Source organism: Peribacillus cavernae, assembly GCF_003989135.1.
Classification (GTDB): domain Bacteria; phylum Bacillota; class Bacilli; order Bacillales; family DSM-1321; genus Peribacillus; species Peribacillus cavernae.
On record NZ_RYZZ01000007.1, the window covers coordinates 457,793 to 515,463 of the forward strand.

General features: G+C 44.0%; 54 protein-coding genes and 1 pseudogene (2 of these 55 running past the window's edge). 52 read left to right on the top strand and 3 right to left on the bottom strand.

Annotated elements, in window-relative coordinates; translation table 11 throughout:
• Positions 1 to 531, top strand: partial view of an RsfA family transcriptional regulator gene (locus ELQ35_RS08360; RefSeq protein ID WP_126864364.1) — the 3' portion only. 93 nt of this gene lie to the left of the window's left edge; only the last 531 of its 624 coding nucleotides appear in the window; its start codon lies off the left edge, out of view; the stop codon is at positions 529 to 531.
• 38 nt (positions 532 to 569) lie between these two features.
• Here the strand turns inward: ELQ35_RS08360 and ELQ35_RS08365 are convergent, their stop codons facing one another.
• Positions 570 to 1,037 (bottom strand): N-acetyltransferase, encoded by a 468-nt coding sequence (locus tag ELQ35_RS08365; protein WP_126864365.1) that lies wholly within the window; start codon positions 1,035 to 1,037, stop codon positions 570 to 572.
• 216 nt (positions 1,038 to 1,253) lie between these two features.
• Here ELQ35_RS08365 and ELQ35_RS08370 point away from each other — a divergent pair, with 216 nt between their 5' ends.
• The 46 genes and pseudogenes from ELQ35_RS08370 to ELQ35_RS08585 all read left to right on the top strand — a co-directional run bounded on the left by ELQ35_RS08370 (position 1,254) and on the right by ELQ35_RS08585 (position 50,240).
• Complete coding sequence (locus ELQ35_RS08370; RefSeq protein WP_185861703.1) at positions 1,254 to 2,144, top strand: 2-dehydropantoate 2-reductase; 891 nt, start codon at positions 1,254 to 1,256, stop codon at positions 2,142 to 2,144.
• Entirely contained in the window at positions 2,141 to 2,530 is a 390-nt protein-coding gene (locus tag ELQ35_RS08375) for a DUF3397 domain-containing protein (protein ID WP_126864367.1), read from the top strand. The genes ELQ35_RS08370 and ELQ35_RS08375 overlap by 4 nt, the downstream gene beginning before the upstream one ends.
• Positions 2,531 to 2,741: 211 nt before the next feature.
• Positions 2,742 to 4,370 (top strand): bacillithiol biosynthesis cysteine-adding enzyme BshC, encoded by a 1,629-nt coding sequence (bshC, locus tag ELQ35_RS08380; RefSeq protein ID WP_126864368.1) that lies wholly within the window; start codon positions 2,742 to 2,744, stop codon positions 4,368 to 4,370.
• A gap of 513 nt (positions 4,371 to 4,883) precedes the next feature.
• Entirely contained in the window at positions 4,884 to 5,315 is a 432-nt protein-coding gene (gene mraZ, locus ELQ35_RS08385; RefSeq protein ID WP_126864369.1) for a division/cell wall cluster transcriptional repressor MraZ, read from the top strand.
• A 63-nt stretch (positions 5,316 to 5,378) separates the two neighbouring features.
• Positions 5,379 to 6,323 carry a 16S rRNA (cytosine(1402)-N(4))-methyltransferase RsmH gene (rsmH, locus tag ELQ35_RS08390; protein ID WP_126864370.1) on the top strand — a complete coding sequence of 315 codons (945 nt, stop codon included), beginning with the start codon at positions 5,379 to 5,381 and terminating at the stop codon, positions 6,321 to 6,323.
• Between the two features lie 12 nt (positions 6,324 to 6,335).
• Entirely contained in the window at positions 6,336 to 6,689 is a 354-nt protein-coding gene (ftsL, locus tag ELQ35_RS08395) for a cell division protein FtsL (protein ID WP_246026017.1), read from the top strand.
• A complete protein-coding gene (locus ELQ35_RS08400) occupies positions 6,689 to 8,881 on the top strand; it encodes a penicillin-binding protein (RefSeq protein WP_126864371.1) in 2,193 nt (730 codons plus the stop codon). The genes ftsL and ELQ35_RS08400 overlap by 1 nt, the downstream gene beginning before the upstream one ends.
• Before the next feature lie 137 nt (positions 8,882 to 9,018).
• Entirely contained in the window at positions 9,019 to 9,165 is a 147-nt protein-coding gene (locus ELQ35_RS22560; RefSeq protein ID WP_185861704.1) for a hypothetical protein, read from the top strand.
• Positions 9,166 to 9,258: 93 nt separating this feature from the next.
• Positions 9,259 to 11,181, top strand: coding sequence for a stage V sporulation protein D (locus ELQ35_RS08405; RefSeq protein WP_126864372.1), 1,923 nt, complete (start codon positions 9,259 to 9,261; stop codon positions 11,179 to 11,181).
• A gap of 76 nt (positions 11,182 to 11,257) precedes the next feature.
• Positions 11,258 to 12,736: a UDP-N-acetylmuramoyl-L-alanyl-D-glutamate--2,6-diaminopimelate ligase gene (locus ELQ35_RS08410; protein WP_126864373.1), complete on the top strand. Its 1,479-nt coding sequence runs from the start codon at positions 11,258 to 11,260 to the stop codon at positions 12,734 to 12,736.
• A 148-nt stretch (positions 12,737 to 12,884) separates the two neighbouring features.
• A complete protein-coding gene (gene mraY / locus ELQ35_RS08415; RefSeq protein WP_126864374.1) occupies positions 12,885 to 13,862 on the top strand; it encodes a phospho-N-acetylmuramoyl-pentapeptide-transferase in 978 nt (325 codons plus the stop codon).
• Positions 13,863 to 15,215 (top strand): UDP-N-acetylmuramoyl-L-alanine--D-glutamate ligase, encoded by a 1,353-nt coding sequence (gene murD, locus ELQ35_RS08420; RefSeq protein ID WP_126864375.1) that lies wholly within the window; start codon positions 13,863 to 13,865, stop codon positions 15,213 to 15,215.
• Between the two features lie 211 nt (positions 15,216 to 15,426).
• The gene (gene spoVE, locus ELQ35_RS08425) at positions 15,427 to 16,527 is read left to right on the top strand and encodes a stage V sporulation protein E (RefSeq protein WP_126864376.1); all 1,101 of its coding nucleotides are present in this window, start codon (positions 15,427 to 15,429) and stop codon (positions 16,525 to 16,527) included.
• A 620-nt stretch (positions 16,528 to 17,147) separates the two neighbouring features.
• Positions 17,148 to 18,245 carry an undecaprenyldiphospho-muramoylpentapeptide beta-N-acetylglucosaminyltransferase gene (gene murG, locus ELQ35_RS08430; RefSeq protein ID WP_126864377.1) on the top strand — a complete coding sequence of 366 codons (1,098 nt, stop codon included), beginning with the start codon at positions 17,148 to 17,150 and terminating at the stop codon, positions 18,243 to 18,245.
• A gap of 64 nt (positions 18,246 to 18,309) precedes the next feature.
• The gene (gene murB, locus ELQ35_RS08435; RefSeq protein ID WP_126864378.1) at positions 18,310 to 19,218 is read left to right on the top strand and encodes a UDP-N-acetylmuramate dehydrogenase; all 909 of its coding nucleotides are present in this window, start codon (positions 18,310 to 18,312) and stop codon (positions 19,216 to 19,218) included.
• A 153-nt stretch (positions 19,219 to 19,371) separates the two neighbouring features.
• Positions 19,372 to 20,169 carry a cell division protein FtsQ/DivIB gene (locus ELQ35_RS08440; protein WP_126864379.1) on the top strand — a complete coding sequence of 266 codons (798 nt, stop codon included), beginning with the start codon at positions 19,372 to 19,374 and terminating at the stop codon, positions 20,167 to 20,169.
• A gap of 10 nt (positions 20,170 to 20,179) precedes the next feature.
• Positions 20,180 to 20,379, top strand: a pseudogene (locus ELQ35_RS23060) (DUF1290 domain-containing protein); the annotation flags it as partial.
• A gap of 210 nt (positions 20,380 to 20,589) precedes the next feature.
• A complete protein-coding gene (ftsA, locus tag ELQ35_RS08450) occupies positions 20,590 to 21,885 on the top strand; it encodes a cell division protein FtsA (RefSeq protein WP_126864380.1) in 1,296 nt (431 codons plus the stop codon).
• Between the two features lie 40 nt (positions 21,886 to 21,925).
• Positions 21,926 to 23,065 (top strand): cell division protein FtsZ, encoded by a 1,140-nt coding sequence (gene ftsZ / locus ELQ35_RS08455; RefSeq protein ID WP_126864381.1) that lies wholly within the window; start codon positions 21,926 to 21,928, stop codon positions 23,063 to 23,065.
• A 476-nt stretch (positions 23,066 to 23,541) separates the two neighbouring features.
• Positions 23,542 to 24,471, top strand: a complete 930-nt coding sequence (gene spoIIGA, locus ELQ35_RS08460) for a sigma-E processing peptidase SpoIIGA (RefSeq protein ID WP_126864382.1) — start codon at positions 23,542 to 23,544, stop codon at positions 24,469 to 24,471.
• Between the two features lie 56 nt (positions 24,472 to 24,527).
• The gene (gene sigE, locus ELQ35_RS08465) at positions 24,528 to 25,247 is read left to right on the top strand and encodes an RNA polymerase sporulation sigma factor SigE (protein ID WP_126864383.1); all 720 of its coding nucleotides are present in this window, start codon (positions 24,528 to 24,530) and stop codon (positions 25,245 to 25,247) included.
• Between the two features lie 376 nt (positions 25,248 to 25,623).
• Positions 25,624 to 26,403 carry an RNA polymerase sporulation sigma factor SigG gene (sigG, locus tag ELQ35_RS08470; RefSeq protein ID WP_126864384.1) on the top strand — a complete coding sequence of 260 codons (780 nt, stop codon included), beginning with the start codon at positions 25,624 to 25,626 and terminating at the stop codon, positions 26,401 to 26,403.
• A gap of 271 nt (positions 26,404 to 26,674) precedes the next feature.
• On the top strand, positions 26,675 to 26,920 hold the full coding sequence (locus ELQ35_RS08475; protein ID WP_126864385.1) for a YlmC/YmxH family sporulation protein: 246 nt from the start codon (positions 26,675 to 26,677) through the stop codon (positions 26,918 to 26,920).
• 75 nt (positions 26,921 to 26,995) lie between these two features.
• Positions 26,996 to 27,817, top strand: coding sequence for a peptidoglycan editing factor PgeF (gene pgeF / locus ELQ35_RS08480; protein WP_126864386.1), 822 nt, complete (start codon positions 26,996 to 26,998; stop codon positions 27,815 to 27,817).
• Between the two features lie 7 nt (positions 27,818 to 27,824).
• Entirely contained in the window at positions 27,825 to 28,502 is a 678-nt protein-coding gene (locus ELQ35_RS08485) for a YggS family pyridoxal phosphate-dependent enzyme (RefSeq protein ID WP_126864387.1), read from the top strand.
• Positions 28,503 to 28,513: 11 nt separating this feature from the next.
• Complete coding sequence (locus tag ELQ35_RS08490; RefSeq protein WP_126864388.1) at positions 28,514 to 28,972, top strand: cell division protein SepF; 459 nt, start codon at positions 28,514 to 28,516, stop codon at positions 28,970 to 28,972.
• 6 nt (positions 28,973 to 28,978) lie between these two features.
• A complete protein-coding gene (locus tag ELQ35_RS08495) occupies positions 28,979 to 29,245 on the top strand; it encodes a YggT family protein (RefSeq protein ID WP_126864389.1) in 267 nt (88 codons plus the stop codon).
• 64 nt (positions 29,246 to 29,309) lie between these two features.
• On the top strand, positions 29,310 to 30,083 hold the full coding sequence (locus ELQ35_RS08500; RefSeq protein WP_126864390.1) for a YlmH family RNA-binding protein: 774 nt from the start codon (positions 29,310 to 29,312) through the stop codon (positions 30,081 to 30,083).
• A gap of 83 nt (positions 30,084 to 30,166) precedes the next feature.
• The gene (locus ELQ35_RS08505) at positions 30,167 to 30,664 is read left to right on the top strand and encodes a DivIVA domain-containing protein (RefSeq protein WP_126864391.1); all 498 of its coding nucleotides are present in this window, start codon (positions 30,167 to 30,169) and stop codon (positions 30,662 to 30,664) included.
• A 428-nt stretch (positions 30,665 to 31,092) separates the two neighbouring features.
• Positions 31,093 to 33,864, top strand: coding sequence for an isoleucine--tRNA ligase (ileS, locus tag ELQ35_RS08510; RefSeq protein WP_126864392.1), 2,772 nt, complete (start codon positions 31,093 to 31,095; stop codon positions 33,862 to 33,864).
• A gap of 325 nt (positions 33,865 to 34,189) precedes the next feature.
• The gene (lspA, locus tag ELQ35_RS08515; protein ID WP_126864393.1) at positions 34,190 to 34,660 is read left to right on the top strand and encodes a signal peptidase II; all 471 of its coding nucleotides are present in this window, start codon (positions 34,190 to 34,192) and stop codon (positions 34,658 to 34,660) included.
• Positions 34,653 to 35,570 (top strand): RluA family pseudouridine synthase, encoded by a 918-nt coding sequence (locus ELQ35_RS08520; RefSeq protein WP_126864394.1) that lies wholly within the window; start codon positions 34,653 to 34,655, stop codon positions 35,568 to 35,570. The genes lspA and ELQ35_RS08520 overlap by 8 nt, the downstream gene beginning before the upstream one ends.
• A gap of 228 nt (positions 35,571 to 35,798) precedes the next feature.
• Entirely contained in the window at positions 35,799 to 36,341 is a 543-nt protein-coding gene (pyrR, locus tag ELQ35_RS08525) for a bifunctional pyr operon transcriptional regulator/uracil phosphoribosyltransferase PyrR (protein ID WP_185861713.1), read from the top strand.
• Between the two features lie 98 nt (positions 36,342 to 36,439).
• Complete coding sequence (locus tag ELQ35_RS08530; RefSeq protein ID WP_126864396.1) at positions 36,440 to 37,756, top strand: solute carrier family 23 protein; 1,317 nt, start codon at positions 36,440 to 36,442, stop codon at positions 37,754 to 37,756.
• A 193-nt stretch (positions 37,757 to 37,949) separates the two neighbouring features.
• Positions 37,950 to 38,885 (top strand): aspartate carbamoyltransferase catalytic subunit, encoded by a 936-nt coding sequence (locus tag ELQ35_RS08535; protein ID WP_126864397.1) that lies wholly within the window; start codon positions 37,950 to 37,952, stop codon positions 38,883 to 38,885.
• On the top strand, positions 38,848 to 40,134 hold the full coding sequence (locus ELQ35_RS08540; protein WP_126864398.1) for a dihydroorotase: 1,287 nt from the start codon (positions 38,848 to 38,850) through the stop codon (positions 40,132 to 40,134). The genes ELQ35_RS08535 and ELQ35_RS08540 overlap by 38 nt, the downstream gene beginning before the upstream one ends.
• Positions 40,131 to 41,237: a carbamoyl phosphate synthase small subunit gene (locus tag ELQ35_RS08545; RefSeq protein ID WP_126864399.1), complete on the top strand. Its 1,107-nt coding sequence runs from the start codon at positions 40,131 to 40,133 to the stop codon at positions 41,235 to 41,237. The genes ELQ35_RS08540 and ELQ35_RS08545 overlap by 4 nt, the downstream gene beginning before the upstream one ends.
• Entirely contained in the window at positions 41,216 to 44,422 is a 3,207-nt protein-coding gene (carB, locus tag ELQ35_RS08550; protein WP_126864400.1) for a carbamoyl-phosphate synthase large subunit, read from the top strand. The genes ELQ35_RS08545 and carB overlap by 22 nt, the downstream gene beginning before the upstream one ends.
• The gene (locus ELQ35_RS08555) at positions 44,419 to 45,201 is read left to right on the top strand and encodes a dihydroorotate dehydrogenase electron transfer subunit (protein ID WP_126864401.1); all 783 of its coding nucleotides are present in this window, start codon (positions 44,419 to 44,421) and stop codon (positions 45,199 to 45,201) included. The genes carB and ELQ35_RS08555 overlap by 4 nt, the downstream gene beginning before the upstream one ends.
• Positions 45,198 to 46,139 carry a dihydroorotate dehydrogenase gene (locus ELQ35_RS08560; protein WP_126864402.1) on the top strand — a complete coding sequence of 314 codons (942 nt, stop codon included), beginning with the start codon at positions 45,198 to 45,200 and terminating at the stop codon, positions 46,137 to 46,139. Before ELQ35_RS08555 ends, ELQ35_RS08560 begins: the two co-directional genes overlap by 4 nt.
• On the top strand, positions 46,111 to 46,827 hold the full coding sequence (gene pyrF, locus ELQ35_RS08565) for an orotidine-5'-phosphate decarboxylase (protein WP_126864403.1): 717 nt from the start codon (positions 46,111 to 46,113) through the stop codon (positions 46,825 to 46,827). Before ELQ35_RS08560 ends, pyrF begins: the two co-directional genes overlap by 29 nt.
• On the top strand, positions 46,824 to 47,456 hold the full coding sequence (pyrE, locus tag ELQ35_RS08570; protein ID WP_126864404.1) for an orotate phosphoribosyltransferase: 633 nt from the start codon (positions 46,824 to 46,826) through the stop codon (positions 47,454 to 47,456). Before pyrF ends, pyrE begins: the two co-directional genes overlap by 4 nt.
• Positions 47,457 to 47,615: 159 nt before the next feature.
• Entirely contained in the window at positions 47,616 to 47,972 is a 357-nt protein-coding gene (locus ELQ35_RS08575) for a hypothetical protein (protein WP_126864405.1), read from the top strand.
• Between the two features lie 504 nt (positions 47,973 to 48,476).
• Entirely contained in the window at positions 48,477 to 48,629 is a 153-nt protein-coding gene (locus ELQ35_RS22565; protein WP_185861705.1) for a hypothetical protein, read from the top strand.
• 271 nt (positions 48,630 to 48,900) lie between these two features.
• On the top strand, positions 48,901 to 49,521 hold the full coding sequence (locus tag ELQ35_RS08580) for a hypothetical protein (protein WP_126864406.1): 621 nt from the start codon (positions 48,901 to 48,903) through the stop codon (positions 49,519 to 49,521).
• Positions 49,522 to 49,643: 122 nt separating this feature from the next.
• Positions 49,644 to 50,240, top strand: a complete 597-nt coding sequence (locus ELQ35_RS08585; RefSeq protein WP_126864407.1) for an SPOR domain-containing protein — start codon at positions 49,644 to 49,646, stop codon at positions 50,238 to 50,240.
• A 72-nt stretch (positions 50,241 to 50,312) separates the two neighbouring features.
• On the opposite strand, the gene ELQ35_RS08590 is transcribed toward ELQ35_RS08585, so the two are convergent.
• Both ELQ35_RS08590 and ELQ35_RS08595 read right to left on the bottom strand, forming a co-directional pair.
• Complete coding sequence (locus ELQ35_RS08590; protein WP_126864408.1) at positions 50,313 to 50,462, bottom strand: YycC family protein; 150 nt, start codon at positions 50,460 to 50,462, stop codon at positions 50,313 to 50,315.
• Between the two features lie 255 nt (positions 50,463 to 50,717).
• Positions 50,718 to 52,436 carry an Rqc2 family fibronectin-binding protein gene (locus tag ELQ35_RS08595; RefSeq protein WP_126864409.1) on the bottom strand — a complete coding sequence of 573 codons (1,719 nt, stop codon included), beginning with the start codon at positions 52,434 to 52,436 and terminating at the stop codon, positions 50,718 to 50,720.
• Positions 52,437 to 52,614: 178 nt separating this feature from the next.
• On the opposite strand from ELQ35_RS08595, the gene ELQ35_RS08600 reads away from it, so the two are divergent.
• From ELQ35_RS08600 to coaBC, 5 genes are all read left to right on the top strand, one after another.
• Positions 52,615 to 55,293, top strand: a complete 2,679-nt coding sequence (locus ELQ35_RS08600; RefSeq protein ID WP_126864410.1) for a calcium-translocating P-type ATPase, SERCA-type — start codon at positions 52,615 to 52,617, stop codon at positions 55,291 to 55,293.
• Between the two features lie 169 nt (positions 55,294 to 55,462).
• Positions 55,463 to 55,726 (top strand): extracellular matrix/biofilm regulator RemA, encoded by a 264-nt coding sequence (remA, locus tag ELQ35_RS08605; protein WP_126864411.1) that lies wholly within the window; start codon positions 55,463 to 55,465, stop codon positions 55,724 to 55,726.
• A gap of 9 nt (positions 55,727 to 55,735) precedes the next feature.
• Positions 55,736 to 56,350, top strand: a complete 615-nt coding sequence (gene gmk / locus ELQ35_RS08610; protein WP_126864412.1) for a guanylate kinase — start codon at positions 55,736 to 55,738, stop codon at positions 56,348 to 56,350.
• A gap of 1 nt (position 56,351) precedes the next feature.
• The gene (gene rpoZ, locus ELQ35_RS08615) at positions 56,352 to 56,558 is read left to right on the top strand and encodes a DNA-directed RNA polymerase subunit omega (RefSeq protein WP_126864413.1); all 207 of its coding nucleotides are present in this window, start codon (positions 56,352 to 56,354) and stop codon (positions 56,556 to 56,558) included.
• A 202-nt stretch (positions 56,559 to 56,760) separates the two neighbouring features.
• A protein-coding gene (gene coaBC, locus ELQ35_RS08620) for a bifunctional phosphopantothenoylcysteine decarboxylase/phosphopantothenate--cysteine ligase CoaBC (protein ID WP_126864414.1) crosses the window boundary here: on the top strand, positions 56,761 to 57,671 show its 5' portion. The gene runs 295 nt beyond the window's last position; the window shows 911 of its 1,206 coding nt (coding positions 1-911); it begins with the start codon at positions 56,761 to 56,763; its stop codon lies beyond the right edge, outside the window.

Genomic DNA, 57,671 nt, shown 5'->3' on the forward strand with positions numbered 1-57,671 from the left:
CTGAAGGCATTTGAAGAAGTAGGCAGACAGTTATCACGAACAGCGGCTGCATGTGGTTTTAGATGGAATTCGTGTGTAAGGAAGCAATATCAATCAGGGATAGAAGTCGCCAAAAAACAGCGTAAAGAAAACAAAAAAGCAAGTGGTGAACAAATCGATGTCGAGCCAGCTTCCCCGCTTCCTGCCTTGGTTGCCGAACAGACTGAAGTTCAGGCTATGCAAGGTCCTGCTTCAGTCACGGTTGATGAAGTCATCCAGTACTTAACAAAGATGGATGAGTTTTCAAAGCTTTTCAATAAAGAAAGAGATCAATTGACAAATGGATATAATGATGTGAAGAAAGAGTATCAAGCTCTCCAGGAAGAAAACAATAAATTAAAGGAACAACTTCGGGCAGTTGAGGAGGATTACCGTTCATTGCTGCAGATTATGGATCGGGCCAGAAAGATGGTCATTTTGGAAGAAGACAAGAGCCACAGTGTAAAATTTAAAATGGATAAAAACGGAAATTTGGAAAAAGTGAATAAATGAAAAGGGTGTGCCCTGTATTCTCGGGCACACCCTTTTATTTAGCTGGATTTGAGGCCTTGAGGATGCCATAAGAGAGGGTTTTCTCCAAGATCCCTTTCCATGTCATACTCTACAGGCTGAAAGCCCATTCTATTCCAAAATTCTTGTGACTTTACTCTTGGGTTTGTTTTTATCGGAAGGCCAAACCTTTTAGCAAATTCAACAAGCGTTTCTCCATACCCCTTTTTCTGATATTTCGGGAGCACTTCGAGTTTCCACAACTCAAGAAAATCCTGGTTCGGTTCAAAATAGCGGTCAAATTTTGCGCTTCTTTCATATAAGCTCATCCGGGCAACTAATTTATCACCGAAATATATGCCATAAAAAGGTGACTGGCTGTCATTTTCGATAATGTTTGCTTCTAAATCATCCACCATCGATAATTCCTGAAGCCCATATCCTTTAAATTCTTTGAATTCCTCCAATGTCTTGTAATTCACTAGCAATCGTTCCACCTTATATTCCATAAAAAGCTCCCCCTAGCATAGCAGTATGTTATTCATAATTTTTTAGAAACCGCTTTAATTTCATTATATAATAAATCAGCAAATAATTCCGCAATAATGAAGCTATAAATGCAGGAGTATCGTACAAGATAAGAGATAATCTAGCAAATGATGATAGTTTATTCCTTGATTATTTGCTAAAATATGAAACAAATACATACTAGATCGGGGTTTTTCATGAGAATAGGCATTATTGGCGGCGGGGCGGTCGGCTTGCTTTTTGCATCATATTTAAGCGATGGCTATCAAGTCACTCTTTATACGAGGACGAAGGAACAAGCAGATGTGATCAATGAAGAAGGCATTCTGCTCATAAGAGAAAACAAGAAGTTTTACAAAAAGGTCAGTGCCATGGTTTCAGAAAACATTGGCGGTCGGGAAGATCTTCTGATTGTCGCTGTCAAGCAATATCATCTTGATAAGTTATTGCCAGCGATACGAGAGAGCCCTTCACCATTATTATTTATCCAAAATGGATATTCTCATATCCAAATGCTTGAAGAGCTGCCGCAACGCCATATTTTTCTCGGAGTAGTCGAACATGGCGCTCTGAAACATAGCGAAAATTCTGTGGAGCACACCGGAGAGGGGGTCACGAAAGTAGCCGCGTATCGCGGGGATCTGGATCCTCTGCAGCTGTTATGTGTAGTGGTTGGAAAGTTTCCTTTTGTGCAGTGTGAAGATTATCGGCAGATGCTGCTCGAGAAACTGATTGTCAATGCTGTCATCAATCCGTTAACTGGAATTCTCGGCATCAGGAATGGTGAGCTGGTGGAAAATCCTTATTATTATCGATTATTTAAGAACTATTTCAGTGAAATCAGTACGATTTTAGATCTGGAAAGTTTTCATACATATCAAGAACACGTTGAACAAGTTTGCCGAACCACTGCAAATAATCGGTCTTCTCTTTTAAAAGACTTGGAAAACCGAAGAAAAACGGAGATTGATGCGATTTTAGGCTATGTGATTTCTGTCGCAAAAGAAAAAAACAAGGGCCATGGGCTCGCAAGCGCTGTCTATTGGATGGTAAAAGGAAAGGAATACCAGGGGGATGATCGTTTGTGACAACCATATTTTCAAGCGTGTTCGCCACGTTTATAACAATACCGTTAATTGCGTATATCATTCTCTTTGTCAGCTTTAAGCAAATTACCAAAAACCATCGCCGGGCTGTCCACCTTTCCATGGACATCAGCACGCTTTTATTTATTCTGTCTGTCCATTATTTAATCGTGGCAATTTGGGGCCATTCTGTTTTTTGGCTGCTTTTAATGGTTATGATCGCGCTGGCCGTATTGGTGGTGATTGTCCATTATAAGGTAAAGAATGAAGTTGATATACATAAAGTGATCAAGGGGTTTTGGAGGGTGAACTTCGCTTTTTTTTTCTGTACCCACATTATCCTTGTCTTGTGTGGTCTCGTTTACCGGATAGCCACTGCGCTGATATAAATTGAAACTTCCATCAATGGGGATTTCTTTATCCCCTACTTAGACTTCGTGGTTTTTTCTAAGCCCCGATAAAAGGATTTAACTTACTATTCCTGAAAAAAGTGGAGTTTGCCTTGTCCCGAAATGGTGGCCCGGGCAGCTTTTTTTATTTTCTAAACACAGAGTGATATACTTTCATTAGAATTGATAGCTTGAGAAAGGAAGTACATAAATGGAGATTAAAAACCTCGCGTTACCATCTTTAAATCAGTTCGCTTCAGATTATATACAAGGGAATCTGCAAGCTGAGGATTACTTTCACTATAACCTGCCAAGCTCAGACCTTTATCAGGCAAGATACCGCGAGCTTATGACTCGTTCTTTTTTGCGTGATGAACTGGCGGATTACATACAGAATTACATGGCTAGATTCACACCGGGTTCAGAAGTACTGAAAAACATAGCCGATTTAAGAAAAAGCGATTCGGCTGTCGTAATTGGAGGCCAGCAAGCGGGGTTGCTGGCCGGGCCAATGTACACGATCCATAAAGTGATTTCGATCATTAAGCTTGCTGAGCAGCAGGAAAAAGCGCTTGGTAAAAGAGTGATTCCTGTATTCTGGATAGCAGGTGAGGATCATGATTTAGCAGAGGTAAACCATGTATATACAATGAAAGATGGGAAACCGGAGAAAAAGTCTTATCCGTTATACCACCCATATAAAACAATGATTACCGATATGAAATTAGATGCGGATATAGCAATGGCCTGGATAGAGGAAATTGTGGAAACATATGGGGAAAGTGAATTCACCAATATGCTGCTCGACCGGACAAAATCCCATCTGGAAACGGGGGAGACATTTGCTGATTTTTTTGCTTCCCTTATCCATGAATGGTTTAACCAATATGGTTTGCTGCTGCTGGATGCCGGGGATCCCGCACTTCGAAACATTGAAGCGGGATATTTTATCAAGTTAATTGAGCATAGCGGCAAAGTGACGGATGCTGTTTTATCACAACAGGCATTCATGCAGGAGAAAGGCTATAAACGAACGATAGAAATGGGAGAGAACGCAGCAAACCTATTCCATTATAATCGGGAAAAACAGGAACGGACCCTGTTGGAACGGTCGGGCACCAAATACCATGGAAAAAATGGCGATGTTTCGTTTACTGAAGCCGAGCTTATTGACATCGCTAAAAATCAGCCTGAGAACTTAAGCAATAACGTGGTAACGAGGCCAATCATGCAGGAAATGCTCTTCCCGGTACTTGCGTTTATTTCCGGCCCCGGTGAAATTGCTTATTGGGCGGAGTTAAAGCAAGCCTTTGAACAATTCGGTTTAAAGATGCCGCCAATCATACCGAGGCTAAATATCACGATCTTAGAGCGAAGCATCGCAACAGATCTTGCAGATGCCGGCCTCGATCTGGAAACCGTTTTAACGGCCGGAGTCCAGCAAGCCGAGAAGTCGTTTATTGAATCTGTGAAGGACGGATCAGTTGAAGCTTTATTCAAGGAGACAAAGGCCCTGTTGGAAGAAAAACATGCTCTATTATCCGGAAAAGCCGTGGAAATTGATAAAGGATTGCAGCCGATGCTTGCAAAGAATCGTGCCCTGTTGCTGGGGCAGCTGGATTTTTTGTATGATAAAATTTTGAAAAGCACACGGGATAAACATGCAGTGGCCCTGCAAAAGTTCAAAAGGATTGAAACCTCTTTATTTCCGCTCGGGTCCCCGCAGGAGAGAATCTGGAATATTTGTTACTATCTTAATAAATATGGCCCCTGTTTCATTGAAGACATCATGAAACTGGACTATGAATTTGATAACAAACATAAAGTGATTTGTTTATAAAAGAAAAGCGGAAGCGCCTTGTTCAGCCCCGACAAGTATAAGACAGATCCCGAAAGAAGGCGCTCTTTGCCTTCTGTAGGGAGCTGGCTTATGACCTCGAGGGGCTAGGCGCTGGAGCTGGACAAAAAGAAAAGCGGAAGCGCCTTGTTCAGCCCCGACAAGCATAAGACAGATCCCGAAAGAAGGCGCTCTTTGCCTTCTGTAGGGAGCTGGCTTATGACCTCAAGGGGCTAGGCGCTGGAGCTGGACAAAAAGAAAAGCGGAAGCGCTAAACTCAAAGGCAGGGATTATTCCTGCCTTTTTTCTGTTTTCCGATTGTTTCTGCCAGGATAACAGGAAAGTCGTGATAATCCTTGCAGCAGTACTTCCTTGGTTGTCTTAATTTGGATAACGATTCTTTTCTTTAAAGTATTTTCAAAGGCAGGAAAACCTTTCTTGGAAGCGAATTTAAAAACTAGTGGTGAAAGGTGGGGGATTGTGGTACATTTGAAATAGAATGTGGGGGTAGTCGGTATGTTCATGGGTGAATACCATCATAACGTTGACAATAAAGGCCGTTTGATCGTGCCGGCAAAATTCAGGGACAACCTGGGTGAAGAGTTTGTGATTACCCGCGGACTGGATCAATGTTTATTCGGCTACCCGATGGATGAATGGAGACAGCTTGAAGAAAAGCTGAAAGCCCTGCCTTTAACCAAAAAAGATGCCCGTGCGTTTACACGCTTTTTCTTCTCCGGAGCAACGGAATGTGAATTGGACAAGCAAGGCCGGATCAATATCCCCGCACCGCTTACTTCCTACGCCCGGTTGGAAAAAGAATGCGTGGTTCTTGGAGTTTCCAATCGAATAGAGATTTGGAGCAAGTCTCTTTGGGAAGACTATTTTTCAACCTCAGAAGATTCTTTCGCTGAAATTGCCGAAAATATGATTGGTTTTGATATTTAATCAATGGCAAAAAGCAAAAGTAATGGGAATCAACTTCAAATTTTCGATTGGAAGGATGTTTACATGTTTCAGCATACAACTGTATTACTCAAGGAAACCGTCGATGGACTGAATGTCAAGCCTGATGGCGTATATGTCGATTGTACACTTGGGGGCGCAGGACACAGCGAGTATTTATTATCGAAGCTTTCCGAAAAGGGCAGGCTCTTTGCCTTTGACCAGGATATAAAAGCAATCAAAAACGCCGAAATTACATTCAGTTCATATGGAGAACGAGTCACCCTGATCCAGGACAATTTCAAACATATTGCAGAAGAGTTAAAGAGCCGCGGAGTACATAAGGTAGATGGGGTTCTATATGATTTAGGCGTGTCCTCTCCACAATTGGATACACCAGAACGGGGCTTTAGCTATCATCACGACGCTCCCCTCGACATGAGAATGGATCAAAGTGCGCAAATTTCTGCCTATGACGTGGTTAATACCTGGTCGTTTCAGGATCTGATAAGGGTTTTCTTTCAATATGGCGAGGAAAAATTCTCTAAGCAAATTGCAAGAAAGATAGAGGCTGCGAGAGAGAAGAAACCGATCGAAACCACTTTTGAACTGGTTGATTTGATCAAGGAAGGCATCCCTGCACCCGCAAGAAGAAAGGGCGGGCATCCAGCAAAAAGAATCTTTCAGGCAATCCGTATTGCTGTCAATGATGAGCTTGGGGTGTTTGAAGATTCTTTGGAACAATCGATTTCAATCTTAAAGCCCGAAGGAAGGATTTCAGTCATTACCTTTCATTCGCTTGAAGACCGAATTTGTAAATCGGTATTCAAAAAACATAGTGATTTGCCGCAGCTGCCACCCGGACTGCCTGTCATTCCTGAAGAATTCCAGCCGATCTTAAAACTGATAACCAGAAAGCCGATATTGCCAGGCGAAGAGGAACTGGAAGGAAACAACCGCTCGCGATCAGCAAAATTAAGGATTGCCGAAAAAAGAACAAAGAATATTTAGGGGGGAACTGCATTGAGTTCTATCGCAAAAAAAATCCAGGAACAAAGGCAAGTTGAACAGCAAAAGACCATCCAGACCGTAATCGTCCACAAGACGAAAATATCCTTTGGTGAAGTGATGCTTTTGTGTGCACTGGCGCTTTCCATCGCACTGGTTGGTGTGAAAATCGTTTCAAACCAAAGCAATATCTACCAAACCAATAAAGACATCCAGCAAGTTGAAGCATCTATTACTGAACAGGTAAAGGTGAACAACGACTTAAAGGTACAGGTAGGAGAACTAAGCACATATGAACGCATCTGGAAGAAGGCAGCAGAGCTTGGACTGATGTTAAACGAAAATAATGTGAAGGTTGTGCAGGAATAATGCAGAACAAGCAGAAAAATATGAAGTCAGGAGCAGCCTTATTATTTCTAATATTCGGCCTGCTCTTTTTTGTATTAATAGGCCGCTTTCTTTACATCCAAGTCACAGGGACTGCCGGCGGTGAAGTGCTCGCTTCCCAGGTAGCAAAAAAATATGAAAAAACGCAAACGATTGAAGCTGAACGCGGCACGATTTACGATGAGAAAGGCGAGGTGATTGCGGAGGATACATCATCTTATACATTACTTGCTGTACTTGATAAAAAGATGACAACAGATCCAAAACATCCTAAACATGTCAAAGATCCGGAAATGACAGCAAAGAAACTGGCGAATTATTTGGACATAGATGAGCAGGACATATACGAACGCCTGACAAAAAAAGGGGCCTTTCAGGTTGAATTCGGTACAGCAGGAAGAGATTTATCCAATGAAGTGAAGACGAAGATTGAAAAATTAAATTTGCCTGGCATAACTTTTACCCGGGATACAAAACGGTTTTATCCAAATGGAGTTTTCGCATCCCATTTAATTGGCTATGTCGAAAGGGACAGTAAAAATGAGAAAGAAGTAATCGGGAAACTCGGTATAGAACGGTATTTGAACAGCTATCTGAAGGAGGAGGATGGCAAGCTCACATATGACAGCGATAAGTGGGGCATGCTGCTTCCAGGCAGGGAGGAACAGATCTCTCCTCCGAAAAACGGAAAAGATGTGACGCTTACGATTGATAAGAAAATCCAGACTTTTCTGGAGGATTCGATAACAAAAGTCCAAAAAGAATATAAGCCAAAAGAAATCATTGCCATCGTTTCTAACCCTAAAACGGGTGAAATTGTCGCAATGGCCCAGCGGCCGACCTTCCATCCGCAAACGAAGGAAGGCTTGACTGATACATGGCATAACCTTGCCGTGGAAGAAAGCTTTGAGCCCGGTTCCACGATGAAAACATTTACCCTCGCTGCAGCTGTCGAAGAGGGTAAATTTGATCCGAATGCCACTTTTACGACAGGATCTTACAAAGTTGGCCCTAGTAAAATCAATGATCACAGCGGAATCCGACGCGGAAAACAAATCACCTTTTTGGAGGGAGTGCAGAGTTCCTCTAATGTAGGATTTGCAACTTTAGCTATGGATAAAATAGGGCCAGATAGATTCAGAGAATACTTAACGAAATTCGGCTTTGATAAGCCGACCGGGATCGATTTGCCAAACGAAATTATCGGAAAGATACAATATAAATATAAGATTGAAAAGGTAACTACCGCTTTTGGACAGGGTACTACCGTTACCCCTATTCAGCAAATACAAGCGGCATCATCAATAGCGAATAATGGGAAAATGATGAAGCCATTTGTCATTAAGGAAATCAGCGAAAGAAATAGCGAGAAGGTAATCAAAAAAACTAACCCGGTTGTGGCCGGCGAGCCAATTTCTCCCGAAACAGCCAAAAAAGTCCGGGAATATTTAGGCACAGTCATCACAGCAAAGAAAGGGACAGGGAAAAAATATAAAATTGACGGATATGAGGTTGCAGGCAAAACGGGTACGGCACAGATCTCCGGGCCTGGGGGGCGTTATCTAACGGGCCATAATAATTATACGTTCTCATTCTTGGGCATGGCACCAAAGGATGATCCACAGCTAGTCATGTACGTGGCTGTCAAACAGCCGCAGCTAGTCGGAGGAAAGGGAGGTTCAGACCCGCTATCAGAAATCTTCAATCCGGTTATGAAGAGCAGCCTGCAATACCTAAACATTAAGCCGGCCAATCTGAAAAATCAGGGAGTTAAGAAAATAGATGATTTAAGCGAACAATCGGTAGATGCAGCCGTTCAGCAATTAAAAAGTTCCGGTTATGAAGCGGTAACGATCGGTAAAGGAGATAGAGTAGTTGATCAGGCACCTAAAGCGGGAAGCATGCTCCTAGAAGGGGAAAAAGTAATCATTAAAACAGATGGGGCAATGACGGCCCCTGACATGCACGGATGGTCGTTACGAGACGCCATGAAGGTGGCCAGCCTTGCAAAACTGAACTTGAACACATCGGGCGGCGGATATGTTAGCAAACAAAACCTCAAGCCCGGCAGTTCCATAAAAGAAGGAGACTATTGCATCGTCGAACTGAAAAACCCTGAAGATTTAACGAAACAAACAAAGAAAAAAGGGGAAAAAGACGAAGTGAATGATTGATTGACAAAACAGAGGAGCCCAATTTTGGGCTCCTTTGCTTTTGTATAACATAGAATTTAACCTGGACTTTTCACATCCAGCTCCAGCGCCTGGCCCCGACGCACAGGACGTGCTAGTGCCGACGAAGACATGAGGACGTGGCAATTTTAGTCGGCCTCGAGGTCATAAGCCAATCATCAGATGGGGAGAAAACCGCTCCCCATACTGATGCTCGTCTTATGCTTGTCGGACTTGCACAGGATGTGCTGACGTCGACGTTCGCCACAGGACGTGGCGGATGTTAGTCGACGTTCCATTTAGGCGCTTACGCTTTTGCTTGTTCTAGTCTTGTTTGTACGAGCATATAGTTGAACAAGCCTAAAATGGGGGTGCTTTTTTTGCGTGTTTCTAATGTTACGGTCAGAAAAAGGCTATCGATCGCTTTATTGGTAGGTTTGTTCATATTCTTCATCATCGATATCCGTTTGGGAATTGTCCAGTTTTATTTAGGAGATTGGCTTACCGGCCAGGCAAAGGACTCGTGGAGCCGCAATATTCCCTTTGAGCCGAAGCGGGGAGAAATACTTGATCGCAATGGCGTTCCTCTGGCCACGAATGTTTCGGCGCCGACTGTGTATGTTGTTCCGCGCCAAGTGGAAGATCCGGCGGGAACTGCAGAAAAGCTTGCAGTCATCCTGGACATGCCAAAGGAGGCGGCATATAAAGAGATAACAAAAGGTGAAATGTATATCCGTCTTTCGAAAGGAAGGAAAATTTCTCACGAAAAAGCCAAGGAAATCAAGGCGCTTGGTTTAAAAGGCATTTATATAGCCGAAGATTCTAAACGGCATTATCCTTTTGGGTCGTATCTATCTCATGTTCTTGGGTTTGCTGGTGTGGACAACCAGGGCTTGATGGGGATCGAGCTTTCCTATGATAAAGAATTAAAAGGGGAAAAAGGATATGTTAAATTTTATTCCGACGCCAAAGGAAAACGGATGGAAAACATGGCAGATGATTATAAGGCTCCTAAAAATGGTTTGAACCTGAATCTAACGATAGAGAGTAAAATCCAGACAATCATTGAAAGAGAACTTGATATCGCCGAGGCCACTTATAATCCGGACGGCATCGTTGCCATCGCCATGAACCCGAATAACGGGGAAGTGCTCGCCATGTCCAGTAGGCCTTCGTTTGACCCGGCAAATTTCAGGAATGTGCCCCAGGAAATTTATAACCGGAATTTGCCGGTATGGAGCACATATGAACCAGGATCCACATTCAAAATCATCACTCTTGCTGCGGCTCTTGAAGAAAAAAAGGTAAATCTGCTTAACGACCATTTTTTTGATCCGGGACATACTAAAGTAGCAGGATCCACCCTGCATTGCTGGAAAAGAGGCGGGCATGGTTCCCAAACCTTTTTGGAAGTCGTCGAAAACTCTTGTAACCCGGGATTTGTCGAATTAGGAACCCGGCTAGGAAAGGATTCCCTGTTTAAGTATATTACTGATTTCGGCTTTGGGGAAAAAACAGGGATCGACCTGCAAGGCGAGAGTAAAGGTATCATGTTCAAAATGGATCGTGTAGGTCCAGTCGAGCAAGCAACGACTGCTTTCGGGCAGGGTGTTTCTGTTACCCCAATCCAGCAGGTAGCGGCAGTATCGGCTGCAGTTAACGGAGGCACGCTATATACTCCATATATCGCAAAAGAACTAATTGACCCCGAAACCGGGGAAGTGGTCATGCGGAAAACCCCTCAGGCCAAAAGGAAAGTGATATCCGAGGAAACGTCGAAGCAAGTCCGTGGCGCGCTGGAATCTGTAGTTGCTAAAGGCAGCGGGAGAGGGGCTTTTGTTGAATCATACCGTGTTGGGGGAAAAACTGGTACCGCACAAAAAGCTCAGGGTGGCCGTTACCTGGAAAACAACCATATTGTTTCTTTTATTGGTTTTGCCCCTGCCGATAAACCGGAAATTGTTGTTTATGTGGCGGTTGATAATCCGAAAGGTGTCAGACAATTCGGAGGAGTTGTTACAGCACCAATTGTTGGCAAAGTCATGGAAGATGCTCTGAGGGCGATGAAGGTGAAGCCTCGCAAAGAGCAAATAGAAAAAGAGATAAGATATGGGGACCCGATTATGGTAGAAGTGCCAAAGCTTGTCGGGATGACGAAGAAAGATTTGCAAACACAGCTCATCGATTTGAGCCTTGACGTCGCCGGAAATGGGGATAAAGTAGTAAAACAGGCCCCAGAACCGGGTGTAAAGGTGAAAGTAGGCTCAACTATTAGAATATATCTTGGCGAAAGTACAGATTAAGTATAAAATAATACATGGCAGAAAAGCGGCTGGGTAATTTCAGCCGTTTTGTTTTGCTGAACGGAGGGATAAAAAAATGAAGTTACATACTTTAGTTTCTTACTTGCATTCATTTTCTACATTTAAAGGGAGCAATCCCAATATTACGTCAATTGAACATGACAATCGAAAAGTGGAAGAGGGAAGTTTATTTATTTGCATAAAGGGCTACACGGTAGACGGCCACGATTTTGCAGAAGAAGCTGTTAAAACGGGTGCAGCTGCGGTTTTGGCTCAAAGGCCGCTTGCCCTCGGGGTGCCGGTAATCGTTGTGAAAGATACACAAAGAGCCATGGCTGTCCTGGCGGATGCCTTTTATGGTCATCCAACACAAAGTTTGCGTTTGATCGGGATAACCGGAACAAACGGTAAAACGACAACAAGCCATTTAATCGAAAAAATCTTTTATGATGCAAGCCAGAAAACAGGGTTGATTGGGACAATGTATACCAAAGTAGGCAATAAAATATATAATACCAGGAACACAACCCCTGACAGTGTTACGCTGCAGAAAGCTTTTCATGAAATGAAGGAATGCGGCGTCGAAACAGCCATCATGGAGGTTTCCTCACATGCCCTTGAGCTTGGCAGGGTGCACGGCTGTGACTTCGACATTGCTGTTTTCACTAATCTTACCCAAGACCATTTGGATTTCCATGGTTCAATGGAGAGCTATAAGCATGCCAAATCGCTGTTTTTCTCTCAGCTTGGAAATGCCTATGTCGATGGCCGGCCGAAATTTGCCGTTTTAAATGCAGATGACGATGCTGCCGAGGATTTCATGAAATGGACCGCTGCCCATGTGCTGACATACGGAATTGAAAAGTCCGCGGATATAAGGGCGAAAGATATTGAAATTACAGCAAAGGGTACACAATTCACCCTTGAGGTTTCACAGCTAACAAGAAGGATTTCTCTTCAGCTTGTCGGGAAATTCAGTGTGTATAACGTTTTAGCAGCTTTCGGCGCTGCCATGTGTGCAGGGCTTGATCCTGATCAAATCCTTACTTCAATAGAAAAGGTTGAAGGTGTGTCAGGAAGATTCGAACTTGTTCAGGCCGGTCAGGACTTCTCGGTGATCGTTGATTATGCCCATACGCCTGACAGCCTTGAAAATGTCTTGAAAACGGTTGGTGAGTTTGCCCCGAAAAGAATCTTCGTTATTGTCGGCTGTGGTGGGGATCGCGACAAAACAAAGCGCCCAATCATGGCCAGGATTGCATGTGACCTGGCGACCGATTCCATTTTCACTTCAGATAATCCAAGAAGCGAGGATCCGCACCAAATTTTGCGGGACATGGAAGCGGGCGTCAAAGATAAATCATATACGGTAATCGCTGACAGAATGGAAGCGATCCAGCATGCAGTTTCAGAGGCCAATGAGGGAGACGTGGTCCTTATTGCCGGCAAGGGGCATGAAACCTATCAAATTATTGGTGATCAGGTCCTAGAATTTGATGATAGAATTGCTGCGAAAGAAGCGATTGCAGCCCAAAAAGTGAAAAAAAAAGAATAACGAAAGCGGCGAGTGTAGAAAATGTTTATCAATAAATATACCGATTGCATTCTAAAAAAAGCATCTGTAACATATTATGAAAGTGATGGAAAAAAGCACATGGATGGTATGAATAACTTATTTGCGTTAGGAATGAGGGAGTAAGGGCATGCTTGAACAAGTAATTTTTTATACGATATTAATGGGATTTCTGATCACAGTTCTTCTCTCTCCTATTTTTATTCCATTTCTGAGAAGGCTTAAATTTGGACAAAGCATCCGGGATGAGGGTCCCGAGTCGCATCAAAAGAAAACCGGTACACCAACAATGGGAGGCATTGTCATTCTGGTCTCAGTTACAGCGGCGACCCTTGTCATGACTTTTAAATTTTCGGAGCCGTCTGTCAGTACCTATCTCCTGTTATTTGTCACGCTTGGTTTTGGATGCCTGGGATTCCTGGATGATTTTATCAAGATAGGTATGAAAAGAAATCTTGGCTTGACTTCACGCCAGAAATTATTCGGTCAGCTTGTCATCTCAGTCATTTTTTATCTTGTTTACAGACAGACGGATCGTTTCGTTCAGGAGATCTCGATTCCGGGAACAGAACTTTCCTTCCATGTTGGCTGGTCTTATGTACTGGTGATTATTTTTTGGCTGGTCGGCTTTTCGAATGCCGTAAATCTAACAGATGGGTTGGACGGGCTTGTTTCAGGGACATCAGCGATCGCCTTTGGTGCATATGCGGTGCTTGCCTGGAACCAGTCACAATATGACGTAGCCATCTTTTCCGTTGCCGTTGTCGGGGCAGTGCTTGGCTTCCTCGTATTCAATGCCCATCCTGCAAAAGTTTTCATGGGAGACACCGGTTCGCTTGCACTCGGAGGAGCGATTGCGACAATCGCGTTACTAACAAAGCTCGAGCTTTTGCTTGTCATTATCGGGCTTGTGTTCGTGATTGAAACCCTGTCCGTCATCCTGCAGGTTGCATCCTTCAAGACGACGGGAAAACGGATATTCAAGATGAGTCCTTTGCATCATCATTATGAGCTGGTTGGCTGGTCCGAATGGAGAGTGGTAGTGACTTTTTGGTCTGTAGGCCTGCTTTGCGCGATACTCGGAATCTATTTAGAGGTGTGGTTATAATTGAAACAGACAGATAAATATCTAAGAAAAAAAATATTGGTATTGGGTTTGGCCAAAAGTGGTGTCAGTGCCGCATCTCTTTTACATAAGCTTGGAGCATTCGTGACTGTAAATGATAGGAAGCCCTTTTCCGAAAACCCGGAGGCGCAGGGACTACTGGAACAGGGCATTAAGGTGATTTGCGGCAGCCATCCGATTGAACTGTTAGATGAAGGGTTTGAATTGATTGTAAAAAATCCTGGTATTCCGTATACGAATCCGCTTGTCAAAGGGGCAATGGAGAAAGGCCTCAAGGTAATCACTGAAGTGGAGCTTGCCTACCAGGTCAGTGAGGCCCCGTTTGTAGGGATTACCGGCACAAATGGAAAAACGACGACAACTACGCTTATTTATGAAATGTTGAGGGAGGGTGGGAAGCTTCCGTTAATTGCCGGAAATATTGGCACTGCCGCTTCTGGTGTGGCTGAAGAGGCGGAGCCGGAACATACGATTGTCATCGAGCTTTCCTCATTCCAGCTTATGGGCATAGAGGAGTTCCAGCCGGAAATTGCCGTGATGACTAACCTTTTTGACGCCCATCTTGATTATCATAGTTCAAAGCAGGAGTATGCTGAAGCAAAAGAAAAGATTACGCAAAATCAGACGGTTGAGCAATTCTTTGTCTATAATGGCGATCAAGAAGAGGTAGCCGAAATGGCTGAACGTTCAAGGGCTCATTCTGTTCCTTTTTCGGCTGTTAAAAAATATGACCAGGGAGCATATGTGGAGGACGGCGAACTTATCTTCCGCGGCGAAAAGATTGTCCATATCTCAGAAATCGTTCTGCCAGGAAAGCATAATCTTGAAAATATTCTCGCGGCTGTTTCTGTTTGTAAGCTAAAGGGTGTTGGAAATGAAGCCATTAAGAAGGTTTTACGCACCTTCCATGGCGTTGAGCACAGGACACAATATGTTGCTACTATCGAAAATCGGAAATTTTATAATGATTCAAAAGCGACAAACATTTTAGCGGCATCAATGGCATTGTCCTCTTTTTCGGAGCCGGTCATCCTGCTTGCGGGGGGGCTTGACCGCGGCAATGAGTTTGACGATTTAAAGCCATACTTGAAAAATGTCAAAGCAATCGTCACTTTTGGACAAGCAGCCAGTAAATTGGAGCGAGTAGCGGAAGAATCAGGAATAACAAATATAAAACGTGTCGATAATGTAGAAAGTGCTGTACCTGCCGCTTTCGAATTGTCTGAGCAAGGCGACTGCATCCTCCTCTCTCCCGCATGTGCAAGCTGGGATCAATATAAAAGTTTTGAAGTTAGGGGAGACATGTTTATGGCGGCGGTGCATAAACTGAAATAAGAGCTTGTTCATGTCAAGCAGGTATCCGAGCTTTCGCATAAGGAAGACACCCATTCTTCCACTTTTGACACCTTAGAAAAAAGCGATAACATGGTTTATCGCTTTTTTTTGCAGATATGGACCTATTACACTATGGAGAGACTTTTGTTATCTTCCTTTGTACGTCCAAGGCTCATTCAGGCTCTAATATCTTCCCAGAGGTGTATTCTAAGTGCCATTAAAAAAATCCAATCCCGATCTTATCCTTATTATTGTCACATTAAGCTTGTTGTCTATTGGCCTCATTATGGTGTACAGTGCCAGCGCGATATGGGCAGATTATAAATTCGAAGATTCCTTTTTCTTTGCAAAACGGCAAATGCTGTTTGCGGGTGTCGGTATAATAGCGATGTTTTTTATTATGAATGTCGATTATTGGACGTGGAGGACATGGGCGAAGATTTTAGTCATTGTCTGCTTTGTTCTGCTGGTTGCCGTCTTGATTCCTGGAATCGGTTTGGAACGGAACGGATCACGGAGCTGGATTGGAGTGGGAGCATTCTCGATTCAGCCTTCCGAATTCATGAAAATCGCGATGATTGTGTTTCTAGCGAAATATCTTTCGGAACGGCAAAAGCTGATTACATCGTTCAAAAAGGGCTTATTGCCTTCGCTTTCGCTTGTGTTTCTGGCATTCGGGATGATTATGCTCCAGCCTGATTTAGGGACAGGCACGGTAATGGTCGGTACCTGTATCGTAATGATTTTTATCTCCGGTGCAAGAATCTGGCACTTTGCCATCCTTGGGCTTTTAGGGCTAGCCGGATTTACAGGCTTAATCCTCTCGGCGCCATACCGGATAAAACGGATTACCTCCTTTATGGATCCATGGCAGGATCCACAGAATAGCGGGTTTCAGATCATTCAATCCTTATTTGCGATCGGGCCCGGAGGTTTGTTTGGATTAGGGCTCGGGCAAAGCAGGCAGAAATTTTTCTACCTTCCAGAACCACAGACGGATTTCATATTTGCAATTTTGTCCGAGGAGCTCGGGTTCATTGGAGGGTCGCTCGTCATCCTCTTATTTGCGCTTCTTTTATGGAGGGGGATCCGTATCGCGTTGGGAGCGCCCGATTTATATGGGAGTTTTCTCGCGGTAGGAATCATCGCCATGGTCGCGATACAGGTAATGATTAATATTGGCGTCGTAACAGGCTTGATGCCTGTTACAGGGATCACTCTTCCTTTTTTAAGCTACGGCGGTTCATCACTGACACTCATGTTGATGGCGATAGGTGTATTGTTGAATATAAGCAGGTATTCGAGGTATTAACCTTCTGCAGGGAGATGGCATATGACTCGAGGCCGACTTAAGATCGCCACTTCCTGTGGCAACGCCTACTAGCACGTCCTGTGCGTCGGGGGCGGGACTGCTCCTGCGCTGGACACGTTTCAAAGCTAAAAAATAGTTTCTCCTTTAAAAGAAACCTCCTCTATCATCAAATAGAGGAGGTTTTGCTGGCTGGCACGCTAATGCCTGCAACAGGAAATACAGGGGACCCGCCTCATAATTTTCCAGGTATATACCGTTTGAAAAGGTTATTAATAGTTGGCATTAAACCGTTGTTTAGACTATAGTATAAGAGGGTAAAGCGTCACATGGCTTTACTTTTTCCTTTGTAAACGAAACTATAAATTAATTTTTAGGTGGATAAATTAATATAGGTTATCCACATCCAGCTCCAGCGCCTAGCCCCTCGAGGTCATAAGCCAATCATCTGATGGGGAGAAAAACCACTCCCCATACAGCTGCTTGTCTTATGCTTGTCGGACTTGCACAGGATGTGCTGACGTCGATTTCGCCACAGGACGTGGCGGATTTTAGTCGACGTTCCTCCAAGGCGCTTGCGCTTTTTGTTCCGTTTTATACAGATTATGTTGGGGTGACAAAACATGAAAATTGTTGTCAGCGGCGGCGGTACAGGAGGCCATATTTACCCGGCCCTTGCGCTTATTCGTGAAATCAATAGCAAAAATAAAAACAACTCGTTCTTATATATCGGAACAGAAAAAGGCCTGGAAAAGGATATTGTCACAAGAGAAAATATTCCGTTTAAGTCCATCTATATTACCGGCTTCAGGCGTAAGATTTCTTTCGAAAACGTGAAAACAGTCACCAGGTTTCTCAAGGGTGTCCGTGACAGCAAGAGAATGCTGAAGGAATTTAAGGCAGATGTTGTAATCGGAACAGGAGGGTATGTATGCGGCCCTGTCGTTTATGCTGCTGCAAAGCTCGGCATTCCATGCATTGTCCATGAACAAAACAGCGTACCCGGATTGACGAATAAATTTTTAAGCAGGTATGTCACCAAGATAGCCGTTTGTTTTGAGGAAGCCAAGCAATTTTTTCCGGAAAATAAGACGGTCTTGACAGGGAATCCGCGTGCTTCAGAGGTTCTCCACTTCCATGGAAAAGGCGGCTTGAAAAAGCTTGGCTTGAATCCAGCTATCCCGACAGTGTTGATCTTTGGGGGAAGCCGCGGCGCCAGAGCGATTAATGAGGCTGTCTTGAAGGTAATGTCTGAGCTTCGGGAAAAGCCATACCAAATTCTTTATGTGACGGGAGAAATTCATTTTGAACAGGTAGCAAAGGAAATAGAAATGATTGGAAACCCGGAAAATGTAATGATTAAGCCATATTTGAATAATATGCCTGAAATTCTGTCGGGAGTGGATTTAGCGGTAACGCGTGCAGGCGCGACGACACTCGCAGAACTGACTGTACTCGGGATACCCAGCATCTTGATTCCAAGTCCGTACGTTACAAATAACCATCAGGAAAAGAATGCACGCTCATTAAGTGATCATGGCGCTGCCGAACTTGTCCTTGAAAAGGAGCTTACGGGCAGCAAACTGATCAGCATGATTGATTCCATCATTACAGACCAAAAAAAGCGCGAATCCATGAAAACTGCGGCAAAGAATCTTGGTTTGCCGGATGCTGCCAACAGGGTGTATTCCGTTATCTCGGAAATTTCGAAAAAGAACTGATTCACAGGTGCAGCATACACTGGACTAAAACGTTATCAGAACAAATATACTTGGGAGGATCATAATGAAAGAAGCAGTTGAAAAACTGAGGGAATTACAGGTGGGAAAAGTTATCGAAAATGAACCGCTCGCTAATCATACGACCATGAAGATTGGAGGACCGGCGGATCTTTTTATCGAGCCTTCCTCGATTGATAATCTTAAAAAAACGATGGAGATCATAAAGGAATTTGACCTGAAGTGGACGGCTATTGGCAGAGGTTCAAATCTTCTCGTATCAGATGTGGGAATTGAAGGTGCAGTCATAAAACTTGGAAAAGGACTGGATAAACTCGAAATAAATGGTACGGAAATAACCGTCGGAGCGGGATTCTCCCTGGTAAGCCTGTCTGTCCAAATCAGCAAAAAGGGACTGGCAGGCCTCGAGTTTGCAAGTGGAATTCCGGGGTCGGCAGGCGGCGCGGTATATATGAACGCCGGTGCTCATGGATCCGACATCTCCAATATCTTAATAAAGGCTTATGTTTTATTTGAAGATGGAAGTCTGCAATGGTTAACCAAAGAAGAAATGGCGTTTTCCTATCGCACTTCAATCCTTCAGAAAAAACGTCCCGGAATTGTAGTCGAAGCTGTTTTCGGTTTGACGTTCGGCAATCGCGAGGAAATAGTTGAAAGAATGCAAAGCAATAAAAATTACCGTAAGGATACACAGCCTTATAATCTTCCATGTGCCGGAAGTATTTTTAGAAATCCGCTTCCAAACCATGCGGGAAGGCTTGTTCAGGATGCCGGGTTAAAGGGCCATTCCATCGGTGGTGCAAAGATTTCTGAAATGCACGGAAATTTCATTGTTAATGCAGGAAACGGAAGAGCGGAAGATGTGTTGGCTTTGATTCAGCACGTGAAGGATACCGTCTATGAGAAATGCGGCATTGAAATGGAAACAGAAGTCGAAATTATTGGCGGAAAATAACCGATAACCATATATTTGCATCTAAATATTGTGATATAATAATAACCTGGAAAAGTCTTGTCCCAATGATAACGTGCGTATACAAGCCGTTATTTACTCGGTGCAAGCTATCGGATAAAATGTCGATTTGTTTTCAGGAAGAGGTGAACCGGGATGGAAGAAGGGAAGATCGTTTCCATTGAAGATCGCATCCCCAAACTTAAACAATTAAGAAAAAGGAAAGCCGACCGCCGATTGATACTTTTACTTTCTTTGTTCTTCCTGCTGATTGCATGTGTCATGTATTTTCTATCCCCGCTAAGCCATATCCGTTCGATCCACGTTGAGGGCAACCGTTATATTTCTGCGGAACAGGTTATCGCCCTTAGCGGCTTAACAAAGGATACGAGCATCTGGAAGATAGACAAAAAGAAAAGTGAAGCAAAAGTAAAAACGAATAGCGAAATAAAAGAGGCCGATATAAAAACGAGGATACCCAATTCAGTAATAATTACAGTAAATGAAGAAAATCGAATTGCTTATGTTGCCAGAGAGGATCGTTTTCTGCCAATTCTGGAAAATGGAGAAATTCTCAAACCTTTGCGGAAAGAGGAAATCCCGGTCTATGCACCTGTCTTGATTGGATTTTCTGAAGGCAAGAAATTAAATCAACTCCTCGGAGAACTGGAAAAATTGCCGCAGGAGATTTTGAACTCTATCTCCGAGATTCATGCTGCCCCTGCGAAAACAGACATTTATCATATTACTTTGTATATGAATGATGGCTTTGAGGTAAGCGCGACAAGCAGGACATTATCTGAAGACCTCGTGCATTATCCGTCGATAATTAGCAAATTGGATCCTGATGTCAAAGGCGTCATCGATTTTGAAGTAGGTGCTTTTTTCAAGCCTTATGATCCGCCTAAGACAGAGAAGGACAAGGAAGCCGAAAAGAATTTTCCAGCCCAATGAAGCAACGCCTTTCTATAATATTGTCCTGGCTGCAAGTTTAGCTTTTCTAGGCGTTCATCTTGGTGTAGACTTGTACTTAGACCGCTTTGTTTATCTTTGGTGTGAGTTTGTTTCGGAGATATAGCGGCTATTAGGGAAACTTTCTGGCCAGATAGCTGCAAAAACCAAAAAAAGGTTAAAGGTCTTTTAAAGGGAATAAGCCTTGAATGACGAATTTTTTACTAAGATAAAATGATCGAAAACCGGAGTATTGCCTGATTTATAAAAAATTTTCCGGGGAAAACTTTCGTTTACCCGCTAATATTGTTTTTCCAATAGTATTTTGTAAACGAGTATTTTGTTCTATTTACAATAGGGTTTACGATATAAGCAAGTGTTGTTCGAAATAACAAGTTTCTATTCTGAAGGAGGTGCCACGGAATGAACAGCAATGAGATACATGTAAGTCTTGACATCGGTACATCCAGTGTAAAAGTAATCATTGGGGAAATGGTCAATGACACATTAAATATAATCGGCGTAGGGAACGTAAAATCGGAAGGCCTGAAAAAGGGTTCGATCGTCGACATAGATGAAACCGTCCATTCTATTCAACGTGCAGTAGAACAGGCGGAAAGAATGATCGGCATGGATATCAAAACAGTGGTCGTCGGCATCAGCGGCAGCCATGTGCTCCTTCAGCCTTGCCACGGTGTCGTGGCCGTATCAAGCGAGAACAAGGAAATTACGGAGCATGATGTTCAGCGAGTAAGAGAAGCGGCGGAGTTAATTACCATTCCTTCAGACAGGGAAATCATTAACATCCTGCCGATTCATTATAAAGTGGACGAGCTCGATGAAATCAGCGACCCGAGGGGTATGATTGGCGTCCGCCTTGAAATGAGGGGGATAATGGTAACCGGTCTTCGGACACTATTACATAATTCCCTGCGTTGCGTGGAACGGGCAGGGCTTGAAATTACTGATATAGCATTGCAGCCTCTGGCTGCCGGTTCACTGGTGCTTTCAAAGGATGAGAAAGAACTTGGGGTAGTCCTTGTTGACATTGGCGGAGGTTCTACTACTTTAGCAATATTCGAAGAAGGGCACATGAAATATACTTTGGTCGTCCCGATAGGCGGGGATACAATAACAAAGGACCTTTCCATTGTTCTCCGCACGACGATGGAGGACGCTGAAAAGGTCAAAATCAAGCATGGACACGCCTTTTATGATGACGCTTCAGAGGATGATGTGTTTTCGATTCCGATCATAGGCAGCGATCAGCAACAGCCTTGCAATCAACTCATGATCTCGGAAATCGTTGAAGCCCGCATGACGGAAATTTTTGAGTTGATACAGGATGATCTGGAAAGATTGGGCTATCAGGATGTACCGGGCGGTTTTGTCCTGACAGGCGGTGTTGTGAAGATGCCCGGCGTTCTGGAACTTGCCCAGTATGTGTTCCAAAACCGGGTCCGGACTGCTGAGCCAAATTATATTGGTGTTCGCGAGCCTCAATATACAACCGCTGTAGGGCTGATTAAACATGCCTTCAAAAAAGGGAGGGCACAGAAGAACACTGTTGAATCCCCGGTAGCTTCAGCGGCTGCATACGATAAAAACGAAACGAGAAGCCAAAAGTCTGCTTCTCAGTCCAAAGAAAGCAAAGAGAAAAAACAGGCGGATAAAGGTGAATCCAAATTTAAGAAAATAATTGGTTACTTTTTTGAATAAGCATCCGAGTTTTTAGGAATTCGCAAATAGGAGGATTGTCATGTTAGAGTTTGATTCTAATTTAGATCAATTAGCAACATTAAAGGTCATTGGCGTAGGCGGTGGCGGAAACAATGCTGTAAACCGCATGATTGAGCATGGCGTTCAAGGTGTTGAATTTATTTCTGTCAATACAGATGCGCAGGCTCTTAATCTATCAAAAGCTGAAATAAAAATGCAGATTGGCGGCAAACTGACTCGCGGCCTTGGTGCCGGTGCAAACCCTGAAGTGGGAAAAAAAGCTGCTGAAGAAAGCAAGGAGCAAATCGAGGAAGCACTTCGGGGCGCAGATATGGTTTTTGTGACTGCCGGCATGGGCGGCGGTACGGGAACTGGTGCCGCCCCAGTTATTGCGCAGATTGCGAAAGACTTGGGTGCGCTGACGGTAGGGGTTGTAACACGTCCTTTTACATTTGAAGGCCGAAAACGTGCTACCCAGGCGCAGGGCGGGATTTCTTCCATGAAGGAAGCGGTTGATACATTAATCGTCATCCCAAATGACCGCCTCCTTGAGATTGTTGACAAAAGCACACCGATGCTTGAAGCGTTCCGTGAAGCGGATAATGTCCTTCGCCAGGGTGTCCAGGGTATCTCCGACTTGATTGCCGTGCCGGGATTGATTAACCTCGATTTCGCTGATGTGAAAACAATTATGTCCAATAAAGGTTCAGCCTTGATGGGCATTGGCATTTCATCCGGGGAAAGCCGCGCTGCAGAAGCCGCTAAGAAGGCTATTTCGAGTCCATTGCTTGAAACAGCCATTGATGGAGCCCAGGGTGTTTTAATGAACATTACGGGTGGGAGCAATTTGAGCCTGTTTGAAGTCCAGGAAGCTGCTGATATTGTTGCAACGGCATCTGATCAGGATGTAAACATGATTTTCGGTTCCGTAATCAATGAAAACCTGAAGGATGAAATTGTTGTGACCGTCATTGCAACTGGCTTCAATGAAGTTGAAATCCAACAGCCTCGCCAGTCAAGCCGACCGTCATTCGGCCACTCAAGACCTGCAGCCCAGCCAGTGAAACGTGAAGCGAAACGCGAGGAAGCAAACGAACCTGTCCGCAACAATAATATCGGCCAACCTGAAGATGGACTTGATATACCGGCATTCCTTCGCAACCGAAACAGACGCCGCTAACAAGAAAAGCGTAAGCGCCTTGTAAAAGGAACGTCGACTAAGATCCGCCACGTCCTGTGGCGAACGTCGACGTCAGCGCATCCTGCGCAAGTCCGACAAGCATAAGACAGATCCCGAAAGAAGGCGCTTTTTGCCTTCTGTAGGGATATGGCTTATGACCTCGAGGGGCTAGGCGCTGGAGCTAGACAACCAAGAAAAGCGTAAGCGTCTTTGTCAAAAAAATAAATATCTTTTAAAGAGAAGCTGTCCTAGTCTAGGGCGGCTTTTTTTTATTCATTTACTCTATTTTTCTATTAGCAGTCATATTGCCGTCACGATTGGAATATAAGTGTGTCAATAACGATCTTTCTACAAAATATGAACAAATCACTAAAAAACTCTTAGATTTCCTTTACATAAAGTGACACACACCTGCAGGGATGTACGATATACTTTTGGGAAATAGAAGAATCTAGGAGTTTCCGGGAGGGGAGTGCTTGACATTATATCTGGATGTAATCTGGTTGTTGAATTGGCTGTTTGACTGTCTCCTCTTATATTGGACTGCAATCATTTTAAAGAAAAGGGCAGCTGGCTGGAGGATTATACTTGGGGGATTGATAGGTTCCTCCATTGTGGTATTTGCCTTTACTCCCTACCACAAGCTTGTAGATAATTTATATATGAAACTTCTTTTTTCTGTATTCATGATTATTGCCGTCTTTGGTTTTATCAGGTTAAAGGTATTTTTGAAAAATCTAGCCTCCCTTTATTTGGTCACTTTTTTATCTGGGGGAATCTTATTGGGCCTTCATTACCTGTTCCAATTTAAAATCTATTCACTTCACCCGGGAATGGCTGCCGGCGTTAATAGGTTTGGTGATCCTGTAAGCTGGACATTCGTTATGATTGGATTTCCGCTTGCCTGGCAGTTTTCTCGACGTGCCTTTGGCAGCATGGAAATGACAAACATTACGTATGGGCAAATGGCAAGGATCTATGTTAAAATCGATGGCTTTGAGTGCACTCTGAATGGTTTAATTGACAGCGGCAACCAATTGTATGACCCCTTAAGCCGCGCGCCAGTCATGATTGTATCAATAAACGGGATTGAAAATGCCGGCATTCCAAATGATGTGCTTGACCTTTTTCAAAATCCCGATTCTATTTTACAACAGCAGGGATCCTTTGATTATACCTGGTCAGAAAGAATGAGGATCATACCCAGTAAAGTAGTCGGCAACGATCATCAGCTGTTAATCGCGGTGAAGCCGGATTCAATCAAAATTTCCCATGCCGGCAAAGAGTATCATGTCCATAAAGGTTTGATATCGTTCACAGTACAAAAACTGTCTTCTGACGATTCCTACCAGTGCATTGTCCATCCAAAAATGCTAACCGGCATGGCGGAACAGAGTGCATCATAAACAAGCTGCATGCTGTCTATACTCCAAATTCAGTAAAATAAGAAGGGAGAATACTTTTGAAAAAATTCCGCTTCCGATTTACCTATTACTGGTACAAGTTACTAATTAAACTTGGGTTAAAGTCTGATGAAGTTTTCTATATTGGCGGAAGTGAAGCATTACCGCCCCCGCTTTCCAAGGATGAAGAAGAACTGCTCATTAATAAACTTCCCAAGGGTGATGCGGCAGCACGGTCAATCCTCATTGAACGAAATCTGCGACTGGTCGTTTATATTGCGCGAAAATTTGAAAATACCGGGATTAATATTGAAGATTTAATAAGCATTGGAACAATAGGGTTAATCAAAGCGGTGAATACATTCAATCCAGAGAAAAAAATCAAGCTGGCTACATATGCTTCGAGGTGCATCGAAAATGAAATCTTAATGTATTTACGCAGAAATAATAAAATTCGTTCAGAAGTCTCGTTTGATGAGCCGCTGAATATCGATTGGGATGGAAATGAACTTCTCCTGTCCGATGTGCTGGGAACAGAAGAAGATATTATTACAAAGGATCTGGAGGCGAATGTTGACCGAAAACTCCTTACGAAGGCGCTCACTCAATTATCGGAGCGTGAGAAGCAAATCATGGAGCTAAGATTCGGGCTTGCCGGCGAGGAGGAAAAGACCCAAAAGGATGTGGCGGATATGCTAGGCATTTCACAATCCTATATTTCCCGTCTGGAAAAGAGGATTATTAAAAGGCTTAGAAAAGAATTTAATAAAATGGTTTGAAAAGCGGAAGCACCTTGTAATAAGGAACGTCGACTAAGAACCGCCACGTCCTGTGGCGAACGTCGACGTCAGCGCATCCTGCGCTAGTCCGACAAGCATAAGACAGATCCCGAAAGAAGGTGCTTTTTGTCTTCTGTAGGGAGCTGGCTTATGACCTCGAGGGGCTAGGTGCTGGAGCTAGACACCTTTTAAAGTTCAAAAAGAAATACTTCCATACTTTTTTAAAAATTTCTCAGCATCAGAATCAAATCAAACCAACGTTTTTAGAATAATTTACAGACCTTAGATAAAATATTGTGCCTTAGGCATGTGCATATTTTTCCCTCACGGGGAGATACTGTTTTTTGTACAGCAGCTCCTGTGAGGAGGGAAGGTTTTGTCTCGAAACAAAGTTGAAATCTGCGGTGTTGATACATCAAAATTACCGGTTTTGAAAAACGACGTAATGAGAAAACTCTTTAAAGAAATGCAGGAAGGCGATATCTCAGCAAGAGAAGAACTGGTAAATGGGAATTTAAGACTTGTATTAAGCGTCATTCAGCGCTTTAACAATCGGGGAGAATTTGTAGATGACTTATTTCAGGTCGGCTGTATCGGTTTAATGAAATCCATTGATAATTTTGATTTAGGCCAAAATGTTAAATTTTCTACGTATGCTGTACCAATGATCATTGGTGAAATAAGAAGATATTTGCGTGACAATAACCCGATAAGAGTTTCCCGTTCTTTAAGAGATATTGCTTACAAAGCATTGCAGGTAAAAGAAAGACTTATGAGTCAAACATCAAAAGAACCAACCGCAGAAGAAATTGCTAAAGTATTAGATGTTTCACATGAAGAAATTGTGTTTGCTCTTGATGCCATCCAGGATCCTGTCTCGCTGTTTGAGCCGATTTATAATGATGGCGGCGATCCGATTTATGTTCTCGACCAATTAAGTGATGAGAAAAACCGTGACAGCCAGTGGATTGATGAGATTGCACTTAATGAAGGCATGAGACGGTTGAATGAACGGGAGAAAATGATCTTGAGGAAAAGGTTCTTCCAGGGGAAAACCCAGATGGAGGTTGCCGAAGAAATCGGCATTTCACAGGCACAGGTTTCCCGGTTGGAAAAAGCCGCCATTAAGCAAATGAATAAAAACATTCAACATTAAAGCTGACACATTAACATGTTGGGAGCCGGGCATTGGACTCGCGCTCCCAGCTGCATGTTACTGTCCGGCTTTTTTTCTTTGGCTTTCCGAGCGGATCGATCCATTCGGTTTGATAAGGGGAAACCTTTCCAAAGGTTTCCCCTGTTTTTCAGCGGTCTTATGTGAATCAGTGCTGCCTGAACATCTGGGGCGGGATTTCTTTTAATTCCTTCATTGCTGAACGTCTTTCATCATATATTATAAAAAGAACTAACAACGGGAGATGATTATATTGGTTAAAATCTCAGAATTTCAGGTGAAGGATATCGTTAATATTTCGGATGGAAAGAAGCTCGGCAACTTATCGGATTTGGAGATAAACATTTCAACCGGAGCGATTGAGGCGATCATCATCACCAATAGCGGCAAGCTGATGGGACTGTTTGGCAAGGATGAGGATATTATCATTCCCTGGAACAAAATTAAAAAAATTGGCGCAGACGTGATAATTGTTGAGTATCATAATCATAATGATTGAATACAACCGCTTAATAAGAGTAATAGTCAGTGTATTTATGGTACACTATAAAAAAATGACTAAGAGGTTTACCCAATGAAAGAACCGTTTATGTTAAAGAAGGAACCTTACTTTGAGATTGAAAGCTGGCAATCAGCCTCGCCTGGCCTTCATGCCGGGTTCACGACAAGAAACGGAGGTACCGGCACGGCGGAGTTCGATAGTTTAAATACAGGGTTCCATGTCGGCGACAGCCTGGAAGCCGTCGTTAAAAACCGTGAATTACTTGCAGGCCATCTTCCTTTTCCTTTACAAAACTGGGTCGGTGCCGAACAAACGCATGAAACTAACATTGCGAAAATCGGTTCCGGAGACAAAGGCAAAGGCTCACGGGATTATCAATCAGGACTCAGAGCTACTGACGGACTCTATACCGGGCAAAAAGGAATATTGTTGACACTCGTGTTTGCTGACTGTGTCCCGTTATACTTTTTTGCGCCGAGAAACGGCTATATCGGTACAGCCCATGCAGGCTGGAAAGGGACAGTAGCCGGTATCGGGCCAAAAATGATCGGCAGATGGAACGAGGAAGGGATTTCTTCCTCGGAAATATATGCATTTATTGGTCCGTCAATTTGTGGTGATTGCTATATCGTTGATGACAAAGTTATTACTCTGGTGCAAAATATGCTGGAAGATAATGACGAAAAGCCATATAATCTAATCAGTAAGGGACAATATCAATTGCATTTGCAAACACTAAACGCACTTCTTTTAGAAAAAGCAGGCGTACCCCGAAGCCAGATTGAAGTATCGTCATTATGCACAAGCTGCGTGCGCAGCCAGTTTTTCTCCCACCGCCGGGATAATGGAAAGACAGGCCGTAACATGAGCTTCATCGGCTGGAAGGAGGAGTAACATCGCATTGAAAGTAGCAGAAAATTTAGTAGCCATCGAAGAAAAGATCCTGCAAGCCTGCCAAAAAAGCGGCAGGAATCCTGAAGAAATAACAATAGTTGCCGTTACGAAATATGTATCTGCCGAACGGGCACAGGAAGCTGTTGCCGCTGGGATCACAAACCTTGGTGAAAACCGCGACGAAGGGCTGTCGCATAAATATTCCACTATGAAACAAAAGGCAGTCTGGCATTTCATTGGCAGCCTGCAGACGAAAAAAGTGAAAAATATCATTGATAAAGTAGAGTATATCCATTCACTAGACCGTATATCATTAGCGGAAGAAATTCAAAAAAGAACGGACAAACAGGTGAAATGTTTTGTCCAGGTGAATGTGTCCGGGGAAAATTCAAAGCGTGGCATTGAGCCGGCTGAAGCGCTGGAATTCATCAAAAGTCTTGAAGGCTTCGATAGACTATCCGTTGCCGGTTTGATGACCATGGCACCGTTAACCGATAATGAATCTGTGCTTCGCAGCTGTTTTAAAAAACTAAAAGAACTTCAGGGAGAAATTCAAGACGCACGTCTCGGACATGCACCCTGCACCGAGCTGTCGATGGGGATGTCAAATGACTTTCCGATTGCCATTGAAGAAGGCGCAACGATAATTCGTATAGGAACTGCACTGGTTGGCGAAGATTCTTAAGGAGGTACCTTATGTCAATTGTATCAAAATTCAAATCTTTTTTCGCACTTGAAGACGAATATGAATACAGGGAAGAAGTTATCGAACAAGAGGTACAGGAACCAAAAGTTACAAAACCGTCTTCTAAACAGTCCCAGGCTTCTTCCCAGTCAAATCAAAACGTTGTAAGCCTGCAAAGCATACAGAAATCCTCAAAAGTGATACTATTGGAACCGAGGGCATATGCCGAAGCGCAGGAAGTGGCGGACCACTTGAAAAACCGTCGTGCCGTAGTCGTAAACCTGCAGCGTATTCAGCATGACCAGGCTAAAAGGATCGTTGATTTCCTAAGTGGGACAGTGTATGCTGTCAGCGGCGATATTCAAAAAATCGGAACGGATATTTTCCTATGCACACCTGACAATGTCGATGTTTCAGGAAACATTACCGGTTTTGCTCTTGAAGAAGAGTATGAAAATGCGAGGTGGTAAATTTTAATGCTGGTTTTGTTTGATATTTTATTGAAATTAATCCAGGTTTATTCTACGGTTCTAATCATTTACCTATTGATGTCATGGTTCCCAAATGCGAGGGAGACAACAATCGGGCGCTTCTTGTCAAGAATATGCGAACCTTATTTGGAACCATTTCGACGAATCATCCCGCCCTTCGGCATGATTGATTTTTCACCAATCGTGGCACTGCTTGTCCTGCAGTTTGCCGGAAACGGTCTGGGGCAGTTATTTAGCTGGCTGGCTTTTTAGCAGGAATGTAGGGATTGTCCATAAGGGACCGTTTGTGCTTTTCTTATATAAAGGAGAAACATCTATGAGCATTTATCAGCATTTCAGGCCGGAAGAGCGGGAATTCATCGATCAGGCTTTGAATTGGATTGGACAGGCAAGAAACTTATATGCTCCTAAACTGACGGATTTTCTTGATCCCCGCGGGCAGCTGATCGTACAAACACTGCTTGGGGAAGATGAGGAAATCTCACTTTTTTTATATGGAGGAAGTGATAAAGCGGAGAGAAAAAGGGCAATTCTTTGTCCGAATTATTTTTCCCCTGCTGAAAGTGATTATCGGATTTCTTTATTTGATGTAGTGTATCCGAAGAAATTTGTTACCCTCGATCACAGGCAAGTGCTTGGAACCCTGATGTCACTTGGCCTTAAACGTGAAAAATACGGGGATATCATCATTTCTGGTGAGCATATCCAGGTGGTAGCGGCTGCCGAAATTGAGACTTACTTGCTGTCAAGTTTGGAGAAAATCGGAAAAGCTTCAGTTACCATCAAAAAACGGGAGTTAACTGACATTTTGCAGCCAGAAGAATCCTGGGATGAACAAACGATTACGGTTAGCTCCATGAGACTTGATACGGTCATTTCGTCGGTGATTAATCTCTCGCGCCAAAAAGCGCAAATGTTGATCAGTTCAGGCAAGGTCAAAATGAATTTCAAGCAAATTGAAAGCACATCGGCTGAATGCAGGGAAGGGGACACGCTGTCCATCCGCGGCTTTGGCCGCTGTAGAATTTTGTCGATAGAAGGAAAGACCAAAAAGGATAAATGGAGAATTTCTGTAGGAAGGCAAAAATAATTGCAGAATGAAAAGGATTTACAAAATTGTTGTCGAAACATAGTATAATATAAAAGCGTAGAAATTGTTTTGGAGGTGCCTGTATGCCCTTAACCCCGTTAGATATACATAATAAGGAATTCAACAAAGGATTCCGTGGGTATGATGAAGATGAAGTCAATGAATTTCTTGACCAGATCATAAAAGATTATGAGATTATCCTTCGCGAAAAGAAGGAAGCCGAGGACAAGTTATTTGAAGTACACGATCGCTTGGGTTATTTTACAAATATTGAAGAAACACTGAACAAGGCCATCATTGTCGCACAGGAAGCGGCAGAAGATGTAAAGAGGAACGCCCAGAAAGAAGCGAAGTTAATCATAAAGGAAGCGGAAAAGAATGCTGACCGCATTGTGAATGATTCCCTCTCGAAGGCAAGGAAAATTGCAATGGATATTGAAGAGTTGAAAAAACAGTCGAAGGTTTTCCGGACACGCTTTAAAATGCTCGTTGCAGCTCAGCTTGACCTCCTGGATAACGATGACTGGGATAAACTGCTTGAATACGAGATGGATGCCACTGAATTACACGTAGACGAGTAAAATATAAGAGTTCACTTGACGTTCTGCACTTATTTCGCATATAATTTTTTAACAATAGAGTTCATATCGATATCATACGATGAGAGGGACAGTATATTTCTTCACTGCCTGATGAAAGAAGGATATTCCTTGCAATGAGCGAGCCGGGGAGAGTGGAAGCCCGGTATAGGCGAAGAAATCGAAGATCACCCTTGAGTTCCAAGTTGAACCCGAAAGGAAGTAAGCAAGGCGTCTCATCCACGTTACGGATGCTTAAGAGGACATGGCGGGGCTTTTATTTTATTGCAATACGCTTTTGTCTAACCAGGGTGGTACCGCGGGAATCAAGCTTTCTCGTCCCTTTTGTGGGATGAGGGGGCTTTTTTTATTTTTTAAAGGGTCCACTGATTATCGATCATGCATGACACATTTAATTTGGAGGAATGAAAATGGAATACAAAGATACATTATTGATGCCGAAAACAGAATTTCCGATGCGCGGAAATCTGCCAAAGCGGGAGCCGGAAATCCAGTCGGCATGGAATGAAAAGAACATGTACCAAAAAGTCCAGGAGCATACGAACGGACGCCCGTTATTTCTTTTGCATGACGGACCTCCCTATGCAAACGGCGATATTCATATGGGGCATGCACTCAACAAAATCTTGAAGGATTTTATCGTCCGCTATAAATCCATGAGCGGCTTCCATGCTCCTTATGTACCTGGTTGGGATACGCATGGTCTTCCTATAGAAACAGCCCTTACGAAAAAGGGTGTCAAACGAAAAGAAATGAGCGTCGCTGAATTCCGCAAGCTGTGTGAAGAATATGCTTACGAACAAATTGATAATCAGCGGGAGCAATTCAAGCGTCTTGGCGTGCGCGGAGACTGGGAGAATCCATACATTACTTTAAAGCCGGAATACGAAGCGCAGCAAATTAAAGTATTCGGAGAGATGGCAAAAAAAGGCTACATCTACAAAGGGCTTAAGCCTGTATACTGGTCCCCATCCAGTGAATCAGCACTTGCGGAAGCGGAAATCGAATACCAAGACAAACGTTCAGCATCTATTTATGTAGGATTTGAAGTGACCGATGGGAAAGGGGTCATCGAAGAAGGCGTAAAAATCGTCATCTGGACAACTACACCGTGGACAATCCCGGCTAATCTCGGAATTGCTGTACACCCCAATTTAACCTATGTCGTGGTTGAGGTTGAAGGTGCTAAGTATTTAGTGGCTGAAGCATTGTTAGAGTCAGTGGCGAACACGGTTTCCTGGGAAGGCCCTAAAGTCGTAAAAACAGTGCAGGGCAGCGAACTTGAAAGAATCGTTGCAAAACATCCCTTTATTGACCGTGAATCACTTCTTGTCCTAGGCGAGCATGTAACAACGGATGCCGGAACCGGCTGTGTCCACACGGCACCGGGACACGGGGAAGACGATTTCATTATCGGCCAGAAATATGGCTTAGGCGTACTTTGTCCTGTTGATGAAAAAGGCGTTATGACAGAAGAAGCCGGTGAGTTTGCAGGGCTGTTCTATGATGAAGCTAACAAGGCAATTACTGAGAAGCTTCAGGAAGCTGGCGCTTTATTAAAGCTTTCTTTTATCACTCACTCCTATCCGCACGATTGGCGTACGAAAAAGCCGACGATTTTCCGGGCAACTGCCCAATGGTTTGCATCGATTAAAGATTTCCGCCAGGACCTGTTAAAGGCCGTCGAGGAAACGAAATGGGTGCCGGCGTGGGGGGAGACGCGTCTGTTTAATATGGTCCGCGACCGCGGAGACTGGTGTATTTCCCGCCAGCGTGCCTGGGGCGTTCCGATACCGGTATTCTATGCGGAAAATGGCGAACCGATTATCACCGACGAAACGATTGAACATGTTTCCAGCCTGTTCCGGGAACATGGATCCAATGTATGGTTTGAGCGTGATGCCAAAGATTTGCTACCGGAAGGCTTTTCTCACGCTGACAGTCCGAATGGAATTTTCACAAAAGAAACAGATATCATGGACGTTTGGTTTGATTCAGGTTCATCCCATCAGGCTGTCCTTGTAGAGCGGGAAGACCTGCAAAGGCCTGCTGATTTATATTTGGAGGGCTCTGACCAATACCGCGGCTGGTTCAACTCTTCCCTTTCCACTAGCGTCGCAGTAAGCGGAAAAGCACCTTACAAAGGTGTGCTAAGCCATGGTTTTGCTTTGGACGGGGAAGGAAGGAAGATGAGTAAATCAATCGGGAACGTCGTTGTACCTGCTAAAGTCATGAACCAGCTTGGAGCTGACATTCTGAGGCTGTGGGTCGCATCCGTTGATTACCAGTCAGATGTCCGCGTATCCGACCCGATCTTAAAACAGGTAGCCGAAGTGTACCGTAAAATCCGTAATACCTTCCGTTTCCTGCTTGGAAATCTCGATGGCTTTCATCCAGAAACAGATAAAGTCGCCTATAAGGACCTTCGTGAAGTTGACCAATTCATGTTCATTAAACTGAACAGGCTCGTGAAAAACGTTAAGCAGGCTTATGACAATTATGAGTTTGCAAACATTTATCATCTGGTAAATAATTTCTGTACACTTGATTTAAGTGCCTTCTATCTTGATTATGCTAAGGATATTCTATACTGTGAAGCACCTGACAGCAACGAAAGAAGAGCGATCCAGACCGTTCTTTATGAATCTTTGCTTGTGCTTGCTAAACTTGTTTCGCCAATCCTCTCGCATACGGCAGATGAGGTGTGGTCATTCGTCCCTGGCATCACAGAGGAGAGCGTCCAATTGACGCTTATGCCTGATGAAATCAAGGTGGAGAACGCCCAGGCCGTCGAAGAAAAATGGAATGCGTTCATGTCCCTGCGTAATGATGTATTAAAAGTGCTGGAAGTAGCTCGTAATGAAAAAGTCATTGGTAAATCCCTGAATGCAAAAGTTACGGTCTATGTAAATGGTGCGGGCAGACAATTACTCGACAGCATCCAGGAAAATCTGGAGCAGCTTTTCATTGTTTCAGCGTTTGAGGTAGCAGGCAATCTCGATGCCGCTCCGGAAGATGCCCTGAAATTCGAAAATGCTGCGATCGTTGTGACGAAAGCAGAAGGGGAAACCTGTGAACGCTGCTGGAATGTCACTGAAGATGTTGGCCAGGTTGAGGAACATCCAACCCTGTGCTCTCGCTGTGCTTCTGTGATTGAAGAACATTACTCAATGAATCAATAAACAATATAAGAGGGAAGTGGGAGCTTTTGCCCCGCTTCTTTTTTTGGGTGATCAAGCCTTTCGCTTAAATAAACTGACTTTTCACTTAATTACATTAGTTTTTCGCTTAATTCCAATGACTTTCGCTTAAATGACCGACAGTTTCGCTTAAATCATTCTTTTTTTCGCGTAAATGCTCTGTTTTTGTTTTTTACCCTGATAGAAAGCCAATCCTATAGACAGCAAAATAATAACAAATCCTTTCTACAACAATATCAATTAGGCAATTTTTTCAGATTATGCTACAATTCAGAAGGAAACATATAGATAGTTTGGGGGATATATTGTGCTTTATTATTTAATTGCCCTGTTTGTTATTGCGCTGGACCAAATTACGAAATGGCTGATTGTGAAAAATATGGAGTATGGGGAAAGCATCGAGATCATCAACAACTTTCTATACATAACATCACACCGCAACCGTGGGGCAGCCTGGGGCATATTAGAAGGACAAATGTGGTTTTTTTACGTAATTACCATCATTGTTATTGTCGGACTTGTCTACTACCTTCAGAAAATGGGCAGGCAAAGTGTCCTGCTCGGGGTATCGCTTGGATTGATGCTCGGCGGTGCCATTGGCAATTTTATTGACCGCATCGTCAGAAAAGAAGTCGTCGATTTTATCCATACGTATATTTTCAGTTATAATTTCCCGATATTCAATGTTGCAGATTCGGCCCTCTGTATCGGAGTTGGACTGTTGATTATTTATATGTTCTTGGAAGAAAAGCTCGCGAAGGAGAGAAAGAATGGATAACATAGCATACAGCTTAGATGAAACTCATGGCCGCGAACGGATTGATAAGGTGTTGTCTGGCTTAAATCAAGAATGGTCCAGATCACAGGTGCAGCAATTGATTAAAGATGGCCATGTCCTTGTAAATGGAGCCGTCACCAAAACGAATTACAAATGCAGCCCCGGAGACCAGATCGAAGTGGAACTGCCTGAGCTTGAAGAACTAGATGTATTGCCTGAGGAAATGAATCTGGAAATTTTTTATGAAGATAGCGATGTGCTTGTCGTCAACAAACCGCGTGGCATGGTGGTGCACCCGGCGCCAGGCCATACATCCGGAACGCTTGTCAATGGGCTGATGGCACATTGCCGGGATTTATCCGGCATCAATGGTGTTATGCGGCCGGGAATTGTCCACCGTATTGATATGGATACATCTGGCTTGTTAATGGTCGCCAAAAATGATCTGGCCCATGAAAGCCTTGTCCAGCAGCTCGTTGACAAAACGGTCACCCGCAAATATAAGGCGATTGTACATGGGATCATTCCGCATGACTTCGGGACGGTCGATGCCCCGATCGGACGGGATAAAAAGGACCGCCAGAGCATGACCGTTACCGAAGAGCATTCCAAGCACGCGGTCACCCATTTCAGTGTCCTCGAACGATTTCATTCCTTTACGTACGTTGAATGCCAGCTTGAAACCGGCCGAACGCATCAAATCCGTGTTCACATGAAATATATCGGCTATCCGCTAGCAGGCGATCCGAAGTATGGTCCGAGAAAAACCTTGACCGGTATAAATGGACAGGCTCTTCATGCGGGAGTATTAGGCTTTGTGCATCCAAGGTCAAAGGAATATCTGGAGTTTGAGGCACCCTTGCCGGAGGATTTCGAACAGGTTCTTGACCGGTTACGAAAAAGTAATTGACAAAGCCCGCAAAAACACTTAACATGAACTTAATTAAATAAGAACCTTTAACACAGTCCAGAGAGGCTGAGAAGGAAGCGGATTACAAGGGTGCAGCATAGCTATGTCCTTGTTATAACCAAAAATCCCCATGCCCTCTCGGCATGGGGATTTTTTATTAGAAAAGAAAGTATATATAAATTTTTGAACTTTGAACGGTGTTACGCTTTTCTTGGGGGTGTTTAGATGATGAATGAAAAGGCGATTGTCCTCGATGAGCAGGCTATCCGCAGGGCGTTGACACGAATAGCCCATGAAATTATTGAGAAAAATAGAGGGATCGAGCATTGCATTTTGATCGGGATTCGAACCCGCGGCATTTTTCTTGCTAACCGCCTTGCCGAGAGGATTAACCAGATCGAAGGAAAAGAAATTCAAGTTGGCGAACTGGACATCACCTTATACCGTGATGACTTAACAAAAAAGACACACGATGGTGAGCCGCAGATCTTAGGTTCAGATATTCCTGTTGATATTACCGATAAAAAGGTAGTTGTTATCGATGATGTCCTTTTCACAGGAAGAACGATAAGAGCAGCAATGGACGCCCTAGTCGACATGGGCAGGCCTTCACAGATTCAACTTGCTGTCCTGGTTGACAGGGGACACCGGGAACTGCCGATCCGGGCTGACTATGTAGGAAAGAATGTGCCGACATCCCATTCAGAAAAAATTGCTGTCGCTTTAACAGAAGTAGACGGAATAGACCAGGTAAGCATATTTGAAAACTGATCGAACCTTTTAAAAACAGTCCGGAGAGGATCTTAGTCGACGTTCCTTTCTGCAGGGCGCTTCCACTTTTCTGATAGGCATCTAGGGAGGACATATTGATGAACGAAACAAAAAGAGACGTGGTCTTGGACGTGAGGGATATCCCTTCACCGGTTCAATGGATTACCTTAAGCTTGCAGCATTTATTCGCCATGTTCGGGGCAACGGTGTTAGTGCCTTTCTTAGTGGGACTTAGCCCGGGCATAGCATTGATATCAAGCGGACTTGGAACGCTGTCATATCTGCTGATTACGAAAGGACAGATTCCGGCGTATCTCGGATCATCCTTCGCCTTCATCTCGCCGATTATCGCGGCAAAAGCGCTTGGCGGTCCGGAATCGGCCTTGATCGGCTGCTTCTTTGCCGGCCTTGTGTATGGGATCATCGCCTTGATTATCAAAAAAGCCGGGCTGCAGTGGTTGATGAACATCCTGCCGCCGGTGGTTGTCGGGCCTGTGATCATTGTAATTGGTTTAGGCTTGGCTGGTACGGCAGTGAACATGGCGATGTACAAAAACCCGGGAGCGCCAACTGGAGAGCTTGTATATAGTACGACACATATTACAGTAGCACTGATCACACTTGCTGTCACGATTATCTGTTCGATTTTCCTGCGCGGATTTCTTGGACTGATTCCAATCCTGATCGGGATCATCGTTGGCTATACCACGGCCTTTTTTGCAGGAATCATCGACTTCAGCGGAATACAGGAAGCAAAGTGGTTCCAAATGCCGGACTTCATGGTACCGTTCGCAACGTATACACCGGGTATTTCATGGGAAGTAATCATTATCATGGTGCCGGTGGCAGTCGTCACGCTTGCTGAGCACATCGGCCACCAAATGGTGTTAAGTAAAGTAGTCGGCAGGAATTTTATCGAGAAACCAGGACTCCATCGATCGATTGCTGGAGACGGGGTAGGGATTATGATTGGCTCGCTTATTGGCGGTCCGCCGCTCACGTCTTACGGTGAAAATATCGGGGTTTTGGCAATTACCCGGGCATTCAGTGTATATATCATCGGCGGAGCGGGCGTGATTGCAATTTTGTTTGGTTTCATCGGAAAAATCACAGCGGTGATCAGTTCGATACCTCAGGCAGTTATGGGAGGCATCTCGATCCTGCTTTTCGGGATTATTGCCTCAAGCGGACTGCGTATGCTGATTGATAACAACGTTGATTTTGGAAATAATCGAAACCTGATTATTGCATCCGTCATTCTGGTTATCGGGGTGGGCGGTGCGTTTGTAAAACTGTCAGACACGGTCTCACTTTCAGGAATGGCACTTGCAGCGATTATCGGTGTCCTGTTAAATCTGATTCTGCCCGGCAGGGAAAAGGCAGACGGAAATATGTTTGTCGAAGAAGTAGAATAAATACCAAACAATATATTATTCACCTTTTAAAAGAAGTCCAGAGAGGCTTAAAAGGGTGGTGCAGAGCATAAGTTTGATGACTGGAAGGGTTTTTCTTTAAGTCTATCATCCTTTGACAAGCACTTTTTCACCCTGAGCCATTTCTCGGCCAGGGTATTTTTTCACCCTGATTTTGCAAAAGGGGGCAAATCACGTGAGGAATTTACTGACAATGAATGAGCTATCCGTCCATGATATCGAGGGAATTATCAGCCAGGCACAGGCTTTTGCAAATGGAGAAGGCTGGTTTCCGGAAAGCCAGACGATGGTTGCCAATCTCTTTTTCGAACCAAGCACACGCACAAAATGCAGCTTTGAAATGGCCGAAAGGAAATTGGGGCTGGAAGTCATCCCATTTGACGCCGGGACCTCAAGTGTGCAAAAAGGGGAAACGCTATACGACACAGCGAGAACACTGGAAGCGATTGGGGTAAACGCCCTGGTAATCAGGCATGAACAGGATGCTTACTTTGATGAGCTAAAAGGCAGGCTCAGCATTCCGGTAATTAATGCCGGCGATGGCTGTGGGCATCATCCGACACAATCATTGCTGGATCTGATGACGATTAAACAAGAGTTCGGGCGCTTTAAAGGCTTGAAGATTGCGATTATCGGCGATATCAGGCACAGCCGTGTGGCCAGGTCTAATGCGGTTGCTCTAACAAGACTTGGTTCTGAAGTTGTTTTTTCAGGGCCCCCTGAATGGTTTGATGAAGGAATCGGTATTGGAGGATATGAGGATATTGACAGCGCCATTGGAACAGCGGATGTCGTGATGCTGCTTAGGATCCAGCATGAACGGCATGCCGAAAAAGAAACAAGAGCTGACGCTGAATATCTGCAAAGATTCGGTTTAACAAAAATGCGGGAAAGAAGCATGAAGCCGAAAGCGATTATCATGCATCCTGCTCCGATCAACCGCGGTGTTGAAGTTGACACTGATTTAGTCGAATGCGGAAGGTCGAGGATATTTAAACAAATGGAAAATGGCGTTTTTATCAGGATGGCCGTATTAAAAAGAGCGATAGAACAGATAAAGGGAGGAAACATTCATGAAAACAGTCATCAAAAATGGAGTATTGCTCGATAACGAAGGAAACTTTTTGAAAGCAGAAATAGCGTTTGAAGGAAAGGCAATTACCGAAATTGCTGAAGAAATCCCTGCACAGGACAGTGAAGTGATTGACGCAGCGGGAATGCTTATTGCTCCCGGATTTATCGATTTACACATCCATCTGCGTGAGCCGGGCGGAGAAAAGAAAGAGACGATCGAGACGGGAACGATGGCTGCTGCCAGAGGCGGATTCACTACGGTAGCTGCCATGCCAAACACACGACCGGTACCTGACAGCAAGGAACAAATGGACTGGTTGACCGCTAGAATTGAAGATACGGCACATGTAAGGGTGCTGCCATATGCATCGATCACTACACGTCAGTTAGGCAAAGAATTGACTGATTTTGAAGCGTTGAAGCAGGCAGGAGCATTTGCCTTCACCGATGACGGTGTTGGAATCCAGGAGGCTGGCATGATGCTTGCCGCGATGAAACAGGCAGCTGCTGTGGATATGGCGATTGTCGCCCATTGTGAGGATAACACATTAATCAATAAAGGCTCTGTCCATGAAGGCGCCTTTTCTAAAGCCTCAGGATTAAATGGCATTCCTTCGGTGTGTGAATCTGTCCAGATCGCCAGGGATGTTCTGCTCGCGGAAGCTGCCGACTGCCATTACCATGTTTGCCATATCAGCACAAAAGAATCCGTCAGAGTGGTCAGAGATGCGAAAAGAGCTGGAATAAAGGTGACGGCAGAAGTGACTCCTCATCATCTGCTGCTTTGTGAGGAAGATATCCCAGGACTTGACCCCAATTATAAAATGAATCCCCCATTAAGAGGACGGGATGACCGTGCTGCCTTGCTTGAGGGACTGCTTGACGGTACGATCGACTTTATCGCGACCGATCACGCTCCCCACACAGCTGAGGAAAAAGCGGAAGGCATGCGTCTGGCTCCCTTTGGAATCGTCGGACTAGAAACGGCATTTCCGCTTCTTTATACCCATTTCGTCAAAAACGGAAACTTGTCCTTGAAAACCCTGATTGACTTTTTAACACTGAAACCTGCTGACAGCTTTTCCCTGCCATATGGGCGGCTAAGGTCAGGCGCACCGGCAGATATTGTTTTACTGGATTTAGAAACAGAAAAGGAAATTGACAGCCGTGAGTTTGCATCCAAAGGAAAAAACACTCCTTTCCATGGTCAAAAATGCTATGGCTGGCCGGCCATCACGATTGCGGAAGGCAGAATACGCTGGGAAAAAGGACGTGACAATCAATGAAAAGACAACTCATTCTCGAAGACGGCACGATATTTATCGGGGAAGCATTCGGAAGTGATTCAGAAAAAACAGGAGAAGTGGTGTTCAACACAGGAATGACCGGCTATCAGGAGATATTGTCCGATCCTTCCTATTGCGGGCAGATCGTCACCCTTACCTACCCCCTCGTTGGAAATTATGGAATCAACCGGGATGATTTTGAATCGATAAATCCCGCAATTTCTGGATTTGTCGTCAAAGAAGCCGCCGACTTTCCTTCCAATTGGAGAAGCGGAATGTCTTTGGATGAGTTTTTTAAAGGTAAAAACATTCCTGGCATCAGCGGAATCGACACGAGAAAGTTAACGAGAATTATCCGCCATTATGGAACATTAAAGGGAGCCATCTGCAGTATCGACAAAAATGCGGCCGAGGTACTTCAGCAACTGAAGGCTACCGTATTGCCAACCGATCAGGTGAAGCGGGTTTCTGCAAAAACGGCATACCCAAGCCCAGGAAGAGGAAAAAGGGTAGTCCTTGTCGACTTCGGGATGAAACACGGCATTTTACGGGAATTGAATGACCGGGATTGTGATGTGATTGTTGTCCCTTACAATGTCACTGCCAGAGAAATTTTAAGCCTGAACCCGGATGGCATTATGCTGTCAAACGGACCCGGAAACCCGAAAGATGTCGGCGAAGCGATTGAAATGATCCGGGATATCCAAGGAAAGGTCCCTATGTTCGGTATCTGCCTTGGCCATCAGCTGTTTGCCCTTGCGAATGGGGCAGACACGGAAAAAATGAAATTTGGCCATCGCGGGTCGAACCACCCGGTCAAGGATTTGAAGTCCGGAAAAATCGCCCTTACTTCTCAAAACCATGGCTATACAGTCCAGGCCGCATCGGTCGGGCGGACGAATCTGGAAGTAACCCATATTGCTTTAAATGATGGAACAGTTGAAGGATTGAGACATAAGCAGTTCCCAGCCTTTACAGTACAGTATCATCCTGAAGCCTCACCGGGACCAGTTGATGCTAATTACTTATTTGATGAATTTTTGACGATGATCGAAACAGCTAAAACGGAAGGGGAAGTAACATGCCAAAACGTACAGATATAAAAAGCATCCTTGTGATTGGTTCAGGTCCCATCGTGATCGGACAGGCAGCTGAATTTGATTATGCGGGCACACAGGCCTGTATCGCGTTAAAAGAAGAAGGCTACAGGGTCATCCTTGTAAACTCCAACCCGGCAACAATCATGACCGATGCTGAAATTGCCGACGCTGTTTATATAGAACCGATCACGCTCGAGTTTGTCAGCAAAATTATCCGTAAAGAGCGTCCCGATGCTCTACTTCCCACTTTAGGGGGGCAAACAGGGCTTAATATGGCCGTTGAGCTGGCCAATTCAGGCGTTCTCGAAGAATGCGGCGTGAAAATTCTTGGAACCAAGCTTTCTGCGATCGAACAAGCGGAAGACCGCGATCTATTTCGCACGCTAATGAATGAGCTTGGTGAACCGGTGCCTGACAGCGATATTATTCATTCTTTAGAAGAAGCCCACGATTTTGTGGAACGTGTCGGCTATCCGGTCATCGTCCGCCCGGCGTTTACGCTTGGAGGAACGGGTGGTGGCATATGTGAAAATGAAGAAGATCTGGTTGAAATCGTTACAGGCGGATTGAAAAGCAGTCCGGTACACCAATGCTTACTGGAAAAAAGCATCGCCGGCTTCAAGGAAATAGAATACGAGGTTATGAGAGACAGTAATGACAATGCGATCGTCGTCTGCAATATGGAAAACTTTGATCCGGTCGGCATCCATACAGGAGATTCGATTGTTGTTGCCCCCAGCCAGACACTAAGTGACCGGGAATACCAAATGCTCAGAAACACTTCATTGAAAATTATCAGGGCCCTTAAAATCGAAGGCGGCTGTAACGTACAGCTTGCTTTAGATCCGGACAGCTTCAATTATTTTGTGATCGAAGTGAACCCGCGTGTCAGCCGCTCGTCTGCGCTGGCTTCTAAAGCAACGGGATATCCAATTGCCAAGCTTGCAGCGAAAATTGCAGTCGGCTTGACGCTTGATGAAATGATGAACCCTGTTACCGGAAAAACGTATGCAAGCTTTGAACCGGCGCTCGATTATGTGGTGACAAAAATTCCGCGCTGGCCGTTTGATAAGTTTGAGTCTGCCAACCGCCGGCTTGGAACGCAAATGAAAGCGACCGGAGAAGTAATGGCAATCGGTCGAACCTTTGAAGAGTCAATCCTGAAAGCGATCCGTTCGCTTGAGGCTGGTTTATTTCACCTTGGACTGAACGAAACAATCAGCGACAGCTTAATTGAGAAACGCATCAGGAAAGCCGGTGATGAACGTTTATTCTATATCGGCGAAGCATTACGAAGCGGAATCAGCATCGAAACGATTCATGAGTGGAGCCAAATCGACCTGTTTTTCCTTCATAAGCTGAATAAAATCGTCGTTTATGAAAAAACGATTCAGAAACATCAATATGATGAGGAGATTGGCAGAAAAGCAAAGCAGATGGGATTCTCTGATGCTGCGCTTGCTTCTCTGTGGAATGAAAGCGAAAAATCTGTATATCAATGGCGCAAGGAAAAAGGAATAGTCCCAGTTTACAAAATGGTCGACACATGTGCTGCTGAATTTGAATCGGAAACGCCTTATTTTTACGGAACCTATGAAGATGAAAACGAGTCTGTCGTTACAAGCCGGAAAAGCGTCGTCGTTCTTGGTTCTGGTCCAATCAGAATTGGCCAGGGTGTCGAATTTGATTATGCGACCGTCCACTCGGTGTGGGCGATTAAAGAAGCTGGATATGAAGCGATTATCATTAATAATAATCCAGAGACGGTCTCAACCGATTTCAGTATCTCGGATAAGCTTTATTTCGAACCGCTGACAATCGAAGATGTGATGCATATCATTGATCTTGAAAAACCAATGGGCGTCATCGTCCAATTCGGCGGTCAAACGGCGATTAACTTAGCGGGTCAACTTGTAGAACACGGCGTTACTATCTTAGGCACAACCCTTGAAGATCTCGACCGTGCAGAAAACCGCGATAAGTTTGAACAGGCACTGAGAACATTAGAGATTCCGCAGCCAAACGGAAAGACAGCTACATCCATCGAGCAGGCGGTGTCGATCGCTGAAAGAATCGGCTATCCGGTTTTAGTCAGGCCGTCCTATGTCCTTGGCGGCAGGGCGATGGAAATCGTGTATCAGCAGGCTGAATTGCTTTACTATATGGAAAATGCCGTAAAAATCAACCCTGAACACCCGGTGCTTATTGATCGCTATTTAACCGGAAAAGAAATTGAAGTGGATGCGATTTCCGACGGCAAAGACGTAGTCATACCAGGGATTATGGAGCATATTGAGCGCGCGGGCGTCCATTCCGGTGATTCGATAGCAGTATATCCGCCGCAAAACCTTACGCAGCAAATCAAGGATCAGATTGTCGAATATACAGCAAGGCTTGCAAAAGGGCTGAATATCATCGGCCTGCTAAACATTCAATATGTTGTCAGCAACAATGAAGTATATGTGATTGAAGTCAATCCGCGCTCAAGCCGTACGGTCCCTTTCCTAAGCAAGATTACCAATGTACCGATGGCGAACCTGGCTACAAAAGTCATTCTCGGGAACTCTCTGGAATCGCTGGGTTATCAAAGCGGCCTTGTACCGGAAAAATCGGGAGTCTACGTAAAGGTGCCGGTATTCTCGTTTGCAAAGCTTAGAAGAGTCGATATCACGTTAGGGCCTGAAATGAAATCGACCGGAGAAGTCATGGGGAAAGATTCCACCCTTGAAAAAGCACTTTATAAAGGGCTGCTTGCTTCAGGAATCAAGATAAAAGACCACGGTTCCGTTCTCCTGACAGTCGCAGACAAGGATAAGCAGGAAGTGCTGCAGCTCGCCCGCCGCTTCCACAATTGCGGATATCGCTTAATTGCGACATCCGGAACAGCATCAGTATTGAAAGAATCGCGAATCCCGGTTCAGGTGGTTGAAAAAATCGGGGAAGCAGGAAAAGACCTTCTCGATGTGATCAGGAATGGTGAAGCACAATTGGTAATTAATACGTTAACGAAGGGCAAACGGCCTGAGCGTGACGGTTTCCGGATCAGGCGCGAGTCGGTTGAAAACGGGATTCCATGCTTAACTTCCCTGGACACAGCAGAAGCGATCCTCAGGGTGATCGAATCAATGACGTTTTCGGCAGAAGCAATGGGCAATGCCGATCACGGCTCTGAGGTGGTTTATTCATGATCAAACAGGAAGAAATGAAGGTAATCAACCAGAAAGAAATTGCCCAATCTATATATGAGCTCACCCTGGAAGGTGAGCTCGTTTCCGAAATGAGCCAGCCAGGGCAATTTGTCCACATTAAAACAGGTAATGGTTTTGAGCCTTTGCTCAGACGGCCGATCAGTATATCGTCTATCAATCCGGGAAAAAAACAATTTACGATGATTTACCGTGCCGAGGGAAAGGGCACCGAGCTGCTCTCGCAGAAGGAGATAGAAAAAAGTGTCGATGTACTGGGTCCGATGGGAAACGGCTTTCCGCTTAATGAAGCGGCCGCAGGCAGTGATACAGTCCTGTTGGTTGGGGGAGGGATTGGCGTGCCTCCTTTATATGAACTTTCTAAGAGGTTAAAAGAAAAAGGTATTACTGCGACGCATGTCTTGGGATTTCAAGCAAAAGAACATGTTTTTTACGAAGATGAATTTACCAAATTGGGCGAAACATATATTGTCACCGCTGACGGATCGTACGGATCCCAGGGATTCGTTACAGATGTAATCAGGGATTTGCCCAAGGATTTCACGGTCATCTATGCTTGCGGGCCGACCCCAATGTTACGAGCATTAGAGATAGAATACGGACATAAGAAATTGTTTTTGTCACTTGAGGAACGGATGGGCTGCGGAATCGGTGCCTGTTTTGCATGCGTTTGCCACACTGCCGATGATCCAACTGGATCTTCCTATAAAAAGGTATGCAGTGATGGACCGGTGTTTCGGTCAGGGGAGGTTGTAATATGAAATCACTAGAGATTCGTCTTCCGGGACTAGAACTGAAAAATCCAATCATGCCCGCCTCAGGCTGCTTCGGCTTTGGACGCGAATTCAGCCAGTTCTATGATTTAAGCGAACTCGGAGCAATCATGATTAAAGCGACAACACCGGTACCCCGGTTTGGCAACCCGACACCGAGAGTGGCCGAAACGTCTGCCGGGATGCTGAATGCAATCGGATTGCAAAATCCCGGCCTTGATAAAGTGATCGGGGAAGAGTTACCATGGCTTGATTCATATGATGTTCCGATTATAGCTAATATTGCCGGCTCCCAAATTGATGATTATACAGAGGTTGCACGTAAAATAAGCAATGCTCCAAATGTGAAAGCTTTGGAATTGAATATTTCCTGCCCCAATGTGAAGGAAGGCGGAATTGCGTTCGGAACCGATGCTGACGTCGCAAAAAGCGTGACCCGGGCTGTGAAGGAAGTCTCACAGGTGCCTGTCTACGTTAAACTATCGCCGAATGTCACTAATATCGTTGAAATTGCCAGGGCCGTTGAAGATGGCGGCGCAGACGGTCTGACGATGATCAATACTCTGCTTGGCATGAGGCTGGATCTTAAAACAGGAAAGCCAATCCTTGCAAATGGCAGCGGCGGCTTATCCGGCCCGGCGATTAAACCGGTTGCGATCAGAATGATTCATGAAGTCAGCCAGCACGTATCGATTCCAATCATCGGAATGGGTGGAATTACAACTGTGGAGGATGTCATCGAATTTTTCTATGCCGGGGCCAGTGCCGTGGCGGTGGGAACAGCGAACTTTGTCGATCCGTTCATATGCCCGAAAATCATTGAAGAACTTCCGGCGATGCTTGAGAAGCTGGGATATGACCATATTTCTGAATGTACCGGAAGGAGCTGGGGCAAACATGAACAAATCGCTTATCATCGCGCTTGATTTTCCAGGCCAAAAAGAAACAGAGCATTTTTTGGACCAATTCAGTGGAGAACAATTATTTGTGAAAGTGGGCATGGAACTTTTTTATCAAAATGGTCCAGGAATCATTGATTTTATCAAAGGACGCGGCCATGATATCTTTCTCGATTTAAAGCTCCATGATATTCCCCATACCGTTAAGCAGGCGATGAAGGGTCTCGCAGGACTGAATGTGGACCTGGTAAATGTGCATGCCGCCGGGGGACGAAAGATGATGGAAGCAGCACTGGAAGGCCTGGAAGCAGGAACACTGATGGGAAAAGAACGGCCAAAGTGCATTGCCGTTACACAACTAACAAGCACCAGCTCCGATCAGGTGAATCAAGAACAGCTAATCAACGCCACCCTTGAAGAATCGGTTCTTCACTACGCCCGACTGGCCAGGCTTTCAGGTTTGGATGGAGTCGTATGCTCGACCCATGAAGTAAGCATGATCCATGATCAAGTGGGGAAAGACTTTTTAACGGTGACACCCGGGATCAGGACGGCTGATGGGGACCGCCATGATCAAAAAAGGATCGCTACACCTGAGCAAGCAAGGCTTCTTGGAACGAACGCCATCGTGGTCGGCAGGTCGATCATCGGAGCCAAAGATCCGGTCTTTGCTTATAAAAAAATAACAGAAGCATGGGAGGGAATCAGGGTATGAAGTATTCGATAGCGGAACATTTATTAAAAATCGAGGCTGTTCATTTGCAGCCGAACAATCCCTTTACATGGGCGTCAGGGATTCAATCGCCGATCTATTGTGACAACCGACTTACTCTTTCCTATCCGAAAATCCGCAGAGAAATTGCCAGCGGGCTGCAATCCTTGATAAATGAACACTTCCCTGAAGTGGAAGTGATTGCCGGCACAGCAACAGCCGGAATTCCGCATGCCGCTTGGGTGAGTGATTTATTAAACCTGCCAATGTGCTACGTCCGTTCCAAACCAAAAGGGCACGGCAAAGGCAACCAAATTGAAGGAAAAGCCCTCCCCGGACAAAAGGTCGTTGTTGTCGAGGACTTGATTTCCACAGGGGGAAGCGTAATCGAGGCCGTAAAAGCATTACGCGAAAATGGCTGCAACGTTCTCGGCGTCGTCTCAATCTTCTCCTATGAACTGAAAAAAGGCAAAGAACAATTAGACTCCGAAGGCATCCTTACCTATTCATTAAGTGACTACACAACGCTCATCGAAGTAGCCAAAAAACATGGCTACATTAAAGAAAGCGATGTCGAGAAGCTGAACAGATGGAGAGAAAATCCTGCTGATACGAGTTGGATTACGGCGTGATAGAAAGAGTTACTAAACCACATATCTTTTCTTAGTAAACACACAAAACCCATTTTATTATGGGTTTTTTTATTGGGCTAACTCGCAGTTCTTTAAAGGATTTATTACAAAATTAAACGAATACATAAAAGAGAAAAAATCTAAGTTAAAGGTGATGTCTTGAAAACCAATGATGACTTAATCAATGATTTAGAACATTTTGTATTGTGGGTTGAAAGTTTACAAACGTACGAAAATGAAGACTTTTTCCAACCTATCTCAGTAGGAAAGTGGTCTATCTCTGAAATAATATCTCATATAACATTTTGGGATAAATACATTCTTCAAGAAACTATCCCGAAAATGAAAACCAATGCTGAAATTAACAGTATTAAGTTTCAAGAGTTGAATGATAAGGCTTCGGAATATGCTTTATCAGGGAGTTCTTTCAAAATACTGATAGAAGAGTTAATTAAAAGCAGAAGACTTTTGCCTGATAGATTAGTAAACGATAGTCTTCATTATACAGCGACATGAAATGTAAAGTTCAGATGATCGAATGTCTGGACTTTTATTTCCAATAACTTTTTTGATTGATAGATCTGTAAGGAAGGTGAAAGTGTGTCTGAAGAATTTATGAAATTGCATTATAACAATATGGATATTGCTTCAAAAAGTCTTGAAATGCAGTCAATTGGACTGGAACCATTTGGGTTTTTAGGAGTTCATTCTGATGTTGTAAAGCAAGTATTGTCAAATGAGTTTCTGAAAAAATATTGGCTAACCCAGATATTGAGTTATCTAAAGAGGAACAACTTTTTCTTGTGTATAATCCTTTATTAAGAAAAGAAAATACAGATAGTATTGCGGATCGTACTAAAAAAGTTGTGATATGGTTTCAAAACTTTCTGATGAGACGACTAAATTTAAAATCATCGGTACAGTTGCTACATTAACCAAAAAGTTCTTGGGTGATCGAACTATTTATGAAATTTGGGAGGTTTTTCAAATGAATGGTGTATTTAAAAAGAAATCAATGATATGTATAATGAAAAAGAAAAAAACAAAGAGATTGAAAAAATCAAAAAGGCTTTAATTGCTGGGGATGAAGAAGAAGCAAAGGTTCTATATAAGTACTCAGAACACATTACTAGTAATGAATTTGAAGAAATTAAGCGAAGTTTTAAAAAATAAGTTGACAGAAAAAGGGACTTATCTTTTGATATAGTCCTTTCTTTTGTCATAGAACAAGCAAGGAAGAAATAATGCCCAACTCTATCCTACTTTTTCTTCCTTGTTATTATAATTTCTATGTGATCCCAATTAATAAGGACTATTTTCTTATTTTAATAGTTTCCTTTATTTTGTGGGCTTATACCGTTACTACATAAACCTAAATGAATACTATACCTTAGTTGCAATCAAATGGCAACTAATAAAATAGAACAATGAAAGGATGGTTTATATGGAAAATCATCATGATCATAATCATGATTGTCCAAAATGTGAGGAGAGGCTTCCTGGGAAATGTCCTCCAAAGTTAACATCTGATTGTTTTGTTGTTAACTCTCTCGTTTGTTCAAGAGAAGTACAAAAAGTTGCAGAATTAACTATTCCAGCAGTTACTCTAGGTGACATTGTTGTTATTGGTCCGGGTGGGGTGATTACTCCTTTAATAACCTTACAACCTGATTTAAGCGGTCTTGTATCGAATGTTTTATTAGTTAGAGGTAAAATAATTAATACAGGTTATTTACCAGCAAATATCGTTATTGCCGGAGTAGCTACGCCTTTACAAATAAATTTACCATTTCAACAAGAAACAGAGTGTCCGGGTGCATGCCCTGAAGATACCGTTACAGAAACGCCATTTCAAATTGAAGCGATTGTTGTACAAGGTATTGAAGCATTAGGGATCAGTGTAGCATCAGTTCGATTTAAGGTTGTTTTAAGGACAAGCATTACAGTGACAAGACCAGTTATCGCAAAACTTCCAAACATCGAATTAGTTCAAGATGCAAACTCCAACCGTTGTAACGGAAGCGATGTAGGCACAATGAACACATCAAGCATTTTTACCGCTTAAGCACCTTAACCTTCCTATAGGAAACTAAAAGTCTGTATTAGCATATAAATATGAAGTAAATAAAGCTGTTCGTTACAAACAGCTTTATTTTATATGATTTAGTACAAAAGGAGCGTTTTCTCTTGAGTAAAGAAATCGTAAAGTTTGTTTCTGATCAGCCATTTGTATACAAAGTAGTAACTGGGCATTTTATAGACGAAAAACAGGCGAACGATAGGTGTAATCATTTAAAAGAATTAGGAATAGAAGTGAATATTGAGAATTTGAATATAAATCAACAAATTAATTACCGTGTAAATGCGGGTATTTATGATGAGGAAAAAGATGCATTAAAAACATTCATTAAGATAAAGAATGCAGGAATAAAAGATACCTATATCATTCCAGAGAAAAAAGAAAATCGACCTTCAATACAAACCTCCATACTCTCTAATGAAATTGAAAATTTCACTGATTTAAAGAAGCAAATGAATACTGAACCTAGTTTTAATGAAAAACAGGTACAAAAACTAAAAGAACAACTTAATGTTCTCATCGAACGGACCGAAAAACAAATAACGATAAATAAAGAACTTATAGACAAAATTCATAAACAAAATCAATTATTTGAAGATATATTAATGCAAATGACTAAAAATATTCAATACATTGAGCCATTAAATAAAGTAAAACAAACTGAAAAGTCCCTTTGGAAACGTTTATTTGAACATCAAAGTTAGAACATAGGCCTTACTAATAAGGCCTTCAGCTTTGCAGAGAAAGGGTATTTTTCTCTGCAAGCTTTGTTTTTCTTATGGATTTTCCTGTCCTTTCTTCTTTTCTATCTCTGCCAATTTAGCGAGCAAAATATGCTGAGGCATATGCAAGATTTGTTCAAGCGGCATATTTAATGATTTTGAAATTTTTAATGCGGTTTCTGCTGATATTTGTAACGGGCGCATATTTATCTCCTTTAATTCCGTATGTTTTCAAGCATTTATATAACTTATATTACACGTTTAAACCTGATTGACCTTATAATACGAAAGAATCCACTCTTTGGCTTTGCGGCATAAGGTGGATTCTTTCAGTCTTTGGCTGTTCCCTTTTGAAGAGAACCGTCTATTGCATCGACCGTTCGTGTTCCAGCACACATGGTCTTTTTTAATATATGTTATTTTCGATATTTCACCGGGTCAAATTCAATCAATGTTTGCTTAGCCTTTTCGTTCCTTCATCCTGATCACCTGATCGGCATCAGGTGTCACATAGATTGTTTGCTGGTTATCGTAGATCACAAATCCCGGTTTCGCCCCATTTGGTTTTTTGACGTGGCGCACTTTTGTAAAATCGACAGGAACCGAGCCGGAATTTTTCGCTTTGCTGAAATAGGAGGCGAGGATGGCCGCTTCTTTTATTGTTTCATCGTCCGGGTGTTCATTCCGGATGACGACATGCGAGCCGGGGATATCTTTCGTATGCAGCCATATTTCATCTCTTCTCGCAAATTTATTGGTTAAATAATCATTTTGCTTATTGTTTTTGCCAACAAAGATCTCGTCGCCAGCAGAAGAAAAGTAGCTTTCAAGCTGCGGCTTGGCATGTGCCGGTTTTTTCATGCCTTTACGCTGCTTTTGCTTTAAATAGCCTTCTTCCTGCAGCTCTTCGCGAATTTCCTCAATATCCCGCGGGGATGCGGACTGGAGCTGCTGCAGCAGGGTATCGAAATAAGCGGCCTCCGCTTTGGCCAGGTTGATCTGTTCCTGGACAACCCCGATCGCATTTTTCGCTTTTTGATAGCGCGAAAAGTATTTTTGAGCATTAGCGGACGGCGTTTTCAGCGGATCAAGCGTTATTGTCACCATCCTGCCATCTTCCTCATAATAATTATTTACTTCAATCTCCTTCAGGCCTTTTTTCATCTGGTGCAGATTAGCAGTCAAAAGCTCACCGAATAACTGGTATTGCTCGCCCCGTTCACTTTCCTTGAGCGTATTTTCCAGCTTTACAATTTTCTTTTCATTTTTATGGATTTCATTTGAAATAAACCGTTCCAGGTCGTTCCCCTGCTGTTTCACCCGGTCCCGTTCCGCTTTTCCAAAATAAAAACGGTCGAGCAATTCACTTAATGTTGAAAATGGGCGGCTTTCACCTTGCAAATGCTGCAAGGGAATCATATAGAAAGCTTCTTTCTTCCCGGTATCGACAAGTGTGGGTGAGTATACCTGTTTGACAAGCCTGTCTAAAAGGCTAAGAAAAGCCGTGGGCAAAGTCGCACGATTGGCAAGACCTGCTTGATAGACAACTTCATTTGCAAAGAGTGGGGAAACACCTGAAAAATGATCTACAAGCTGCTTATTTAGCTTTCCAGCATTAAAATCCAGTTTGCGCTGGATTTCCTCTCCTGACATGGTGAATGGATTGACCTTTTCCTGGGCGGGAGGAGCCTTGTAAACGTGTCCAGGCAGTACAGCGCGATAGCTATTGACAGCATAAGAGACATGCTTGACGCTGTCCAGGATCATATTTTTTTCTTTATCTACTAAGATAATATTGCTGTGCCGGCCCATAATCTCAACGATCAACCGCTTCTGCGAGACATCGCCGAGCTCGTTTCTTCCCTTTACTTCAAAAATAATCACCCGATCCAATCCCGGTTGATAAATATCTTCTATTGCATATCCTTCAAGATACTTTCGCAAGAGCATGCAGAACATTGGCGGTTCTTTCGGATTGTCATAGCTTTCCTGTGATATCTGTACTCTAGCATAGCTTGCGTGAGCAGATAGCAGCAATTTATGATTTTTACCACCTGAACGAATGACAAGAATAATTTCATTTTTATAAGGCTGATGAATTTTACTGATACGTCCGCCTTTTAACAGGCCCGACAGTTCTTCGGTCATTGCTTTTGTAAATAAACCATCAAAAGACATGTGGATAACTTCCTTTTCGCTGAATTCTTTATAAGCGTTGCCCACGGAATTTTTGTATAAGCTCTTCCCATGTAGCATCCCAATAAAGTATAGCATTTTTTTGGACGAGTCTGAATAAGCATGAAAGGAGAGAAAAATTCATGGTTGTATTCTATGCGCGAGGGATGTGTGATACTTAATGAAGTTCAGTGAAATGGATACGCAAGATATTGAAGCAGCCCTTCAAACCAGTATTGAAGAAGGATTAAGGGAGGATGAGGCTAGAAAAAGGCAGCAAAAGCAAGGGTATAATGAGCTTCAAGAAGTCGAAAAACAATCGGCCCTCTTGCTGTTTTTCGCTCAATTTAAAGATTTTATGGTGCTGGTGCTGCTTGCCGCTACTTTGATTTCGGGATTGCTCGGGGAATACATCGATGCAATTGCGATTATAGCGATTATATTACTAAATGGATTCTTAGGTTTTTTTCAGGAACGAAAGGCGGAAAAGTCGCTTGATGCCTTGAAAGAAATGGCTGCACCGCAAGTATATGCCTTGCGGGACGGGGAGTGGACAAAGACTCCTTCACGGGAAGTGGTTGCTGGAGATGTATTGAAGTTTTCAAGCGGCGACCGGATTGGTGCGGATATGAGAATTATCGAGGCGGTCAGCCTCGAAATCGAAGAATCCGCACTGACAGGTGAATCGGTTCCGGCAGTGAAGTTTTCTGATCCATTAAAAAATGCCGTAGACAGTCTTGGTGACCAGGAAAACATGGCTTTTATGGGAACAATGGTAACGAGGGGAAGCGGTGTTGGCATTGTCACGGCAACAGGCATGGAGACGGCGATGGGCAAGATTGCTGATTTGCTTCAATCTGCCGAAACGATGGCAACCCCGTTGCAAAGGCGCCTTGAACAGCTGGGCAAAATTCTGATCACGACAGCATTATTGCTGACGCTTCTTGTCGTCATTATCGGGGTGATTCAAGGGAATGATCTATATACGATGGTTTTGGCAGGTGTCTCGCTTGCAGTGGCAGCGATCCCTGAAGGATTGCCGGCGATCGTGACAGTCGCGCTTTCTCTCGGTGTGCAGCGGATGATTAAGCAGAAGTCGATTGTCCGGAAGCTTCCAGCTGTCGAAACACTTGGCTGCGCTTCTGTGATTTGTTCGGATAAAACCGGGACGATGACCCAGAACAAAATGACGGTTACCAATCTTTGGAGCGGGGGGAAGATGTGGAATGTGAGCGGTACTGGCTATGAACCAAGCGGAAATTTCACAGATGAAGGCGCTGCGGTGAATCCCCGGCAGGAAAAAGCCCTCCATCAGCTTTTGACGTTCGGCCTGCTTTGCAATAAATCCGACCTTTTGACGAAAGATGAACAATATGTTTTGGATGGGGATCCGACAGAAGGAGCGTTATTGGTCGCTGCGATGAAAGCTGGCCTAACTCGCGATGTATTGGCACAGAAATTTACACTTATAAAAGAATTTCCGTTTGACTCGACACGCAAGATGATGAGCGTCGTGGTCCAGGATGAGAACGGTAAACAGTTTGTTGTATCAAAAGGGGCACCGGATGTGCTGATTTCACAATGCAGTTCGATTTTATGGGATGAAAAGCTTCAACAGCTAACCCGTGACTTGAAAAAATCGGTACAGACCGCGATCGATGGCCTTGCGGCACAGGCCCTGCGTACGATCGCAGTCGGTTTTAAACCGGTTGGTCCGGGGACCGTGCTGCTGCATGAAGGAGAAGCAGAAAAAGAATTGACCTTCATGGGACTGCATGGGATCATTGATCCACCGCGGCCCGAAGTTGCAGGTGCGGTCAAAGAGTGCAGGGAGGCCGGTATTAAAACGGTGATGATTACCGGTGACCATGTAACCACTGCAAAAGCAATTGCCAAACAACTGGGCATTTTAAGAGGGAAGGATCGGGTGCTTGATGGGAAGGCTTTATCGGATATGTCCGTCGGCGAGCTCGAAAACGTCGTGGATGACGTCACCGTTTTTGCCCGTGTTTCCCCTGAGCATAAATTAAAAATTGTCAAAGCATTGCAAAATAAAGGACATGTAGTCGCAATGACCGGTGACGGGGTGAACGATGCACCAGCGATAAAATCGGCCGATATCGGAATTTCGATGGGGATTACCGGAACTGATGTTGCCAAGGAAGCTTCTTCGCTCATCCTGCTCGACGATAATTTTACGACGATCAAATCGGCGATTAAAGAAGGAAGGAACATCTATGAAAATATCCGTAAGTTCATCCGCTATTTGCTGGCATCGAATGTCGGCGAAATTCTTGTCATGTTTTTCGCGATGATTTTTGCCTTGCCGCTGCCGCTCATTCCCATCCAGATCTTGTGGGTGAACCTTGTTACAGATGGTTTGCCGGCGATGGCACTGGGTCTTGATAAGCCGGAGGACGATGTGATGAAAAGGGGGCCCCGCAGTCCAAAAGAAGGGGTATTTGCCCGGGGACTTGGCTGGAAAATTATTTCGCGCGGATTTTTAATCGGGCTTACCACGCTGATTGCTTTCGTGGTCGTTTATCGAGCGAATCCGGATAACCTTCCATACGCACAGACGATTGCATTCGCCACACTGGTCTTAGCTCAGCTGATCCATGTCTTCGATTGCCGCAGTGAACAGTCGATATTCGCGCGGAATCCATTCGGGAATCAATATCTCGTTTGGGCGGTTATTTCTTCATTGTTATTGATGATTATTGCCTTATACTATCCGCCATTGCAGACCATCTTCCATACCGTAGCGATTCAGCCTAGAGATTGGCTGTTGGTCATAGGTATGGCGTCCATTCCAACTTTTTTACTGGCAGGGTCATTTTTGGTAAGTAAATCAAAATAGTTTATGATATAATTCAAATGGTAGTAGAGGCTCCTCTATTACCTTTTTATTTTTACGGGTATTATCAAGAGTTTACTTGAAAAAAATGAAAAAACAGGTTCAAAATATCGTGCAGCTTGTTTATGGTACTTGTATCGAGGCCACAATAGAATATGACTGGGGGACAAACATGTCTATCAAGCTCATTAATATCGGTTTTGGGAACATTGTTTCCGCAAACCGGATTATATCGATTGTGAGTCCGGAATCGGCTCCAATAAAAAGGATTATCCAGGACGCGCGTGAACGTGGCTCCTTAATAGATGCTACATACGGAAGAAGAACGCGGGCTGTTATCATTACGGACAGCGACCATGTCATTCTATCTGCCGTTCAGCCGGAAACTGTGGCAGCCCGCCTGCATGACCGGGATGACAGCATGGAAGAGGGGTAAAAAAAATATATGAGAGAAAAAGGGCTACTAATCGTACTATCCGGCCCGTCCGGGGTGGGCAAAGGAACGGTCAGAAAAGAAATTTTCTCCCAGCCTGATACTGCTTTTGAATACTCGATTTCGATGACAACCCGCAAGCCGCGGAAAGGGGAAATAGATGGAATCGATTACTTCTTTAAAACCCGGGACGAGTTCGAGGCTTTGATTGGGCAAGGCAAATTGCTGGAATATGCTGAATTTGTCGGGAATTATTATGGAACTCCTGTTGATTATGTCAGGGAAACGCTCGATGCCGGCAAAGATGTCTTTCTCGAAATTGAAGTTCAAGGAGCGAGACAGGTCCGTGATAAATTTCCTGAGGGGCTTTTCATCTTTCTTGCGCCGCCGAGCCTTTCCGAACTGCAGAGCCGCATCATCACACGCGGTACGGAAACAGAGGAAGTCATCCAGAGAAGAATGCAGACTGCCAGGGAAGAAATTGAATTAATGGATTTATACGATTATGTCGTTGAAAATGATACAGTAGAAGCGGCGTGCAACAGGATAAACGCAATTGTTGTGGCTGAGCACTGCCGCAGAGAAAGAGTTTCAATCCGATATAAAAAAATGCTGGAGGCTGAATAGTATGTTATACCCTTCTATTGATTCATTGCTGGAAAAAATTGATTCTAAATATTCGCTTGTGTCCGTCGCTGCCAAACGCGCACGCCAAATGCAGCTAAAAGATGATACGAAGATTGAAAAACCGGTATCACACAAGTCGGTTGGCCGTGCACTTGAGGAAATCCACTCAGGAAAGCTGACCTACAAAAATCAATACGAGGAAAAATAAGCGGGACACTTGATGCTTGCTATCTGGGTCGGACGCCTTCCAATACACATCCTTTCAGCGAATCAATTCTTTTGCCTGAAAACGTGTTAGGGGGTTCCGGCCCTTCGTATTTATGCCCACGTTCCTTTATTGCAAGGCGCTTGCGCTTTTCGTATAATCCTTCATAATAAAGACAAAAGACGTTTAAGTTGGGGGAAACAGCATGCTCACAGACAAAAAGATTCTTCTATGTGTAACCGGCGGTATCGCCGTATACAAAGCGGCCGCTTTAACGAGCAAACTCACCCAGGCAGGTGCTGATGTCAAGGTGATTATGAGCGCGTCTGCCTGTGAATTTGTCACGCCGCTGACCTTTCAGGCCCTTTCGAGACACGATGTATATACAGATACATTTGACGAAAAGAACTCTGAGGTCATTGCCCATATCGATCTTGCCGATTGGGCGGACCTTGTTTTAGTGGCACCGGCTACCGCAAATGTAATTGGAAAGCTCGCAAACGGCATTGCCGACGACATGATTACCACTACCATGCTCGCAGTCCATGCCCCTGTTTGGGTTGCACCGGCTATGAATGTAAATATGTATGCGCATCCTGCTGTCCGGAAAAATATTGAGACCCTCAGGTCTTACGGATATCAATTTATTGAGCCCTCTGAAGGATATCTTGCCTGTGGGTATGTTGGAAAAGGCCGATTAGAGGAACCTGAGGCAATTGTCGAACAGCTGAAGACCTTTTTTAATGTAAAAAAAACGCAGCCGCTTCAGGGGAAAAAGCTCCTGATCACGGCGGGACCAACCAGGGAGAACATCGACCCTGTCCGCTTCATTATGAACCGGTCAACGGGAAAGATGGGCTATGCCATCGCCGAACAGGCTGAAAAGATGGGTGCACAAGTCACGCTTGTCTCTGGACCTGTTTCGCTCGCTCCTCCTGCCAATGTGAACGTAATCGACGTTGAATCAGCAGCGGAAATGCATAAGGAAGTATTGAAGCATTTCACAGATGCGGATGCAGTCATTAAAACGGCGGCAGTTGCCGATTACACGCCAAAATTCCACCATGAACATAAAATGAAGAAGCAGCCTGGTGAAAGCAGCATCCCCCTTGTCGG

Excerpts from the sequence above, each read along its gene's own strand:
- ELQ35_RS08540 (WP_126864398.1), top strand. The coding sequence starts at position 38,848 with ATGAAAACAGTCATCAAAAATGGAGTATTGCTCGATAACGAAGGAAAC.
- ELQ35_RS08600 (WP_126864410.1), top strand. The coding sequence starts at position 52,615 with ATGAAGTTCAGTGAAATGGATACGCAAGATATTGAAGCAGCCCTTCAA.
- remA (WP_126864411.1), top strand. The coding sequence starts at position 55,463 with ATGTCTATCAAGCTCATTAATATCGGTTTTGGGAACATTGTTTCCGCA.
- pyrF (WP_126864403.1), top strand. The coding sequence starts at position 46,111 with ATGAACAAATCGCTTATCATCGCGCTTGATTTTCCAGGCCAAAAAGAA.
- ELQ35_RS08500 (WP_126864390.1), top strand. The coding sequence starts at position 29,310 with ATGAGCATTTATCAGCATTTCAGGCCGGAAGAGCGGGAATTCATCGAT.
- rsmH (WP_126864370.1), top strand. The coding sequence starts at position 5,379 with ATGTTTCAGCATACAACTGTATTACTCAAGGAAACCGTCGATGGACTG.
- ftsA (WP_126864380.1), top strand. The coding sequence starts at position 20,590 with ATGAACAGCAATGAGATACATGTAAGTCTTGACATCGGTACATCCAGT.
- ftsZ (WP_126864381.1), top strand. The coding sequence starts at position 21,926 with ATGTTAGAGTTTGATTCTAATTTAGATCAATTAGCAACATTAAAGGTC.
- ELQ35_RS08495 (WP_126864389.1), top strand. The coding sequence starts at position 28,979 with ATGCTGGTTTTGTTTGATATTTTATTGAAATTAATCCAGGTTTATTCT.
- bshC (WP_126864368.1), top strand. The coding sequence starts at position 2,742 with ATGGAGATTAAAAACCTCGCGTTACCATCTTTAAATCAGTTCGCTTCA.
- ELQ35_RS08590 (WP_126864408.1), bottom strand. The coding sequence starts at position 50,462 with ATGCGCCCGTTACAAATATCAGCAGAAACCGCATTAAAAATTTCAAAA.
- mraZ (WP_126864369.1), top strand. The coding sequence starts at position 4,884 with ATGTTCATGGGTGAATACCATCATAACGTTGACAATAAAGGCCGTTTG.
- rpoZ (WP_126864413.1), top strand. The coding sequence starts at position 56,352 with ATGTTATACCCTTCTATTGATTCATTGCTGGAAAAAATTGATTCTAAA.
- ELQ35_RS08505 (WP_126864391.1), top strand. The coding sequence starts at position 30,167 with ATGCCCTTAACCCCGTTAGATATACATAATAAGGAATTCAACAAAGGA.
- pyrR (WP_185861713.1), top strand. The coding sequence starts at position 35,799 with ATGAATGAAAAGGCGATTGTCCTCGATGAGCAGGCTATCCGCAGGGCG.
- ELQ35_RS08595 (WP_126864409.1), bottom strand. The coding sequence starts at position 52,436 with ATGTCTTTTGATGGTTTATTTACAAAAGCAATGACCGAAGAACTGTCG.
- ELQ35_RS08490 (WP_126864388.1), top strand. The coding sequence starts at position 28,514 with ATGTCAATTGTATCAAAATTCAAATCTTTTTTCGCACTTGAAGACGAA.
- ELQ35_RS08410 (WP_126864373.1), top strand. The coding sequence starts at position 11,258 with ATGAAGTTACATACTTTAGTTTCTTACTTGCATTCATTTTCTACATTT.
- ELQ35_RS08555 (WP_126864401.1), top strand. The coding sequence starts at position 44,419 with ATGATCAAACAGGAAGAAATGAAGGTAATCAACCAGAAAGAAATTGCC.
- ELQ35_RS08545 (WP_126864399.1), top strand. The coding sequence starts at position 40,131 with ATGAAAAGACAACTCATTCTCGAAGACGGCACGATATTTATCGGGGAA.
- ELQ35_RS08370 (WP_185861703.1), top strand. The coding sequence starts at position 1,254 with ATGAGAATAGGCATTATTGGCGGCGGGGCGGTCGGCTTGCTTTTTGCA.
- ELQ35_RS08560 (WP_126864402.1), top strand. The coding sequence starts at position 45,198 with ATGAAATCACTAGAGATTCGTCTTCCGGGACTAGAACTGAAAAATCCA.
- murB (WP_126864378.1), top strand. The coding sequence starts at position 18,310 with ATGAAAGAAGCAGTTGAAAAACTGAGGGAATTACAGGTGGGAAAAGTT.
- ELQ35_RS08520 (WP_126864394.1), top strand. The coding sequence starts at position 34,653 with ATGGATAACATAGCATACAGCTTAGATGAAACTCATGGCCGCGAACGG.
- ELQ35_RS22565 (WP_185861705.1), top strand. The coding sequence starts at position 48,477 with ATGTATAATGAAAAAGAAAAAAACAAAGAGATTGAAAAAATCAAAAAG.
- pyrE (WP_126864404.1), top strand. The coding sequence starts at position 46,824 with ATGAAGTATTCGATAGCGGAACATTTATTAAAAATCGAGGCTGTTCAT.
- ELQ35_RS08440 (WP_126864379.1), top strand. The coding sequence starts at position 19,372 with ATGGAAGAAGGGAAGATCGTTTCCATTGAAGATCGCATCCCCAAACTT.
- pgeF (WP_126864386.1), top strand. The coding sequence starts at position 26,996 with ATGAAAGAACCGTTTATGTTAAAGAAGGAACCTTACTTTGAGATTGAA.
- gmk (WP_126864412.1), top strand. The coding sequence starts at position 55,736 with ATGAGAGAAAAAGGGCTACTAATCGTACTATCCGGCCCGTCCGGGGTG.
- murG (WP_126864377.1), top strand. The coding sequence starts at position 17,148 with ATGAAAATTGTTGTCAGCGGCGGCGGTACAGGAGGCCATATTTACCCG.
- ELQ35_RS08365 (WP_126864365.1), bottom strand. The coding sequence starts at position 1,037 with ATGGAATATAAGGTGGAACGATTGCTAGTGAATTACAAGACATTGGAG.
- ELQ35_RS08580 (WP_126864406.1), top strand. The coding sequence starts at position 48,901 with ATGGAAAATCATCATGATCATAATCATGATTGTCCAAAATGTGAGGAG.
- carB (WP_126864400.1), top strand. The coding sequence starts at position 41,216 with ATGCCAAAACGTACAGATATAAAAAGCATCCTTGTGATTGGTTCAGGT.
- ELQ35_RS08400 (WP_126864371.1), top strand. The coding sequence starts at position 6,689 with ATGCAGAACAAGCAGAAAAATATGAAGTCAGGAGCAGCCTTATTATTT.
- ELQ35_RS08530 (WP_126864396.1), top strand. The coding sequence starts at position 36,440 with ATGAACGAAACAAAAAGAGACGTGGTCTTGGACGTGAGGGATATCCCT.
- ileS (WP_126864392.1), top strand. The coding sequence starts at position 31,093 with ATGGAATACAAAGATACATTATTGATGCCGAAAACAGAATTTCCGATG.
- mraY (WP_126864374.1), top strand. The coding sequence starts at position 12,885 with ATGCTTGAACAAGTAATTTTTTATACGATATTAATGGGATTTCTGATC.